The organism is Xylanimonas oleitrophica (genome assembly GCF_003244315.1).
Classification (GTDB): domain Bacteria; phylum Actinomycetota; class Actinomycetes; order Actinomycetales; family Cellulomonadaceae; genus Xylanimonas_A; species Xylanimonas_A oleitrophica.
This window is the reverse complement of the sequence record NZ_QKWH01000001.1, coordinates 111,596-169,266: the sequence shown is the minus strand read 5'-3', so window position 1 is coordinate 169,266 and position 57,671 is coordinate 111,596. Positions and strand designations below refer to the sequence as shown.

Below are 57,671 nucleotides of genomic sequence, written 5' to 3'. Positions count from 1 at the left end.
ACATCTACGGTTTCTCGATCCCTCGCATGCTGGGCGTGGACAGGCAGCCGACCCGCGTGGACTCGATGCTGCTGCCGCCGGTGGCGCACGGCGTCAAGGTCGTCTCGATCGGCATGTTCGTACCGGCCGGGCAGCCGGTGGTGTGGCGCGGTCCGATGCTGCACCGGGCGCTGGAGCAGTTCCTGGCGGACGTGTTCTGGGGCGACCTGGACGTGCTGCTCCTGGACCTGCCCCCGGGGACGGGCGACATCGCCATCTCGGTGGCGCAGCTGTTGCCGGGCAGCGAGATCGTGGTGGTGACGACGCCGCAGGCGGCCGCCGCGGAGGTGGCGGAGCGCGCCGGCTCGATCGCGTTGCAGACGCACCAGGGCGTGGTGGGCGTGGTGGAGAACATGTCGTGGCTGGAGCAGCCGGACGGCACGCGCCTGCAGGTGTTCGGCGAGGGCGGCGGCGAGCGGGTGGCCCGGTCGCTCGGCTCGGCGCTGGGCACGCAGGTGCCCGTGCTGGGCCAGGTGCCGCTGGACCCTGCGGTCCGCGAGGGGGGCGACGACGGGGCTCCGGTGGTGCTCTCGGCACCGGGCTCTCCCGGGGCCCGGGTGCTGCGCGACGTCGCGCGCTCGCTGGCACGGCGCTCGCGCGGCCTGGCGGGCATGCGCCTGGGCCTGACGCCGGTCTCGTCCCGCGAGGAGCGCCCCGCCCCCTGATCGGGCACAGTGTGTGGTCGTACCACCTGATCAGGCACAGTGTGGTGGTCGTACCACGAAAAGGTCAAGGCCGCTTGGCGATCTGATGACCTGAGGGCTAGTGTCGCTCGTCGTCATCGTGCTTGTCCCCGGGCATTCCCATGCCATCTCCCCACGATGCAGGGACGTTCGGGCACCGATCGATCGAGGCCACGCCAAGCATCGGTCGAGCACGCCGCTCGACGTTGGGACTGCATGAGCCCTGTGACCCGAGCGCGCTCCGGCGCGCCGACACCCGATCGCCCCGACCCCGAGGGAGCCGTCGAGGCGCCCGGCGCCCCCGTGCGGGCGGCAGCGGCACCCGGTCCCGCGAGCCCGCGCCCCGGCCGGACGGCACCCGGGAGCCCACCGGGGACGGCACCTGGCGCACGACGCACCAACGTCGTGGTGCTCACCGCGTCCGCAGCCCTGATCCTCGCGGTGGCGCTCGCCACGATCGTCCGGCCGTCCCAGGCGGAGGAGGTGCTCGGCTCAGCGGTCACGTGGATCTCCGACGCGTTCGGCTGGTACTACTTCCTCGCCGCCACGGCGTTCCTCGTGTTCGTCGTGGTGGTGGCCACGTCCCGGGTGGGCAGGGTCAAGCTCGGCCCGGAGCAGTCGCGGCCCCAGTTCGGGCTGTTCACGCGGGCGGCGATGCTGTTCGCCGCGGGCATCGGCACGGACCTGATGTTCTACTCCGTCGCCGAGCCCGCCGCCCAGTACCTGGCCCCACCGGTGGGCGACGGGGAGACGGTCTCCGCCGCCCGCGAGGCCGTCGTCTGGACGCTCTTCCACTACGGCGTCATCGGCTGGGGCATGTACGCCCTCATGGGGATGGCGCTCGCCTACTTCGCGTACCGCCGGGACATGCCGTTGAGCATCCGCTCGGTGCTGCACCCCCTGTTCGGCGACCGCGTGTGGGGGCGGCTGGGCGACGTCGTGGACGTGGCCGCCGTGGTCGCCACGATCTTCGGCCTGGCCACGACGCTCGGCATCGGCGTCTCGATGCTCAACCGCGGGCTGGACGACCTGCTCGGCATCCCCGAGGGCGTGGGCGCCCAGGTGGCCCTGCTCGCCCTGGCCGTGGTGGTCGCGGCGCTCTCGGCCGTCTCCGGCGTGCAGCGCGGTCTGCGGCGCCTGTCGGAGCTGACGGTCGTGCTGGCCCTGGCGCTGCTGGCGTTCGTGCTCGTCACGGGCCGCACCACGTTCCTGCTCGACGGCCTGGTCATGAACGTGGGCGACTACGTGACGATGCTGCCGGGCATGTCCCTGGACACGATGGCGTACTCCGACGTCGCCGAGTGGAAGAACGCGTGGACGATCTTCTTCTGGGCATGGTGGGTGGCGTGGGCGCCGTTCGTGGGCCTGTTCCTGGCGCGCATCTCCCGCGGCCGCACCGTCCGCCAGTTCGTCGTGGGCACCCTCACCCTGCCGTTCGTGTTCGTGCTGCTGTGGGTGTCGGTGTTCGGCAACAGCGCCATCGACCGGATCCGGGGCGGAGGCGAGGCGGGCACGGCGTTCGGCGCCGCCGCGGTGGACGACCCGGCGTCGGGCCTGTTCGCCCTCCTGGACCAGCACCCGTGGGCACCGGCCACGATCGCCGTCGCCATCGTGACCGGCCTGCTGTTCTACGTGACGTCGGCCGACTCGGGCGCGCTCGTGCTGGCCAACCTGACCACCCGGGTGCACCGGGCGGGCGACGACGGCCCGCCGTGGCTGCGGATCTTCTGGGCCGTGGCCACCGGCCTGCTGACCCTCGGGATGCTGCTGGCCGGCGGCATCGCCACCCTGCAGGGCGGCACGATCATCATGGGCCTGCCGTTCTCCTTCGTGCTGATCGGCGTCATGCTGGGCCTCTACCGGGCGCTGCGCGCCGAGGGGCACAAGGCCGCCTCCCTGCACGCCGTGCTGCCCACCAGCCTGCCGGGCCCCGCCGGGACGGCCGGCGGGCAGGGCTGGCGACGCCGCCTGACCCGCCTCATGTCGTTCCCCGGCCCGCGCCAGGCCCGGCGGTTCCTCGACGACGTCGGCCGCCCGGCCCTCGCAGAGGTGGCGGCCGAGCTGGAGCGCCAGGGTCTGGACGTGGCCCGCGAGGACCTGCCGGCCGACGGCGTCGACCTGCCGTGCCTGGCCCTGACCGTGGGCCTGGGCGACGACGCACCGTTCCGCTACCGCCTGCACCCCGTGCTGGCGCCCACCCCGGTGTTCGCGCACGGGGTCCCCCACCCCGCCGACACGTACGTGCGCATCGAGGTGCACCTGACCGAGGGCACCCAGGGCTACGACGTGACCGGCTGCACCAAGGACGAGCTCATCGTGGACGTCCTCGACCAGTACGAGCGCCACCTGCACTTCCTGCACGTCACCGCGGACCCGCTGACCTCGACCGCACCGGTCGAGGCCTGAACCGAGGGAGCACCATGACCGAACCCACGACGCTCTACGTCGACGGCACCTGGCGGGCGGCCGCCGAGGGCGGCACCCGCGAGATCCGGTGCCCGGCCGACGGCTCGCTCGTCGGCACCGTCAGCGAGGCCACGGCCGCCGACACCGAGCGCGCGATCGCCGCCGCACGCCGTGCGTTCGACGACGGCCCCTGGCGGGCCACGAGCGGCTTCGAGCGGGGCGACCTGCTGCTGCGCGTGGCCGACCTGCTGACGGCCCGCAAGGAGGACTTCGCGCGCGCCGAGTCGCTCGACACCGGAAAGCGGATCGTCGAGTCGCGCATCGACATGGACGACATCGCCGCGTGCTTCCGCTACTTCGGCAAGCTCGCGGGCCACGACGCCGGCCGTGTGGTCGACGCGGGCGACCGGGACGTGCTCAGCAGGGTCGAGCACGAGCCCGTGGGCGTGTGCGGGCTCATCGCGCCCTGGAACTACCCGCTGCTGCAGGCGGCGTGGAAGGTGGCTCCGGCCCTGGCGGCGGGGAACACGTTCGTGCTCAAGCCGTCGGAGCTGACGCCGCACACGGCGATCCTCCTCATGGACGTGCTGACCGAGGCGGGCGTCCCCGCGGGCGTGGCGAACCTGGTGACGGGGGCCGGCCCCGAGGCCGGCGCCCCGCTGTCCAGCCACCCCGACGTCGACATGGTGTCGTTCACCGGCGGCCTGGACACCGGCCGCACGATCGCGGGCGCCGCCGCGGCCACGGTCAAGAAGGTGGCCCTGGAGCTGGGCGGCAAGAACCCCAACGTGGTGTTCGCCGACGCCGACCTCGACGCGGCCGTCGACAACGCCCTCAACGCCGCGTTCGTGCACTCGGGCCAGGTGTGCTCGGCCGGGGCGCGGCTGGTGGTCGAGGAGTCGGTCCACGACCGGTTCGTCGACGAGCTGGTGCGCCGCGCGGAGCAGATCCGGCTGGGCGGGCCGTTCGACGAGCACGCCGAGACGGGGCCGCTGATCTCGGCCGCCCACCGCGACAAGGTGAGCGCTTACGTGGAGCAGGCCGTCGCGGACGGTGCCGAGCTGCGCTGCGGCGGGCGCTGGGGCGAGGGCGAGCTGGCGCAGGGCTTCTACTACCTGCCCACGGTGCTCGACCGTGTGCGCCGCGGCACGGCGGCGGTCAAGGACGAGGCGTTCGGTCCCGTCGTCACCGTCGAGACGTTCCGCACCGAGGACGAGGCCGTCGAGATCGCCAACGACACCCACTACGGCCTGGCGGGCGCCGTCTGGACGCAGGACGCCGGCCGCGCCCAGCGGGTGGCCCGCCGCCTGCGGCACGGCACGGTGTGGATCAACGACTTCCACCCCTACCTGCCGCAGGCCGAGTGGGGCGGGTTCGGCCGTTCCGGGTTCGGCCGGGAGCTGGGCCCCACCGGTCTGGCCGAGTACCAGGAGGCCAAGCACATCTACCAGAACCTCCGCCCGGCCGTGACCGGCTGGTTCCCGCAGCACCGACGCGCCTGAAGGAGCACCGTGACCGACACCTACGACTACCTCGTCATCGGCGGCGGGTCCGCCGGCGCGGCCGTGGCGGCGCGCCTGTCCGAGGACCCGGACGTCACCGTGGCGCTGCTGGAGGCCGGCCCCTCCGACGTCGGCGACGAGGCGATCCTGCGGCTGGACCGCTGGATGCACCTGCTGGAGTCCGGCTACGACTGGGACTACCCGATCGAGCCCCAGGAGCGGGGCAACTCGTTCATGCGCCAGGCGCGCGCCCGCGTGCTGGGCGGCTGCTCCTCGCACAACTCGTGCATCGCGTTCCACCCGCCGGCCGAGGACCTCGACCAGTGGGCGGCCCTGGGGGCAACCGGGTGGGAGGCCGAGCGGTCCCTGCCCTACGTCAAGAGGCTCGAGAACAACGACCAGCCCGGCGACCACCACGGGCACGACGGGCCCGTGCGGCTGCGCCAGGTGCCGCCGTCGGACCCGTGCGGCGTCGCGCTGCTGGACGCCTGCGAGCAGGCGGGCATCCCGCGCGTGCGGTTCAACGACGGCACCACCGTGGTCGAGGGCGCCGCGTTCTTCCAGATCAACGCGCACGAGGACGGCACCCGGGCCTCCTCCTCCGTGAGCTATCTGCACCCGGTGCTGGGGCGCGAGAACCTGACGGTCCTCACGGACCACCAGGTCGAACGGATCACGTTCGACGACGACCTGCGGGCCACGGGCGTCGACGTGCGCAGCGGGCTCTTCCGCACCGTGCACCTGGCGGCGCGCCGGGAGGTGGTGCTGTCGGCGGGAGCGATCGACTCGCCGAAGCTGCTCATGCTCTCGGGCGTCGGCCCGGCCGAGCACCTGCGCGAGGTGGGCGTCGAGGTGCTCGTGGACTCCCCCGGCGTCGGCAGCCACATGCAGGACCACCCGGAGGGCGTCATCTCGTGGGAGGCGCTGCAGCCGATGCCCACGACGTCCACCCAGTGGTGGGAGATCGGCATCTTCGCGCGGACCGCGCAGGCCGTGGCGCGCGGCGACGACCGGCCCGACCTGATGTTCCACTACGGGTCGGTGCCGTTCGACATGCACACGGCCCGGCAGGGCTACCCCACCTCCCCGAACGCGTTCTGCCTGACGCCGAACGTCACGCACGCCCGCTCGCGCGGCACCGTGCGGCTGCGCTCGCGCGACTTCCGGGACAAGCCCAAGGTGGACCCCCGCTACTTCACCGACCCGCACGACATGGAGGTCATGGTGGAGGGCATCAAGCTGGCCCGGCAGATCGTGGCCCAGCCCGCGATGGCCGCCTGGGCCGGGCGGGAGCTGTTCCCCGGCCCGGACGTGCGGACGGACGAGGAGATCGCGGACTACGTGCGCCGCACCCACAACACGGTGTACCACCCGACGGGCTCGGTGCGGATGGGCGCACCGGACGACCCGGCATCGCCGCTCGACCCCCAGCTGCGCGTCAAGGGCGTCACCGGGCTGCGGGTTGCCGACGCGTCGGTGATGCCCGAGATCACGACCGTGAACCCCAACATCACGGTGATGATGATCGGCGAGCGCTGCGCCGACCTCCTCAAGCAGGAGCGGGCGGCCCGGGCGCAGGACGACGCTCGCGACGAGAGGCGGGCCGCACCCGCTGCCGTGACGCAGCCCCTGCCGGTCGTCTGAGCCACGGCCCGGCACCCTCCGGGGTGCCGGGCCGTGCCCGCTCCGGCGGGCGGCCAGGTCCACCCGCCGTGCGTGCACGAGGCGGCGCTGCCAGTCGGGATACTGGGTGCATGCCTGAGACGACTGACGGGCGCCCCGCCGCGCCCCTGTGGCTCCCCGCCTGGACCGCCGAGGAGGGCGCGCAGCGGGTGCGCGACCTGTTCGACCGCACCTTCGACGGACCGGCGCCGGACGGCGTATGGTCCGCGCCCGGACGGGTCAACGTGATCGGGGAGCACACGGACTACAACGCGGGCGTCTGCCTGCCGACAGCGCTGCCGCACCGCACGTACGTGGCGCTGCGCCGGCGGGACGACGACGTGGTGCGCATCGCCTCGGCGCAGACGTCGGAGCCGTGGCGGGTTCGGCTGGCCGACGTCGCCCCGGGCGCCGTGGAGGGCTGGGGCTCGTACGTGGCCGGCGTGGCGTGGGCGCTGCGCGAGGCGGGGCACGCGGTCGGCGGGTTCGACGCCGTCGTGGACTCGTGCGTGCCGTTCGGGGCCTCGCTGTCCAGCTCCGCGGCCCTCGAGTGCGCCTTCGCGGTGGCTCTCGACGACGTGTTCGGGCTGGGGCTGGGGGGCGACGACGCCGGACGCACGCAGCTGGTGGCCGCCTGCATCCGGGCGGAGAACGAGATCGCGGGCGCGGCCACGGGCGGGCTGGACCAGTCCGCCGCCCTCCTGTGCCGGGCGGGCTCGGCGCTCCTGCTGGACTTCCGGCCGGGCCTGGCGCCGCAGGAGCACGCGGTGCCGACGCCGTTCGACCTGGCGACCGCCGGCCTGACCCTCCTCGTGATCGACACCCGGGCCCCCCACCAGCTCGTGGACGGCCAGTACGCGGCGCGGCGCACGTCGTGCGAGCAGGCGGCGAGCATCCTGGGCGTCCCCACGCTGCGGGACGTCACGCCGGAGGGGCTCAAGGACGCCCTGACCGCCCTGGCCGAGCACGACGAGGACGGCGTGCTGCGCCGCCGGGTGCGCCACGTGGTGACGGAGACGGCCCGCGCCGCCGAGCTCGCGGAGCTGGTGCGCGGCGGGCTCGGCGCCGACGGCAGCCCCGACGCGGCGGTGGTGGCCCGCGCCGGGGCCCTCATGACCGCCTCGCACGCCTCGTTGCGCGACGACTACGAGGTGACGGTGCGGGAGACGGACCTGTCGGTCGACACCAGCCTGGCCGCCGGCGCGATCGGTGCGCGGATGACCGGTGGCGGGTTCGGCGGGTCGACGATCGCGCTCGTCCGGGCCGACGCCGTCGAGGACGTGGCTGCGGCGGTGCGCGCCGCCTTCGCCGACGCCGGCCTGGCCGCGCCGGCGTTCCTGCAGGCACCGCCGTCGGCGTCCGCCGGTCGCGACGCCTGAACGGCACCCTCCGCACGGCGGGCTCGCCGGGGCGCCGACGGGCGCCCCGGCGGGTGAACTTCGCCCGGATCGCCGGAAATCGCCCCGGGGCGCACCTGCTAGTACGTTTCGCGTAGTACCGTGCGCCACGAAGGACACCGACCGCACCGAAGCGAGGAGCCGCAGTGGGCGTCACCCGCACGTACGTCTTCCCTGCCCTGCGCATCGCCATCTGGGCCGTCATCGCGGCCGCCCTGGTGGTCATGGCGTTCCGAGGGGCAGAGCTCGACCAGGCCGACGCCCTGCAGCCCACGGGCGAGATCACGCAGTCGGTGATCGACGTCGGCACCGGCACCGTCACGAACGCCGTGACCGTGCCCGCCTCCGTCGTGGCCGACCCGCCCGTCGAGGTCAAGGCCACCGCCGCCGGCGTCGTGTCGAAGATCTCCACGCCCGACGGGCCCGTCGCCGCCGACGCCGTCATCCTGGTCATCAAGCAGGAGACCCCCCGCGACCCGCTGGTCCGCACCGACCCGGAGACCGGCGAGCAGACCGTCACCGAGCAGAAGCCCAAGGTGACCTACACCTCCGTCAAGGCCCCCATCGCCGGCACGCTCGCCTCCTCGGTGCTCGTCGACCAGCAGGTGTCGGTCGGTGACGTCGTCGCCAAGGTCAGCCCCGAGTCGCTCTCCGTCCAGGGCCAGCTCACCGCCGACCAGCAGTACCGGCTCGTCGGCGCGGCCGGCGACGCCCAGGTCACCCTCAAGGGCGGCCCGGCCCCCTTCACGTGCGGCAACCTGCGCATCGGCAGCACCCCGCAGCCCGGCGGAGAGCAGCCCCCGGCCGGCGAGCCCGGCGCGTCGGCCACCGGCACGGTCGCCTGCTCCATCCCCGGTGACGTCACGGCGTTCCCGGGCCTCGGCGCCGAGATCGAGATCGTCAACGGCACCGCGGACGACGCCGTCGTCGTGCCCATCAGCGCCGTGCTCGGCTCCGCGCAGACCGGCAAGGTGTGGGTCGTGGCCTCGGACGACGCGGAGCCCGAGGAGCGCACCGTGACGCTCGGGCTCACCGACGGCAGCCAGGTACAGATCGCCGAGGGCCTGGCCGCGGGCGACCGCATCCTCGAGTTCACGCCCATCCCGGACGCCACCGAGGCCGGGCCCGACTGCTCCGACACCGACGCCTACGACCAGGCCGCCATGGACGGCGACATGAGCGCCGTGCGCGCCTACGAGGAGGCCTGCTTCGGATGAGCACGCCGACCGTGACCGACGGGCCGCCCCTCGTCGAGCTGCACGGCGTGACCCGCCACGTGCAGCTCCCCAACGGCTCGACGCTCGAGATCCTGCGCGGCATCGATCTGTCCGTGGCCCCCGGTGAGCACGTCGCCGTCGTCGGGCGCTCGGGCACCGGCAAGTCCACGCTGCTCAACATCCTGGGGCTGCTCGACTCCCCCACCCACGGTGACTACCTGCTCGAGGGCACGCCCATCGGGCGGCTCGGGTCCCGGGCCCGTGCCCGTCGGCGCGGCGACGACTTCGGCTTCGTGTTCCAGCAGTTCAACCTGCTCGCCGGGCGCACGGCGGTCGAGAACGTGGCAGCGCCGCTGCTGTACGCCCGCGGCCGCAAGTTCTGGCAGCGCAAGCGGCTCGCCACCCAGATGCTGGAGCGCGTGGGTCTGGGCGAGCGCCTCGACACGATGCCCGAGAAGCTCTCCGGCGGCGAGCAGCAGCGCGTGGCCATCGCCCGCGCCCTGGTGCGCGGCCCCCGCGTGATCCTGGCCGACGAGCCCACAGGAGCCCTCGACGTCGACACCGGCCGGGCGGTCATGGACCTGCTCGACACCGCAGCCGCCGAGACCGGCGCCGCGCTGGTGACCATCACGCACGACCTGGCGATCGCCGCGCGTGCCGACCGGCAGTTCCGGCTCGCCGACGGCGTGCTCGTGCCGATCCACCTCGACGCGCCCGGCCCCGTCATCGAGGCCGCGGCCGCCGTCGGTGCGACCGTGCCCGCCGCACCCGCCCTGGGGGCCGGCGCATGAGCGGCCTGGTCGGCGCGGTCGTCGAGGCGTGGGACGAGCTGCGCATCCACAAGGTCCGGGTGCTGCTCGCCCTCGTCGGCGTCGCGGTCGCGGTCACCGCCATCACCGGCATCACCGCCGCCGTCTCCATGCTCGGCCAGGCGATGCAGGAGTCCAGCGACCGCGACCAGGGCCGTCCCACCACCCTGACCGTCTACGGCTGGAACTCCACGGGCGAGCTCGACCCGCTCGCCTTCGACCAGGCTGTCGACGAGCTCGCCGAGCGTTACAAGATCTCCTACCACTCGGTGCAGGCGAACCAGCAGCTGCCCGTGCGCTCCGGCGCCTCGGACACCTACGTCCAGCTCACCGTCGTCGACCCGAGCTACTCGGTGATCACCCGTCTGGTCACGGACGGCGGCCGATGGTTCACCGACCGCGACGCCGAGGCGCTCGGCCCGACCCTCGTGGTCAACCAGCCGTTCCTCGACCAGCTCACCGACGGCAGGCCGGTCGATGCGCACCCGCAGGTCACCCTCGGCGGCGACACCGCGGTGCAGGCCACCGTGATCGGCACCGTCCCCGTGCGCTGGGAGCAGGAGGGCCCCATGGCCTACATGCTGTTCGACCAGGCCGCGCGGTGGCTGCCCGACCTGGTGCGCGACCAGCAGTACAAGATCTGGGTGCCCACAGAGCTCGACGAGGACCTGCAGGCCGTGCTGCGGCGTGACCTGACCGCGATGCTGCCCGGCATGCACGCCGAGGTGCAGCTCCCGTGGGACTCCGGGTTCGGGCTCGACTCCGCGACCCGGTGGGTGGTGCTGGGGGTCAGCGGCTTCGCCCTGCTCCTCGGCGGCCTCGGGCTGCTCAACATCGCCCTCGTCACCGTGCGCTACCGCATCCGGGAGATCGGCATCCGCCGTTCCTTCGGCGCCACGGGCAGCCGCGTGTTCTTCGGCGTGCTGATGGAGTCCGTGGTGGCGACGTTCGTGGCCGGGCTCGTCGGCGTCGTGCTGGCCGTGGCGATCGTCAAGAACATCCCGGTCGAGCGCGTCTTCGGCACGGCGCTGCAGGACACTCCGCCCTTCCCGTTCACCGCAGCGCTGGTGGGCATGGCCTGCGCGACCGGCGTCGGCGCTCTGGCCGGCCTGGTCCCGGCGATCTACGCGGTGCGCGTCAAGGTGATCGACGCGATCCGGTACTGACCCTGCGACGACCTCGGGCCCGCACCTCCGGTGAGGAGGAGCGGGCCCGACGTCGTCCCTGGGACGCCCCGAGGGCTGCCCCCGCGTCTCCCCGGGAGCGCGGGAGGATCAGAGCTCGTAGGTGGCGACGAGCGGCGCGTGGTCGCTCCAGCGGCCCTCGTACGTCTCCGCCCGATCGACCTCGACCTTGACGGCCTTGGGCGCCAGCGCCGGGTTGGCGAGCTGGTAGTCGATGCGCCAGCCCTTGTCGTTCACGAACGCCTGGCCGCGCCACGACCACCACGTGTAGGGGCCGGGGCCGTCGCCCGCGTGCGCCCGGCCGACGTCGGTCCAGCCCTGCTCGTCGAGCCAGCGGTCCACGTAGGCGCGCTCCTCCGGCAGGAACCCCGCGCTCTTGAGGTTGCCCTTCCAGTTCGCGATGTCCACGTTCTGGTGGGCGATGTTGAGGTCGCCGGCCACGAGCGCCGGGGTCTCGGCGGCCACGAGCTCGGCCATGCGTGCCGTCACCTTCTCCAGGTGGGCGTACTTGGCGACCATCGTGTGCTCCTCCCCCGGCTTGGTGGAGCCGGAGTGGAGGTACGCCGAGACCACCGTCAGCAGGCCGCCGTCAGGAAGCTCGACGTCGGCCTCGACCCAGCGGCCCGTGTCGACGGCCGGCTCCGGGCCACCGTCGGGCGTGTGCGCGCCGAGCCCCACGCGGACGGCGTGCAGCGGCAGGCGGGAGGCGACGGCGACGCCGGCACGGCCCTTGATGTCGCAGCACTGGTGGATCACGTGCCAGCCGTCGAGGTACTCGTCGACGATCTCGTCGGGGGCGCGCACCTCCTGCAGCAGCAGCACGTCCGGGGTGCGGGCGGCGATCCACTCCCCCATCCCCCGGCGGTAGGCGGCACGGATCCCGTTGACGTTGGCGGTGGCGACGACCAGTTCAGGCACCCGCAGATTCTGTCATCCCGCACCGACACCCCGTTGTGGGCGGGAGACTCGCCGCAATCCCGCCGGGATTGCGGCGAGTCTCCCGCCCACAACCGTCAGGCGGCGCGGTGGGCCGCCTCCAGCGCCGCGACGTCGATCTTGCCCATCTGCAGCATGGCCCGCACGGTCCGCAGGTTCGCAGCGGTCGAGTAGTCGCCGCACAGCTCCTCGAGCTGGCGCGGGACCACCTGCCACGAGACGCCGAACCGGTCGGTGCACCACCCGCACTGCCCTGGCTCCCCGCCGTCGGCCGTGAACAGCTCCCAGTACCGGTCCACCTCCTCCTGCCCGTCCACCAGGAGGTAGAACGAGAACGCCTCGTCCAGCCGCAGGTCCGGCCCGGCGTCGAGGAACGTCACCGGCACGCCCGCCACCACGCCCTCGATGACGAAGGGCTCGCCCGCCGTGGTCCCGGGGACGCCGTCGGGTGCCGTCAGCACCCGGTCCACGCGCGACCCCGGCACGTGCTCCGCGTAGAACCGCGCTGCCTCCAACCCCTGCCTGTCGAACCACAGGTGCACCCGTACGCTCACCATCGCCCCGCCCTCCCGTCGCCCAGCACCGTCAGTGCTCTGGTGGACGACGCCGCACCCCGGGACTCATCGCCGCCCGCCCCGGCACGAGACCGGCCGCGTCACGAAGGGCTCGTGGGGTCAGACGGCGAGGCGCTCCGCCGTGTCGACGACGTTGGCCAGCAGCATCGCCCGCGTCATGGGCCCCACCCCGCCCGGGTTGGGCGAGTACCAGCCGGCGACCTCGCGCGCGGCCGGGTCGACGTCACCCACCACGCGAGACTTGCCGGTCTCCGGGTCCGTCTCGCGGGAGACGCCGACGTCGATGAGCACCGCGCCGGGCTTGACCATGTCGGCGGTGACGATGCCCTGGACGCCCGCGGCGGCCACGACCACGTCGGCCCGCCGCACGAGCGCGGGCAGGTCCTGGGTGCCGGTGTGGGTGAGCGTCACCGTGGCGTTGACGGCCTTGCGCGTGAGCAGGAGCCCGATGGGCCGCCCGACGGTGACGCCGCGGCCGAGCACCACGACCTCCTTGCCCGCGAGCGACACCCCGTGCCGCTCGACGAGCTCGATGATGCCGCGCGGCGTGCACGGCAGCGGGGAGGTGATCTCCTCCCCCACGCGCAGCACGAGCCGCCCGAGGTTCGTCGGGTGCAGGCCGTCGGCGTCCTTGTCGGGGTCGACGAGCTCGAGCACCCGGTTGGTGTCGATGCCCTTCGGCAGCGGGAGCTGGACGATGAACCCGGTGCAGGCCGGGTCCTCGTTGAGCCGGCGCACGGCCGCCTCGATCTCCTCCTGCGTGGCGTCGGCGGGCAGGTCCTCGCGGATCGACTCGATGCCCACCTCGGCGCAGTCGCGGTGCTTGCCCGCGACGTACCACTGCGAGCCCGGGTCGTCACCGACCAGCAGGGTGCCCAGGCCCGGCGTGACGCCCCGCTCGCGCAGCGCGGCCACCCGCTCCTTGAGCTCGGCCTTGATGGCGGCGGCGGTGGCCTTGCCGTCCAGGATCTGTGCGGTCATCGCCGGCCCCCTCAGTACTGCTGGAGCTCGGGGTACAGCGGGAAGTCCGCCGTGAGCCGCTCGACCCGGGCGCGCAGCGTCTCGACGTCGGCCGCGGCACCGTCGCGCAGGGCGACGGCGATGATGTCGGCCACCTCGGTGAACTCCTCGTCGCCGAAGCCGCGCGTGGCCAGGGCGGGCGTACCGATGCGCAGGCCCGAGGTGACGCGCGGGGGGCGCGGGTCGAACGGGACGGCGTTGCGGTTGACGGTGATGCCCGCGTCGTGGAGGAGGTCCTCGGCCTGCTGGCCGTCGAGGGCGGACTCGCGCAGGTCGACGAGCACCAGGTGCACGTCGGTGCCGCCGGTCAGCACCGAGACCCCGGCGCCCGCGACGTCCGGCTGCGAGAGGCGCTCGGCGATGATCCGGGCACCGCGCAGCGTGCGCTCCTGACGGTCCTTGAACGCGTCGGAGCCGGCGATCTTGAACGCGACCGCCTTGGCCGCCACGACATGCATGAGCGGGCCGCCCTGCTGGCCCGGGAACACCGCGGAGTCGATCTTCTTGGCCCACTGCTCCTTGCTCAGGATGAAGCCGGAGCGCGGGCCGCCGATGGTCTTGTGCACGGTCGAGGAGACGACGTCGGCGTGCGGCACCGGGGAGGGGTGCAGGCCCGCGGCCACCAGGCCCGCGAAGTGCGCCATGTCGACCCAGAGCTTGGCGCCGACCTCGTCGGCGATCTCGCGGAACGCGGCGAAGTCGAGCTGGCGCGGGTAGGCGGACCAGCCGGCGATGATCACCTCAGGGCGGTGCTCGAGCGCCTTCTTGCGGACCTCGTCCATCTCGATCCGCATCGACTGGGGGTCCACGCCGTAGGCGCCGACGTCGTACAGGCGGCCCGAGAAGTTGATCTTCATGCCGTGCGTGAGGTGGCCGCCGTGCGCCAGCTCCAGGCCCAGGATGCGGTCCCCGGCGGTGGCGAGCGCGTGCAGCACCGCAGCGTTCGCCTGGGCGCCCGCGTGCGGCTGCACGTTGGCGTGCTCGGCGCCGAACAGCTCCTTGGCCCGGGCGATCGCCAGGTTCTCCGCGACGTCGACCTGCTCGCAGCCGCCGTAGTACCGCTTGCCCGGGTACCCCTCGGCGTACTTGTTGGTGAGCACCGAGCCCTGCGCCTGCAGCACGGCCCGGGGCACGAAGTTCTCCGACGCGATCATCTCGAGCGTGCCGCGCTGGCGGGCCAGCTCGCCGTCGAGCACCGCGGCGATCTCGGGGTCGACGTCGGCGATGCCGCCGGTCAGGAGGGGGTCGGGGGTGTGGCTCATGGGGCGTCTCCCTGGCTGCGTGGGACCGCAGCGGACGCGCGCCGCTGCGAGGGACGGTGGACGGACGTGACACGTAGGTCCACGACACGGGCCCAGGCGAACGACCCGTCGTCGTCATACAGCGTGTCGCTCCCCGGTGGTGACCCACCTGCCCGGCCCCCGCCCTCGGGCGGGGAACCGGCGTGCGCCAGTCGCGACGGGTCCAGGGTAACGCCTCCGGTCACAGCGAGGGAGAACCTGCACCCGTGATCGCGGCGAGGATCTCCTCGTGGCTGGCGTCGCCTCGGAACGACCCGTTGTTGCGCCCGTGCCGCAGCACCTCGACCCGGTCGGCGACGGCGCGCACGTCGTTGAGGTTGTGGCTGATGAGGATCACGCCCAGCCCCATCCCGCGCAGCCGCTCGATGTGCGTCAGCACCTCGGCGGTGTGGGCCACGGACAGCGCCGCCGTCGGCTCGTCCAGCACCACGATGCGCGGGTTGCCGATGACCGTGCGGGCGATCGCCACGGCCTGGCGCTGGCCGCCCGACAGGTGCCGCAGCGGGGTGCGGATCGAGGGCACGCGCACCGTCAGGTCGCGCAGCAGCGCCCGCGTCTCCGTCTCCATCTGCCCCTCCTGGAGCAGACCCGCGCGGTTGTACATCTCCCGGCCGAGGAACACGTTCGCGGTCACGTCGAGGTTCTCGCACAGCGCCAGGTCCTGGAAGACGCTCGCCACACCCAGGCGGTTGGCGGCGGACGCCGACGGCAGCGTCACCGGCGCCCCGTCCATCTCGATCAGCCCCGAGTCCGGCTGCAGCACACCGGCGATCACCTTGGCGAGCGTCGACTTGCCGGCCCCGTTGTCGCCGACGAGCGCGACGACCTCGTGCGCGTGCACGTCCAGGTCCACACCTACCAGCGCCTCGACGGCCCCGAAGTTCTTGCTGATCTGGCGTAACGCCAGCAGCGGCGTCCGTCCGGGCGTCACTGGTTCCCCCTGCCGTCATCGGCGTTCTCGAACACGTCCGTGGACTGGAGCGCGAGAAGGATCGCGCCCATCAGCTCGGCCTGCGTCCCCAGCGTCGCGGACACGACCTCGAGCGGCACGAACTGGCTGAGGAGCGTACGCCGCCGGACGGCCTCGCGCACGGGTCCGAGGAAGATCTCACCCGTCTCGGCGAGCTCCCCGCCCACCACGACGCACTGCGGGCTGAGCACCGTGGCCAGGTTCGCGACGACGGCCCCCACCGTCGCACCGGCGTCGGCCACGATCTCCCGGCACCCCGGGTCCCCCGTCTCCGCGAGCTGGACCAGGTCACGCAGCGTGAGGTTCCCGTGGCTCGTGGCGAGCGGCTCCAGGAGGGCCGGCACGCCGACCACCGTGTCGAGGCAGCCACGGCTCCCGCACCCGCAGATCCGCCCGCCGGGGTCGACCTGCACGTGGCCGAGCTCCCCGGCCGTGCCACCGACGCCCCGGTGCACCCGGCCACCCAGTACCACCCCCGCCCCGACGCCGTGCGACACGCGCACGTACAGCGAGTCGTGGTACGCGCGCGCCGCACCCACCGTGCTCTCGGCGAGCGCACCCAGGTTGGCGTCGTTGTCCACGAAGACGGGCCGCGCCAGCCGCTTCTCCAGCACCTGGGCCACGGGCACGCCGTCCCAGCCGCGCAGCACCCCCCGCACCGAGAGCAGACCCGTCGAGGCGTCCACGGGCGTGGGCAGGCCCAGCCCGATGGCCACGAGCTCCTCGAGGTCCGCACCCACGCGCTCCAGGAGGTCGACCACCAGGAGCGCGGCACGGTCCAGGCTCGTGTCGGGGCGGTGCTCTGCCGGCAGGGGCAGGGTCTGCTCCGCCAGCACCTCGTGGGTCACGTCCGCGATCGCCACGCGCATCTGGCGGTATCCCACCACCACGCCGGCCACGAGCCCCACCCGGTGCGCCAGCGTGACGAGCTGGGCGCGGCGGCCCGAGCGCACGGCCGGGCGCACCTCCACCATGCCGGCGCCGAGCAGCTCCTTGACGATCGTGGACACCGTGGCCGCCGAGAGACCGGTGGCACCGGTGAGCTCGACCTGCGTCAGCCCGCCGTGCCGTTTGACGGCCTCGACCACGCGCGCGCGGTTCGCCTCGCGCAAGGACGACTGCGAGCCAGACATGGGCAGTCGTCCTCTCACGCGGGAAGTGTAGGAGAAGAACGACGCGCGGGTGGGTGGCACACCACCCACCCGCGCGTCACGGGAACCTCGCCCTGAGGGTCAGCGCACGACCGAGGCGCGGCGCTTGTTCCAGATGTCGAAGGCGACGGCGAGCAGGAGCACGAGGCCCTTGACCACCTGCTGCATCGACTGCGGCACACCCATGAGCTGCATGCCGTTGGACATGACCGCCATGATCAGACCACCGATCATCGCGCCGCCCACACGGCCGACACCACCGGTCGTCGAGGCGCCACCGATGAAGCAGGCGGCGATGGCGTCGAGCTCGAACATGTTGCCCGCGCTCGGCTGGGCGCCGTTCATGCGCGACGAGTACACGACACCGGCCACCGAGGCCAGGAAGCCCATGTTCACGAAGATCCAGAAGTAGACCTTCTTGACCTTCACGCCGGACAGCTCCGCCGCGTGCCGGTTGCCGCCCACCGCGTAGACGTGGCGGCCGAACACCGACCGCTGCGTCACCAGGCCGTAGATGATGACGAGCGCGGCCAGGATGATCAGCACGAGCGGCAGGCCACGCGAGCTGGCGAGCTGGTAGCCGAACCACATGACCACGGCGGCCACGATCACGAGCTTGACGACGAACAGCGGCAGCGACTCGACGGTCTGCTGGTAGGCGATCTTGCCGCGGCGCGTGCGCCACTGGCTGACGCCGTAGCCGACCACCGCGATGCCGAAGATCACCAGCGTGAAGACGTCGACGCCGTACCCGCCGAGCAGCCCGTTGAGGAAGCCGTTGGCGACGTCGTAGTAGTTGCCGCCGAACGGCGAGAGCGACGCGTTGTTCAGGACCAGGTAGGTCAGGCCCCGGAAGAGGAGCATGCCCGCCAGCGTCACGATGAAGCCGGGGATCCCCACGTAGGCGACCCAGAAGCCCTGCCAGGCACCCACGAGCAGACCGACCGCGATGGCGGCCAGGACGCCCACCCACCAGGGCATGCCGTTCCTGATGACCAGCACCGCGCTGACCGCACCCGTGAGCGCGACGACCGAGCCGACCGACAGGTCGATGTGCCCCGCGACGATGATCATCAGCATCCCGATCGCGAGGATCAGGATGTAGGAGTACTGCAGGACGATGTTCGTCAGGTTGGTCGGCGAGAGGAAGTTCGGGTTCAGGATGGCGAAGAAAGCGACGATCGCGACGAACGCGACCATGATGCCGCTCTGACGCATGTTCCGGGTGATCATGTCCCGGAGCGAGTCGATGGCGTTCATGAGACGTAGTCCTTCGTGGGCAGAGGCTGGTCGCGTTCGATGGTCATGAGCTCCATGAGGTTCTCCTGAGTCGCCTCGGAGACAGGGAGCTGACCGGTGATGCGCCCGAACGCGAGGGTGTAGACGCGGTCGCAGATGCCGAGCAGCTCGGGCAGCTCGGACGAGATCACGACCACCGCCTTACCGGCCGCGACCATCTTGTTGATGATCGTGTAGATCTCGTACTTCGCGCCGACGTCGATACCGCGCGTCGGCTCGTCGACGATCAGCACGTCCGGGTCGGTGTAGAGCCACTTGGACAGCACGACCTTCTGCTGGTTGCCGCCCGAGAGCTGACCGACGACCGACATGACCGTCGGGGTCTTGATGTTGAGGCTCCCGCGGTACTCGTCCGCGACGCGCAGCTCCTCGTTCCCGTTGACCCAGCCGCGAGGGGCGAGGTTGCCGAGACCGGCGAGCGAGATGTTGCGACGCACGTCGTCGATGAGGTTGAGCCCGTAGCCCTTGCGGTCCTCGGTGGCGTAGGCGATGCCGTGCCGGATGGCGTCGGAGACGGAGCCGAGCTTGATCTCCTTGCCGTCCTTGTAGAGGTGACCCGAGATGTTGCGCCCGTACGAGCGGCCGAAGATGCTCATCGCGAGCTCGGTGCGCCCGGCGCCCATGAGGCCCGCGATGCCGACGACCTCGCCGGCGCGCACGTTGAACGACGCGTTGTCGATGATCTTCCGGTCGGCCTGGGTCGGGTGGTACACCGTCCAGTCCTCCACCCGCAGCACCTCGTCACCGATCACGCTGGTGCGCTCCGGGTAGCGGTGCTCGAGGTCACGCCCGACCATGCCGCGGATGATGCGGTCCTGGGTCGAGGCGGGGTCGGACATGTCGAGGGTCTCGATCGTCTGACCGTCACGGATGATCGTGGTGCGGTCCGCGATGTCCGCGACCTCGTTGAGCTTGTGCGAGATGATGATGCAGGTGATGCCCTGCCCCTTGAGGTGGCGGAGCAGGTCGAGCAGGTGCTCGGAGTCGTTGTCGTTGAGCGCGGCGGTCGGCTCGTCGAGGATGAGCAGCCGCACCTCCTTCGACAGCGCCTTCGCGATCTCGATCAGCTGCTGCTTGCCGACGCCCAGGGCGCCGACCGGCGTCACCGGGTTCTCGTCGAGGCCCACGCGGGCGAGCAGCTTGGCCGCCTCGGCGTTCGCCTTGTTCCAGTCGACGAGCCCGGCACGGCCCTTGACCTCGTTGCCGAGGAAGATGTTCTCCGCGACAGACAGGTACGGGACCAGGGCGAGCTCCTGGTGGATGATGACGATGCCTCGCGCCTCGGAGTCGTTGATCGACCCGAACCGCGCGGTCTCGCCGTCGAAGACGATCTCGCCGTCGTAGCTGCCGTGCGGGTACACGCCCGACAGCACCTTCATCAGGGTCGACTTGCCGGCACCGTTCTCCCCGCAGATGGCGTGGATCTCGCCGCGCTCGACCGTGAGGTTGACGTTCGACAAGGCCTTGACGCCGGGGAACTCCTTGGTGATGGAGCGCATCTCCAGGATCGTGCTCATGCGCCCTCGTCCTTCCTTCCGGGTACGCGGCCGGCCCGGGACGGGCCGGCCTGGGGCGAGACCTGCCCGCCGCCGCCTGGGCGACGGGCAGGTCCGCTCCGGGGTGGGATCAGGTCAGCGGGTCTGGCCCGACTCGACCTCTTCCTGCGTGTAGTACCCCTCGTCGATCAGGACGGGCTGGATGTCGTCCTGGAACACCGTCTCGACCTCGAGGAGGTAGGACGGGACGACCTTCACGCCGTTGTCGTACGACTCGGTGTCGTTCGCCTCGGGCTCGTTGCCCTCGACGAAGGACTGCGCGGCCTTGACGGCCTGCTCGGCGAGGAGGCGGGTGTCCTTGAAGATGGTCGAGGACTGGACGCCGTCGTGGATCAGCTTGACCGAGGCGATGTCGGCGTCCTGGCCGGTGACGACGGGGAGGCCGTCGGCGAGGGTCGGGCCCATGCCGGCGCCCTGGAGGCCCGTGATGATGCCGCGCGAGAGCACGTCGGCCGGGGAGAGCACGCCGTGCAGCTCGGTGCCGCCCGAGTACGTGGAGGTCAGCAGGTCCTCCATGCGCTTCTGCGCCCGCTCCTGCTCCCAGCGGAGCGTGGAGACCTGGTCGAAGCTGGTCTGGCCCGAGGGGATGACGAGCGTGCCGTCGTCGATGTAGTCCTTCAGGGTGTCCATCGCGCCGTTGTAGAAGAACGTCGCGTTGTTGTCGTCCGGCGAGCCGGCGAACAGCTCGATGTTGAACGGGCCGGTGGCGTCGGTGCGCTCGCCGTTCTCGTCCAGGACACCGAGGCCGGTCAGCAGGGCGTTGGCCTGCGCGACACCCACCGAGTAGTTGTCGAACGTGGTGTAGAAGTCCACGTTCTCGCTGTCACGGATGAGGCGGTCGTAGGCGATGACCGGGATGTTCGCCGCCGCGGCCGACTCGAGCTGGCTCGTGAGGGCGGTGCCGTCGATCGAGGCGATGATCAGGACGTCGACGCCACCGGTGATCATCGAGTCGATCTGCTGCGTCTGGACCGGGATGTCGTCGTTGGCGAACTGGAGGTCGACGCTGTAGCCGAGGTCCTCCAGGCCCTTCTTGACGTTGTTGCCGTCCTGGATCCAGCGCTCGTACGTCTGGGTCGGCATGGCGACACCGATCTTGACGTCGTCGTCGCCGTTGCCCGCAGCACCGCCGCCACCGCCGGCGCCCGCACCGCCGCCACCGCAGGCAGCGAGCGTGAGGGTGAGGGCGGCGCCAGCGGCGACCACGCCCATCTTCTTGCCGAGTCGCATCGTCGCGCTCCTTCTCGTCGTCGAGGATCTCGGCGGCGCCGATCGCCGCCGTCCCAGACACAGATTGCTGCGTTCGACATCCGAAGTCAAAGCCTGGGAGGGGTTTGCACCCATAACGATCTGGTCACAGCACGACGACCGGGTGGTGGCCCTGGTCACGCGGGCGGCCCAGGGGGCAGCCGGTCGGGAACGTTCTCTTCGGCCGCCGAACCCAAGACGGCTCAAGGCCGCTCGGGCCGGCGCGTCGCCCCCCGCCCCAGGTCAGGACGGGCGCCGCTGCCCGCCCGAACGGCGCGTCAGGCGTGGGACTCGTTGCGCGCCTCGACCTCGTGGAGCACGCGCCGCAGGTAGGTGTACGTCAGCTCGCCCGCCGCGTCCTCGAACTGCTCCTCGAACCCGTGCTTCGTGTACATCGTCAGGTTCTGCTTGGAGTCCTTGCCGGTGAAGGCCCACACCTCGGTGACCTGCTCGGGCAGGTACGGCAGGATCGCGAAGAGCAGCGACGTGCCGATCCCCTTGCCCTGCTGGTCCGGGGCCACGGCCAGGCGGCCCAGCGTCGCCCGGTTGCCCTCCAGCTCCACACGGATCGAACCCACCAGGCGGTGCCCCTCCCACGCGCCGATGGTCACGACGTCGTCACGGGCCAGGTCGTCGCGCAGCTCCGCCAGCGTCTGCGTCAGCGGGGGGATGTTCGGGTCGCCGTACTGCTGGGCCTCGGTCACGAAGGCCGCACGGCGCAGCGTCAGCAGCTCGCCGGCGTGCGCGTCCTCGAGCAGCTCGATCCGGGTGGCGTCGGCGGGAGCGTCGTTCATGCGTCCATCGTTCCAGACGCCGACCCCGCCGTGCACTCCCACGCCGTACCGTGTTCTCGTGAACGCCCCCATGCACGAACCCCCGCACGGCTCCGCACCGCACGCCACCACGGCCCCCGGCCCGCTGACCGCCGCGGGCACCACCGAGTGGGTCCTGACCGTCTCCTGCCCGGACGGACCGGGCATCGTCGCCGCGGTGACGGGGGCGCTGGCCGCGCGGGGCGACAACATCACCGAGTCCCAGCAGTTCGGCGACCCGGCCTCGGGCCTGTTCTTCATGCGCGTGCAGGTCGAGACGACCGCCACCCGCGAGGAGCTGGTGACCGCGCTGACCCCCGCGTTCGACAGCTTCGGGATGACCTGGGAGCTCGACGTCGTCGGGCGCCGCGTGCGCACCCTCGTCCTGGTGAGCAGGGCCGCGCACTGCCTGGTGGACCTGCTCTACCGCGAGCGCTCGCAGGGCATGCCGATCGACGTCGTCGGCGTCGTGGGCAACCACGAGGACCTGCGCGACATCGCGGAGTTCTACGGCAAGCCGTTCCACCACGTGCCCGTCACCAAGGACACGAAGGCCGCCGCGGAGGCACGCCTGCGCGAGCTGGTCGACGAGCTCGACGTCGAGCTCGTGGTGCTCGCCCGCTACATGCAGATCCTCTCGGACGAGCTGTGCCGTGACCTCGCGGGCAAGGTCATCAACATCCACCACTCGTTCCTGCCCTCCTTCAAGGGCGCACGGCCCTACGCGCAGGCGCACGACCGGGGCGTCAAGCTGATCGGCGCCACCTCGCACTACGTCACCGGCGACCTCGACGAAGGCCCCATCATCGAGCAGGACGTCGAGCGGGTGGACCACTCCCGGGCCGTCGCCGACCTGGTGTCGATCGGCGAGGACGTAGAGCGCCGCACGCTGGCCCGCGCGGTGCGGTGGCACGCCGAGCACCGGGTGCTCCTGGACGGCCACCGCACCGTCGTCTTCCGCTGACGCGTCGCTGGCGGTACGTCACTGGCAGTACACGGAGATCCCGTCGACCTGGTGCGTGCCCGGGCCGAGGTCGTTGCACATCTCCGTGTACTGGTTGAGCCCCACGACGAACGCGAAGGCCGCCACCGCCAGCAGCACCGTGCCGATCGCGCCGAGCACGATGCCGGCGACCGCGAACCCGTTGCCCCGACCGGCCTTGCGCGAACGGATGAGCGCCACGATCGACACCACCAGGCCGACCACGGTGAGCGGCCCCAGCAGTGCCAGCACGAAGCCCGCGATGCCGAGCCCGCGGCCGGGGTCGGCCGGCGCCGCCTGCCCGGGGCCGGCCGGGTACGGCTGCTGACCGTACGGCGGCGCACCGGTGGCCCCGTACCCGGCCCCGGGGCCGTCTGCAGAGGGCTGGCCGTAGGCGGGCGGCTGCGCGTACGACGGCGGGCGGCCGTCGGCGGGCGGGCCGCCGTCGGCCGGCGCCGGCTGCCCGTGCGGCGCGGGCCGGCCGTACGGCGACGGCTGGCCGCCGTCGGGCTGACTGCCGGCGTGGCTGCCGTGAGCGTCGTCGGAGCCGGGCTGCCGGCCGTGCTGGGGGCCGGGCTCGGGCGTGGTCATGGGCGTCCTCCCTCCGGTCGGGCACGACCTGCCGCCGCGCCCTCCCTGGAATCTGCCGCATGCGGGCGCCGCCCGCCCGGCGAGCCGCGCCCCTGGCACAGCACGGCGGGCGGGGCGGGCGACCTCCGTGCCCGTCGTCGCGCGCCGTGCAGCTGGCCCCCCTGTCCGAGGTCAGCCGGCCAGGTGACCCCACCGCCCCGCCAGCTCTCGCCACGGCCCGACGGCGGCCACCTCGCCGTCCTGCAGGACGACGACGCGGTCCGCCCGCGCGAGCGCGGCCCCCTTCGAGGTGGCACCCACCACCGTGGTGCCGCGCGAGCGCAGGGACTCCCACAGCTCGATCTCGGTCCGGGCGTCGAGCGCGCTCGAGACGTCGTCCGCCAGCAGCAGCTCGGCCTCCGTGGCGAGCGACCGGGCGAGCGCGAGCCGCTGCACCTGACCGCCGGAGAGGCGGACGCCACGGTGCCCCACGAGCGAGTCCGGGCCCCCCGCCTCGGCGACGTCGCTCTCCATGCGCGCCGCCTCGAGCGGACCCGCCACGTCGCGCGCGTGGTCGAGCCGCACGTTCTCCGCGAAGGTGCCCGACAGGACCCGCGGTACCTGGGCCACGTGGGCGACCTGCCCGGGGCGCAGGAAGGTCTGGGCGTCCCGCACGTCGGTGCCGTTCCAGCGCAGCTCGCCCGTGTGCTCCACCAGCCCCGCCAGCACGGACAGCAGGCTCGACTTGCCCGAGCCCACCTGTCCGAGCAGCAGCACCAGCTCACCGCGCTCGACCGTGAGGTCCACACCGCTGACCCCGATCGTGCCGTCGTCGTGCAGGGCCGACAGCCCGCGCAGCTCCAGGCGCTCGAGACGCTCGCGCCGGCCGGGCACGGGCGCGGGGGCCGCACCGGTGGACAGGTTCACCGAGTCGGGCAGGCGCACCAGGTCCGCCCCGTCGGCGAACCGGCTCGTGGCCCGCTGCCACGCACGCGTGCCCGGCGCCTCGGTCACGACGGCGCCCGCGACGGTCCCGAACCAGCCGAAGCCCGTCACCGCGCCCGCCACCATCAGCGTGGTGGCCAGGTCCCACGAGCCCTCGAGCAGGGCGAACCAGGCGGCCACCACACCGAGCTGGATCGTCACCGTGGGTACGCCGTCGAGCACGGCCTGCACGCGGTGCTCGAAGATCGCGGCGTCCACACGCCCCCTGTCCACCTCTCTCAGGTGCGCGTGCACCTGAGGAGTGCGGGCGGCCAGCTTGACCGTGCGGGCGGCGTCGAGGGCCGAGACCAGCGCCCGCCCGAACCGGGCGCGAGCCGCCGAGGACCGCGCAGCAGACCGGCCGGCCACCGGACGCCCGAGCGCCGAGGCCAGCGCCGAGACCACCATGACCGCCAGCAGCACGGCGCCCGCCTGCCACGACCAGGCCAGCAGCGCCGTCGTGCCGGCGACCGCCAGGCCGTTGACGAAGTCGACCCACCGGTCGGCGTACCGCACGAACCGGTCGGCGTCCATGGCGCGCGCGACGATCTCCCCCGGCGGCGTGGCCGGCAGCCGGTGCTGGTGCGTCTGCCCGGCCATGACCGCCATGCGCACCCGCAGGAGCACCTCGATCCACCAGCGCGGGTAGACGTAGATCGCCCACGCCAGGCACAGCGGCGCGACGACCAGCAGCACCACCATCGGGGCGACCAGGGGCGCGGTCGGCTCCCCCGAGCGCAGCGCCTCCACGGCCCGCCCCCACAGGAACCCGGTCACCGCGCCCTGGGCCGAGAACAGGCTCGCGACGAGGAACAGCATCGCGCCGAGCAGGCCCCAGCGGGGCGTGACCCTCAGCTGGTGCACGACTCCGCGGGCCAGGCTCAGCCCGTCCCCGGGCTCGTGCCGGCGCGGCGGCGGTCCCGTGCGACGGCGCGCCCCGACCTGGGCGGCCGCCTCGTCCCCCTTCCTCGGGGCGCCCGGCGAGCGACCCTCGTCCGCGCTGCCCCCGTGCCCGGCGGCGTCGGCAGCCGTCGCCGTGGTGCCGGCCGCCTCCACGGTGGCGGCGGCCGACGCCGTCGAGGCCTCCTGCACGACAGCGCTGCCCTCGACGCTCCCGCCCGTCACGGCGCTGCCGGTGAGCACCGCGCCGTCGGCAGCCGGCCGCACGTGCTCCTGTCCCGCCTCCTGGCCACCGTCCTGGGCGGCGACGTCGTCGATCACCCCGGAGGCGCTCGCCTCGAGCAGGGTGCGGAACGGCCCGGGGACGCGCGCGAGCTCGGCGCGGGGCCCCTGCTGGGCCACCCGCCCGTGATCGAGCACCACGACCAGGTCGGCCCGCTCGATCGTGGACAGGCGGTGCGCCACGAGCACGCCGGTGCGCCCGCGCAGCAGCCGCTCGGACGCGGCGACCACGCGCGACTCCGTGAGCGGGTCCATGCGCGCGGTCGCCTCGTCGAGCACCACCAGCTGCACGTCCCGCACCAGCAGCCGTGCGAACGACACGAGCTGTTCCTCACCGGCCGAGAGGCGGGTGCCCCCCGGGCCCAGGAGCGTCTCGAGCCCCTCGGGCAGGCTCTCGACCCACGCCTCGAGCCCCAGGTCGCTCACGGCAGCCTCGACCGCTCCCGGCGCGACGTCCGCGAACAGGGTGACGTTCTCGCGCAGCGTGCCCGCCAGGATCTCCGTGCGCTGCGTGACCACGCCCACCGTGGCGCGCAGGCGCTGCAGGTCCAGGTCCCGCACGTCCGCTCCCCCGACGAAGACGGTGCCCGGGGCCGGCTCGACGGCGCGCGACAGCATCGAGGCGAGAGTGGACTTGCCCGACCCCGTGCGGCCGACCAGGGCGACGGTCGCGCCGGCGGGGACCGTCACGTCGACGTCCTGCAGGGCGAAGCCCCCGCCCTGGCCGTACGAGAAGCTCAGGTCGCGGACCTCGAGGTCGAGCGGTCCCGTGGGGACGTCGTCCCCGCCCACCGGCTCCGGCTCGACGTCGAGCATCTGCCGCAGCCGCGTGACGGCGCCCAGGCCCTCCTGGATGTCCGGCAGGTGGTGGATGAGGTTGTCGGTCTGGCCCACGAACGTGGCCGTGATGAGGAACAGGGTCACCAGGCGCGCGACCGACAGGTCCCCGGCCGTGGCCAGCGCGACACCCGTGACGGCGACGCCGGCCAGCAGCGCGTGCAGCAGCACGCCCGTCTGGCGCAGCAGCCGGTTCTCCACCACGAGCACACGGCCGAACCGCTCGTGCACCCGCGCGGACAGCTCCGCGAGGCGGCGGACGGCGAACGCCTGCCCCAGGCTGGTGCGCAGGTCGTCGCGGGCGGCCACGGCCTCCTCGAAGGCTGCCGCGTGGTCGGTCCAGGCCTTCTCCTCCTCCACCTTGCGGCGGGCGATCTCCCCCAGGTGCGGCCGCGCGAGGAGCGCGGCCACGGCACCGAGCACGGGGAAGAGGAACCAGGCGGGCCACCACGTCACGCCCGCCACGACCCACATGGGCACCACACCCACGACGGTGCGCCCGGCACCCCACAGCTGGCGCCGCACCAAGGTCCCCACCGCGTGCGTGTCGTCGTCGACCCGGTCGAGCACCTCGCCCGCGGCCTGCTCGTTCAGGGCGGCCAGCGGCTGGCGCAGCGCCGCCGTCAGCAGGTCCGCCCGCAGGCGGCCCTCCGCGCGGTCGACCACGCCCGCCCACGCGACCTGCCCCGCCGTGTCCAGGAGCGCGCCGCCCACGACGACGGCAGCCAGCAGCGCGAGGGTCGTCAGCGCCGGGTGCTCGGCCATCTGGCCGGCAGCCACGGTGCCCAGCGCCTGACCCACCGTCCCCGCGGCGAGCGCGAGCAGGGCGAGCACGGCCACCGGCCCCGCCAGACGGCGCCAGTCGAGGCGCCGCGACGGGTCGGCGGCGAGCGGTTCACGAGCGGCGGGCACGTCGGTACCGGGAGCCGCGGAGGTCTGGATCATCGACGCCGACCCTAAGCGGCTGCGGTGACATTCCTCGCAGGATTTTCCGCACCGGCGCCCGCACGGCGCGCACCGCGAGGGCGGCTCAGACCAGGCCGAGCGCCCGCACGGCCTCGCGCTCCTCCAGCAGCTCCGCCACGGACGCGTCGATCCGCTCGCGCGAGAACGGGTCGATCTCCAGGCCCTCGACCACCGACCAGTCCCGGCCGTCGGAGGTGACGGGGAACGAGCTGATCAGCCCCTCGGGCACCCCGTACTCGCCGGTGGACCAGATCCCCGCGCTCGTCCAGTCGCCCTCGGGCGTGCCCGCGTACCAGTCCCGCACGTGGTCGATCGCGGCGTTCGCAGCCGACGCCTGGGACGACGCGCCGCGGGCCTCGATGATCGCGGCGCCCCGCTTGGCGACCGTGGGGATGAAGTCGTCGGTGAGCCACCCCCGGTCGGCGGCGAGGTCTGAGCCCGGCCGGTCGCCCACCTGGGCGTGGAAGAGGTCCGGGTACTGGGAGGCGGAGTGGTTGCCCCAGATGCTGAGCCGGCGCACCTGCGCCACCGGCACCCCGGCGCGCCGGGCCACCTGGGACAGCGCCCGGTTGTGGTCCAGCCGTGTCATCGCGGTGAACCGGCTCCGCGGCACGTCCGGCGCGCTCGATGCGGCGATCAGCGCGTTGGTGTTGGCCGGGTTGCCGACCACCAGGACACGCACGTCGTCCGCCGCCACGTCGTTGATCGCCCGGCCCTGCGGCCCGAAGATCCCGCCGTTGGCCTCCAGCAGGTCGGCACGCTCCATCCCCTTGCCGCGCGGGCGCGCACCCACCAGGAGCGCGACGTTCGCGCCGTCGAACGCCGTGCGCGGGTCGTCGGAGACGTCCACGCCGTCGAGCAGCGGGAACGCGCAGTCGTCGAGCTCCATCGCCACCCCCTCGGCGGCCTGCACCGCCTGCGGGATCTCCAGGAGCCGCAGGCGCACGGGGGTGTCAGGGCCCAGCAGCTGGCCCGCGCCGATGCGGAACAGCAGCGCGTACCCGATCTGCCCGGCGGCCCCGGTGACGGTGACGGTCACGGGTGAGGTGGTCATGGGGACACTCTGGCGCAGGTCCGGGCACGGCGCGAGGGGTCGGCCCGGTCCCGCGGCCTGTCAGGGCACACCCTGTCGTCACCCAGTCGCGGCCTGTACCGTGCCCCCGACAGCACCGGACGAGACACAAGGATTCTCATGTCCCAGGACTTTGCCGCCCCGGCGGCCACCGCAGGCGCCACCACGCCCGCACAGCCCGCGTACCCCCTGTTCACCCGGATGGCCGCTGAGGCCTTCGGCACCTTCATCCTGGTGCTGGGCATCGTCGGCACCTGGACGTTCAACCTGCAGCTCAACCAGGGCTCGATCGTCCCGGTCGCGCTGGCCGCGGGCATCATGCTCATGGCCGCCGTGGCCTCGGTCGGGCACGTCTCGGGCGGGCACTTCAACCCCGCCGTGACCTTCGGCATGGCGCTGGCCGGGCGCACGTCGTGGCGCAACGTGCTGCCGTACTGGCTGGCGCAGTTCTTCGGCGCCGGCGTCTCGGCGCTCGTGCTCTGGTCGATCGTCCCCGCCGGCTTCCCGGGCCTCATCGGCCTGGACGGCAAGGGCGCGTTCCTCGGCCAGACGGCCAACGGGTTCGGCGAGCACTCCCCGCTCTCGCGCCTCGCGCAGGGCCAGACCGAGTTCTCGATGGTGGCCGCCCTGCTGGTCGAGGTCATCATCGCCGCCATCTTCGTGGGCGTGATCTTCGGCAGCCGGGACGAGCGCTCGCGCGTCCCCTACCCGCCCGTGGTCGTGGGCCTGACCCTCAGCGCGCTGCACATCATCTCGTGGCCCGTCACGAACACCGGCCTCAACCCGGCGCGCTCGTTCGCCTCGGCGCTGTTCGCCGGCGACACCACGATCTGGCAGCAGTTCGTCCTGTTCTTCCTCGCCCCGCTCGCGGGTGCCGCGCTCGCCGCGCTGTTCTACCGCGCGTTCGCTCCGGTCACGGTGGTGGACGGCGACGAGGCGCTGGACGAGCTCGAGGAGACGTACGGCGTCGAGCCCGCCGGTGACGAGGACGTCGAGCCTTCCACGGCCGCGGCGACCGCCCCGGCGACGGCGAGCACCGAGGCAACGACGCAGCCCTCGGCGACCGAGCCGGTCGTCGAGGCGTCTCCCGAGAAGACGGAGCCCGCTGCCGAGCCGGAGTCGCTGCCGGCTCCGGAGGGCTCGCAGGAGCCGGGCGAGCCCAAGGCCTGACGCCCTGAGCGCAGAGCGGCCCCCGTCGTCCCAGGACGACGGGGGCCGCTCTGTCGTGCACACGCCCGTCGCGAGCGCGGCTCAGCCGAGCCGGGGCACCGTGAGGGCGAGGAACGCGATGACCGACGCCATCGCGAGGTAGGTGAAGACGTCGAGCCCCTTGCCGCGGACGGCGATGCCCGCCGCCTGGGTAGCGCGGGGGGCGAGCGCCCGCCACGTGCCGGCGACGGCGAGCGTCAGCGCGATGGCGAGGGCACCGAGCCGGGCGCTGACGAACGCACCCAGGAGCGCGGCGACGGTGATCCCGCTCATCGCCACCACGAGGGAGAGGCGGGGGTCCGGTCCGCGGAACCTCCCGGTGCCCGACGGGGGCGTGGGGGCGTCCGGGCCGGGGGCGGAGCGGGGTTCCACGGGGGCGAGCCTACCGTCGGCGGCCACCGGCCCCGCGGGCCGGTTAGCGTGAGGGCGTGCCGCTGCGTCCTGCCCCCCGCCGTTTCCCTGCCCTGCCCGTGCCGCTGCCCGCGGGACCGCCCCGGAGCGTGGTGGTGGTGGGCGCCGGTCTCGCGGGCGCCCAGACCGTGGGGGCCCTGCGGGAGCACGGCTTCGACGGCCGCCTGACGGTGCTGGGCGCCGAGGGGGTGCCGCCGTACGACCGGCCTCCCCTGTCGAAGGAGATGTTCTCGCGCCCCGCGCCGGTGTGGCTGCACGAGGACCTGGGCGTGGACGTGCGCCAGCTCGCCGACGAGGTGCGGCTGTCCGACCCGGCCGTGCGGCTCGAGGCCGCCCCTGACGCGGTCGCCGTGGTCACGGCGTCAGGAGACCGCCTGGTGGCGGACGCCGTGGTGCTCGCCGTGGGGTCGGAGCCGGTGCGGCCTGCGGGGTGGGAACCGGCGTGGACCCTGCACACGGCGGCTGACGCCGAGAGGCTGCGCGCCGCGCTGCGGCCGGGCCTGCGGCTGGTGGTCGTCGGGGCCGGCTGGGTGGGGGCCGAGGTCGCGGGGGTCGCCGCCGGCCAGGGCGCCGAGGTCACCGTGGTCGAGGCGGCGGCGACTCCCGTGGAGCGGCAGCTGGGCGCCGTCGTCGGTGCTCACCTCGCCCCCTGGTACGAGGCGGCCGGCGTCCGCCTGGTCACGGGCTCGGCGGTGTCCGAGGTCGGCGTGGGCGGGGTGCGCCTGGAGTCCGGCGAGCACCTGCCGGCCGACGTCGTGCTGGCTGCCGTCGGCGCCCGGCCGGCGTCGGGATGGCTCGCGGGGGCGCTGCCGCTCGACGCCCGGGGTGCGCTGCGCGTCGACGCCTCCGGGCGCCTGACCGGCCGTGCCACGCCGGCCGACGGCGTGGGGCGGCTCGGCGCCGCGACGCTGGCCCGGGTGTGGGCCGTGGGCGACGTCGCCACCCGCGACCACCCCGTGTTCGGCCCGGTGCCGGGAGGGCACTGGTCGGCGGCCCTGCACGACCCCGAGGTGACCGTGCGGGCGATGCTGGGGCTGGACGAGGCCCCGGCGGAGCCGGAGGAGGTGCGGGCGCGGCTGGGGCTGCCCCCCGTGCCGCGGCACGCGCCGTACGTCTTCTCGCGCCAGCTCGGCCACGACCTCGCGCTCCTGGGCCTGCCCACCGGGGTCGAGGAGGTGGTGCTCCGCGGGGTGCCGGGCGAGGGCCCGTGGGCGGCGTTCTACCTGGAGCAGGCGCTCGACCGGCACCCCCGGCGCACGGCCGACGGCCACCGCGTCGCCCGCGTGCGGGCGGTGCTCCTCGTCGACTCGCCGCGCGACGTCGGCACCGTGCGGCGGCTGATGAACGGCAGCGAGCCGCTGCGGGTCGCGGTCGAGCGCGCCGTCGACCCGGCGGTGCGGCTCAAGGACGCCGTCGTGTGACCCCGCTCCGTCCAGGAGCAGCGCACGCCGGGCGTGCGCTGCTCCTGGACGGTGCGGCGGGTCTCAGTGACGACTCGGAGGCGACTCGGAAGGCGACTCAGTGGCGCACTCAGTGGCGACTCAGTGGGCGAAGTGGCGGGTGCCCGTGAGGTACATGGTCACACCGGCCGCCGCGGCCGCCTGGACGACCTCCTCGTCGCGGATCGACCCGCCCGGCTGGACGACGGCCCGCACACCGGCGTCGAGCAGCACCTGGAGGCCGTCGGCGAAGGGGAAGAAGGCGTCCGACGCCGCGACCGCGCCGCGCGCCCGCTCCTGCCCGTCCGCCAGGGTGTTGGCCCGCTCGACGGCGAGGCGGCACGAGTCCACCCGGTTGACCTGCCCCATGCCGATGCCGACGGCGGCGCCGTCCTTGGCCAGGAGGATCGCGTTGGACTTGGCGGCGCGCACGGCCCGCCACGCGAAGGCGAGGTCGGCGAGCGTCGCCTCGTCCACGGCCTCGCCGGTGGCGAGGGTCCACGTGGCGGGGTCGTCGCCCTCGGCCTGGAAGGTGTCCTTGGCCTGGACGAGCAGACCGCCCGAGATCGGTCGGGTCTCCACGCCCGCCGCCGGGGGCGTGTCCACGACGAGCAGGCGCACGTTCTTCTTGGCCTGCAGCACCTCGAGGGCCTCGGGCTCGAACCCCGGCGCCACGACCACCTCGGTGAAGACCGGGGCGATCTGCTCCGCGGCCTCCTTGGTGATGACGCCGTTGGCCGCGACGACACCGCCGAACGCGCTCACCGGGTCGGTGGCGTGGGCGCGGCGGTGCGCCTCCGCGATGTCGGCGCCCACGGCGATCCCGCACGGGTTGGCGTGCTTGATGATCGCGACGGCCGGGCCCTCGTGGTCCCAGGCGGCACGCCAGGCCGCGTCGGCGTCGACGTAGTTGTTGTAGCTCATCGCCTTGCCGTGCAGCTGCACCGCCTGGGCCAGCCCCGGCTCACCCTGCCCGCTCGTGTACAGCGCCGCCCGCTGGTGCGGGTTCTCGCCGTAGCGCAGCACGTCCGCGCGCTCCCACGTGGCGCCGAGCCAGGCCGGGAAGCCCGTGGACAAGGCCCCCTCGAGAGTCTCGACGACGTCGGTGGGCGCCACCGCGCTGCCCATCCACGAGGCCACGGCGACGTCGTAGGTGGCCGTGTGCACGAACGCGGCGGCCGCCAGCTCCTTGCGCTGGGCGTACGTGAAGCCGCCCGCCCGCACCGCCGCGACGACGTCGGGGTAGCGCGCCGGGTCCACCACGACGGCGACCGACGGGTGGTTCTTCGCCGCCGCGCGCACCATCGAGGGGCCGCCGATGTCGATCTGCTCGACCATCGTGTTCTCGTCGGCCCCCGTGGCCAGCGTCTGCGCGAACGGGTAGAGGTTCACCACCACGAGCTCGAACGGCGCGATGTCCAGCTCCTCGAGCTGGCGCAGGTGGTCCGCCTTGCGGGAGTCGGCCAGGATGCCGGCGTGCACCCGCGGGTGCAGCGTCTTGACCCGGCCCTCCAGGCACTCCGGGAACCCGGTCAGGTCCTCCACCCGCGTGACGGGCAGACCGGCGCCGGCGATCGTGGACGCCGTCGAGCCGGTCGAGACCAGCTCCACGCCCGCCTCGTGCAGGGCCGTGGCCAGGTCGACCAGGCCCGTCTTGTCGAAGACGCTCAGCAGGGCGCGTCGCACGGGGCGCTGCGCGTCGTCGGCGAGCTGCACGTCAGGGGCGGACGAGTGGACCTTGGCCGCGGAGGTGCCGGAGGCGTCTGCGGACGGGGCGGTGCCGGACATCGAGTCTCCTCGAGGGTCGTTCGGACGGTGTCGAAGGACCCCGGCGCCCAGGCGGGCGGCGCACATGGTGGGGCGGTCCCGGGCGCCGTCGGCGCCCTGCGGACCTGGCCGCTCCCCGGTGGTGACCCACCCTCGCCAGTCACGGCCGCTGCCGAGTCTAGCGGGCGCCCGCTCACGCCACCCCGCCCGGGTCAGGCGCCGACGACGGCCCTGCGACCCACCACGTGCACGCCCTCGCGGGCGACGCGCCCGACCGTCTCCACCAGCAGCGCACGCTCGGCCACCTTGATGCGCTCGTGCAGCGAGGCCTCGTCGTCGTCGTCCAGCACCGGCACCGCGGCCTGGGCGAGGATCGGCCCGGTGTCCACGCCGGTGTCGACCAGGTGCACGGTGCAGCCGGTGACCTTGACGCCGTGCGCCAGCGCGTCCCGCACCCCGTGGGCTCCCGGGAAGCTGGGCAGCAGCGCCGGGTGCGTGTTGAGGATGCGCGGCTCGAACCGGCCCACGAACTCCGGGGCCAGGATCCGCATGAAGCCCGCGAGCACCACCAGGTCGGGCCGGAACACCGCGACGGCGTCGGCCGTGCCGCGGTTCCAGGCCGGGCGGTCGGGGAAGTCGGCCGGGTCGACGACGACGGCCGGCACTCCCGCGTCGCGGGCCAGGTCCAGCGCGCCCGCGCGCGGCCGGTCGCTCACCACGCCGACGACGCGGGCGCCGAAGCCGGGCTCGTCGTGCGCCGCCAGCAGGGCCGCGAGGTTGGAGCCACCGCCCGAGGCGAGCACGACGACGCGTGCCGCGGACGTGGACTCGACAGGGTGTCCGGAGGGGGTCTGCACGGGAGGGAGCCTAGTCGGACCGCCTCAGCGCTCCCTCGACCTGCGCGCGGTGACCAGGTGCGCCGTGACGACCACCACGGCCGCGCCGACCACGGTCTCGGCCGCGACGAGGCCGGCCGTCACCAGCGGGTCGGCCCCCACCTGGGCCAGCCGGCCTGCCCCCGCCGCTCCCCCGGCCCACAGCTGCAGGAGCGCCGTGCCGGCCGCCGTGGTGACGGCGACCCCGGCCACCACCTGCGCCACGTCCGTCCAGCGCACGAGCGACGGCTCCAGCCGCCGCCACGCGAACCACCCGGCGACCACCCCGCACAGCACCACCACCGCCGGTGCCCAGAGGAGCCCGCCACCCGTCCAGTGCGGGCCCGGCAGCGCACCCAGCACGGGCAGCGCGGGCAGCGGCCCGTCCACCACGCCGCCCGGGGCGAACGACGTGCCCTGGCCCACGGCGAAGCCCGGGCCGGCCAACCACGCCGAGGCCCACACCACCAGGTTCGGCACCACGGCGAGCTGGGCCAGCGCCAGCACGACGCCCCCGATCCAGCCGGGGGCGAGCGTGGCCACGACGTCGTCGGTGGTGGTGCGTCCCGCCACCGTCCACCCCCCGACCAGAAGCGCGCTCACGCCGGTGACCAGCGCCAGCGCCAGGGCTCCTGCACGCACGCCCAGTCGGGCGACCGGGGGCACGACGCCGAAGACCCGCTCGGAGACCTCGCCCACCCGCGGTGCGTCCGGCTGGGCCAGCACGCCGACGACCATGCCGGTCCCGCCGACCACGAGCCCCCCGACCACCGCCATGACGAGGTCGGTGCCGCGCAGCCCGCCCGCCGCGGCGCCACCGCCCGTGAGCGCGACGTACGTGAGCGTCCCCGCGACCACGGCCCCGACCGAGGGGAGCGCCGACCGCTTGGCGCTCACGTACGTGGTGAACAGCGCCAGCGCCCCGATCCCGAGCGGCACGAACGTGTAGGTGATCCCGCCTGCCACGACCGGCGCGCCGTGACCCAGCAGCCACAGGCCGCCCGCCACGCGGGAGGCGCCTTCCCACAGGCCGTCCGCCGTGCCCGTGCCAGGCGCTCCCAGCACCGCCACCACCGTCAGCAGCATCACCACGGCGAACGACAGCACCACGCCCTGGACCACGGCCCACACCCCGGACATCGTCCAGGCGACCCGGTCGCCGAGCCCCGGCGACCGGGGCCCGGCGTCGGCGTCGACGGTGCGTGGAGGGGTGCGGGTGGGGCTCACCCACCCATCGTCCCCTGCCTCACCCCGTGCGTGGAGAGTCCACGCCGAGGGACGACGACGGCGCCCGCCCCCGCACGAGCGGGGACGGGCGCCGTCAGGACGCTGCGCGTCAGAGGTTCTGCAGGATCTCCCGCATGAGGGCGGCCGTCTCGGACGGCGTCTTGCCGACCTTGACGCCCACGGCCTCCAGGGCCTCCTTCTTGGCGGCCGCGGTGCCGGCCGAGCCGGACACGATCGCACCGGCGTGGCCCATCGTCTTGCCCTCGGGGGCGGTGAAGCCGGCGACGTAGCCCACCACGGGCTTCGTCACGTGCTCCTTGATGTAGGCCGCGGCACGCTCCTCGGCGTCGCCGCCGATCTCGCCGATCATGACGATCGCCTTGGTCTCGGGGTCGTTCTCGAAGGCCTCGAGCGCGTCGATGTGCGTGGTGCCCACGATCGGGTCACCGCCGATGCCGATGGCGGTGGAGAACCCGAAGTCCTTGAGCTCGTACATCATCTGGTAGGTCAGCGTGCCCGACTTCGACACCAGACCGATCGGGCCCTTGCCCGTGATGGTGTGCGGCGTGATGCCGGCCAGCGACTCGCCCGGCGTGATGATGCCCGGGCAGTTCGGGCCGATCATGCGGGTGGACTTGCCCTGCAGGTACGCCCAGACCTCGGCCGTGTCCTGCACCGGCACGCCCTCGGTGATGACCACGATGAGCGGCATCTCGGCGTCGATGGCCTCGATCGCGGCGTCCTTGGTGAACGCCGGCGGCACGAACAGCACCGACACGTTCGCACCGGTCTCGGCCATGGCCTCCTTGACGGTGCCGAAGACCGGGAGGGTGACGTCGTTGCCCTCGTGGTCCTTGTGCGTCACGGTGGTGCCGGCCTTGCGGGCGTTGACGCCGCCCACGATCTGAGCGCCCGAGTCGAGCATCAGGGCGGTGTGCTTGGCACCCATCCCGCCTGTGATGCCCTGGACGATGATCTTCGAGTCCTTGTTCAGGTAGATCGACATAGTGGTTTCAGTCTCTGCTTCCGGAGTCTTCGCGTGTCGTCTCGGGCGATCAGGCGTTGGCCAGCTCGGCGGCCTTGTCGGCACCGCCGTCCATGGTCTCGGCCAGGGTGACGAGCGGGTGGTTCGCCTCGGTGAGGATCTGGCGGCCGAGCTCGACGTTGTTGCCGTCCAGGCGCACCACCAGCGGCTTGGTGGCCTCGTCGCCGAGGATCTCCAGCGCGCCGACGATGCCCTTGGCGACCTCGTCGCACGCGGTGATGCCGCCGAAGACGTTGACGAACACCGACCTGACCTGCGGGTCGTTGAGGATGACGTCCAGGCCGTTGGCCATGACCTGGGCGTTGGCGCCACCGCCGATGTCGAGGAAGTTGGCGGGCTTGACGCCGCCGTGCTTCTCGCCGGCGTACGCGACGACGTCGAGGGTGCTCATGACCAGGCCAGCGCCGTTGCCGATGATGCCGACCTCGCCGTCGAGCTTGACGTAGTTGAGGCCGTTCGCCTTGGCCTTGGCCTCCAGCGGGTCGGCCGTCTCCTTGTCCTCGAGCTCCTCGTGGTCCGGGTGGCGGACCTCGGAGGCGTTGTCGTCCAGGGTGACCTTGCCGTCGAGGGCGATGATGGCGCCGTCCTCGGTACGGACCAGCGGGTTGACCTCGACCAGCGTGGCGTCCTCGGCGGTAAAGACGGTCCACAGCTTGCGGATGACGTCGGCGACGGGGGCCTTGAGCTCGTCGGAGAAGCCGGCGGTCTCGACGATCTCGTTCGCCTTGGCCTCGTCGATGCCCACGATCGGGTCCACGGCGACCTTGGCGAGGGCGTCGGGGCGCTCGACGGCGAGCTGCTCGATCTCCATGCCGCCCTCGACCGAGCACATGGCCAGGTAGTTGCGGTTGGAGCGGTCCAGCAGCACCGAGAAGTAGAACTCCTCGGCGATCTTGGCACCCTGCGCGATCATCACGCGGTGCACGGTGTGGCCCTTGATGTCCATGCCGAGGATCTCGCCGGCCTTCTCGGCGGCCTCCTGCGGCGAGTGCGCGAGCTTGACGCCGCCGGCCTTGCCACGGCCGCCGGTCTTCACCTGCGCCTTGACGACGACGGTGCCGCCGCCGAGCTGCTCGGCGGCCGCCTGGGCCTCGGCGGGCGTCGTGGCCACGACGCCGCCCAGCACGGGCACGCCGTGCTTCTCGAAGATGTCGCGCGCCTGGTATTCGAACAGGTCCACCCTGCTGCGTCCTTCCATCGGTTGAACCTCTGTGCCCGTGGTCCGGCAGAGGCCTGCCTGCGATGTCTCGACGTCAAGACATCCCCGGCAAGGGTAGCCCGGGCGCGGGACGGCGCCTAACGCCCTGCTCACGCAGCCAGGGTGACCGCCGTCACACAACTCGTCCCGCACGCAGCACGAGGGGGCCCCGCGGCGGCCCGGACGCCGGCGGGCCCCGTGGCGGCGCGGGTGTCAACAGATGTTGACACGGGACCTTGTGTCAATCAGAGTTGACACATGTCCGACGGCCAGACGCTCCTCACCTCCGCGGCGGGCGACGACCCCCAGCAGGGCCTGCGCGCCGTCCGGGCGCTGCGCGAGCTCGCCGACCGCCTCGAGACCCTCCAGGTGCAACGAGCCCGGAGCCTCGGGTGGTCGTGGGAGCAGATCGCCGCCGCGCTCGGCGTCAGCAGGCAGGCAGCCCACAAGAAGCACGGGAAGGCGTGAGAGAGATGTTCGAGAGGTTCACCGGCGGAGCTCGCGCCGCCGTCGTCACCGCGCAGGAGGTCGCCCGCGCGCTCCGCTCGGAGCAGATCGACACCCGCCACCTGCTCGTCGCCCTGCTGGAGGACGGCGGGCACCTCGTCGACGGCGTCCGTGTCGACCCGGCCCCGCTGCGCGAGGCCGTCGCCGGCACCGGCGTCGCGCCCGACCACGTCGTCGCCCGGGCGCGCGCCGCGATAGCCGCCGGCGACGTGCTCGACGGCGAGGCGCTGGCCTCCCTCGGCATCGACCTGGACACCGTCCGTGCCAGAGCCGACGAGGTGTTCGGCGCCGGCGCCCTCGACGCGGCGGCCCGGCGCCGCCGACGCGGCACCAGGGGTCACGTCCCGTTCACGGGCGACGCCAAGAAGGCGCTCGAGCTCGCGCTGCGCGAGGCGCTCCGTCTCCAGGACAAGAGCATCGGTCCCCGGCACCTGCTGCTCGGGCTGCTGCGCGCCGACTGCCCCGGCGGGCGGGTGCTCGCCGACGCTGCGCACGAGGCGGGCGTGGACCTGCCGGCGCTGCGCACCGCCGTGGAGGCCGCAGACGCCGCCTGACGCCGTGCGGGCTACAGCTTGGTGACCGGCGAGTACCGCAGCAGCAACCGCTTGGTGCCGTCCGAGCCGAAGTCGATCTTGGCCACGGCGTTCGGGCCGCTGCCCTCGAGCGAGACGACGGTGCCCAGGCCGTACGCGTCGTGGGTGACCTTGTCCCCCACGGCGAGGCTCGGGATGTCGGCGTCCTGGCGCGGCGTCGCCGAGCCGAACCGCGGGCCGGAGGCGTCGGTCCCGCCGTTCTTCGGCCTGCCCAGCCGGTTGCTCCCGTACGACGAGCCGGAAGAACCGGTCGAGACCGACCCCCGCTCGCCCCAGGAGGAGCCGCGCGAGCCACCGCCCCGCGACCCCCACGCCGACCCGCCGCCTCGCAGGTACTGCGTCGACGACTCCCGCCGCCGCCAGTCCCACAGCTCGTCGGGGATGTCCGCGAGGAACCGGCTCGGCGGGAACTCGTTCGCCATGCCCCACGCCGAGCGCATCGCCGCCCGCGAGACGTACAGCCGCTCGCGGGCGCGAGTGATGCCCACGTAGGCCAGACGCCGCTCCTCGGCGAGCTCGGAGTCGTCGTGCAGGGACCGCATGTGCGGGAACGTGCCATCCTCCATGCCGGTGAGGAACACGACCGGGAACTCCAGGCCCTTGGCCGTGTGGAGGGTCATCAGCGTGACCACGCCCTGGTCCTCGCGCCGGGCCGCCTCCTCGTCGTCGCCGTCGGCGTCCGGGATCTGGTCGGAGTCGGCCACCAGGGAGACGCGCTCCAGGAAGTCGTCGAGGGTGCCGTCCGGGTCGGTGTCGGCGAACTCCGTGGCGACGGCGTGCAGCTCCGCGAGGTTCTCGACCCGCGTCGCGTCCTGCGGGTCGTCGCTCGCCCGCAGCTCGGCCAGGTAGCCCGAGCGGTCCAGCACCGCCCCCAGGATCGTCGCGGGCGCCTCCCCGGCCTCCACGAGCTCGCGCAGCCCGCCCATGAGGTCGCGGAACGCGCGCAGCGGGTTGAGGGTGCGGGTGCTGATGCCGGGCACGTCCTCGGCCCGCTCCACCGCCGCGCCGAACGAGATGCGCTCGCGCTCGGCGAAGGCCGCCACCATCGCCTCGGCCTTCTCCCCCAGGCCGCGCTTGGGGACGTTGAGCACCCGGCGCAGGTTCACGTCGTCGTCCGGGTTCGCCAGCGCGCGCAGGTAGGCGATGGCGTCCTTGATCTCGCGGCGCTCGTAGAACCGGGTGCCGCCCACCACCTTGTACGGCAGGCCGACGCGGACCAGCACCTCCTCCAGGGACCGGGACTGGGCGTTGGTCCGGTAGAACACCGCGACGTCGCCCGGGCGCACACCCTCGGTGTCGCCGAGGCGGTCGATCTCCTCCGCGACGAAGCGAGCCTCCTGGTGCTCGTCGTCCGCGACGTAGCCGATGATCTTGGGCCCCGACCCCGCTGCCGTCCACAGCTTCTTGGGCCGGCGGTCGGAGTTGCGGGAGATGACGGCGTTGGCCGCCGAGAGGATGTTCTGCGTGGAGCGGTAGTTCTGCTCCAGCAGGATCGTCGTCGCCTGCGGGTAGTCGTCCTCGAACTCGAGGATGTTGCGGATCGTGGCGCCACGGAACGCGTAGATCGACTGGTCGGAGTCGCCCACCACCGTCAGCTCCGCGGGCGCCAGGCCCGTCTCGTCGTCCCCCGCCCCCGCCAGCTCGCGCACCAGCACGTACTGCGCGTGGTTCGTGTCCTGGTACTCGTCCACCAGGATGTGCCGGAACCGGCGGCGGTAGTGCTCGGCCACGGCCGGGAACGCCTGCAGCAGGTTGACCGTGGTCATGATGATGTCGTCGAAGTCGAGCGCGCTCGCCTGCTGCAGCCGCGACTGGTACCGGGCGTAGACGTCCGCCAGGACCTGGTCCTTGTCGCCCTCGGCCGCGTACGTCTCCGGGTCGACGAGCTCGTTCTTCAGGTCGCTGATCTTGTTGGCCAGCGTCCGCGCCGGGTACTTCTTCGGGTCCAGGTTCAGCTCGCGGGTCACGAGCGTGACCAGGCGCTGGGAGTCCGCGGCGTCGTAGATGGAGAAGCTCGAGCGCAGGCCGAGCGTCTTGTACTCGCGGCGCAGGATCCGCACGCAGGCGGAGTGGAACGTGGACACCCACATGCGCTGGGCGGCCGGGCCCACGAGCTGCTCGACGCGCTCGCGCATCTCCGCGGCGGCCTTGTTGGTGAAGGTGATGGCGAGGATCTCCCCCGCACGAGCACGCCCCGTGGCCAGCAGGTGGGCGATGCGGTGCGTCAGCACGCGCGTCTTGCCCGACCCGGCGCCGGCCACGATGAGCAGCGGCGCCCCGTGGTGCACGACGGCGGCGCGCTGCTGCGGGTTGAGCCCCTCCAGCAGCGCGTCCGGGTCGATGTGCGAGAACGCCGACGCGCGCGGGGCCGCCTCGTCGTCGACCGGCGCCTCCCGCACCCAGTGGGGCACGCCGTCGGCGGACTCCTCCTCCCACGCGTCCCACCGCGGGGCGGTGGAGGGCAGGCGAGAGGGAGCCCCGGGCTCGGGGGTGGTGGCGCCGAGGCCGGGCAGGGGCAGCTGGTCGAAGAGGCTCGTCATCGCACCACAAGCGTAGGCGTCACCGGGGACACCCCGGTGCGCCCCGGCTGTGTCCTCGGTCGCGCGTGGCGGCTCAGCGGGTCACGGGCAGCTTGCGGTCCCACCAGTCGAGCAGGATCTCGAACCGCTGCGCGCGGTGGCGCGGGCGGCCCGAGCGCGACAGCTCGTGGTCCTCCCCGGGGAAGACGACGAGCTCCGTGTCCACGCCGTGGCGCTTGAGCGTCGCGTAGTACCGCTCCGCCTGGGACAGCGGGCAGCGCAGGTCCTGGTCGGAGTGCAGCACGAGCGTGGGCGTGCGCACCTGGTGCGCCACCGCCTGGGGGCTCTGGGCTGCCACGGCGGCGGCCGCGGCGGCGTGGTCGCCCACGTACTCCAGGCCGAAGTACCAGCCGATGTCGCTCGTGCCGAAGAACGCCTCCGGGTCCAGGAAGCCGCGCTCGACGACGGCGCCGGCGAACCGGTGCTCGTGCGCGATCGTCCACGCCGTGAGGTACCCGCCGTACGAGCCGCCCAGGATGCCCACCCGGGACCCGTCCAGCCGCGGGTCGGCGGACACCGCGCCGTCGAGGAAGTCGAGGACGTCGTGCATGTCCACGGTGCCCATCGCCTGACGGATGGTGCGGCCGTGCGCCTGCCCGTACGTCGCCGAGCCCCGCGGGTTGCAGTAGACGACGGCGTACCCGGCGTCCACCAGCACCTGCGTCTCGTCGAACAGGCCCACCCCGTAGGCGGCGTACGGCCCACCGTGGATCATCAGCAGCGTGGGGTGGGGGCCCTCGCCGTGCTCCGCCGCGTCGGGCACGGCGACCCAGCCGTGCACCGGGTAGCCGTCGCGGCCGGTGACCTCGAGCTCGACCGGGGTCACCACGCCGGCCTCGCGCAGCGGGGCCGAGAGGTCCGTGAGAGGACGCAGCCCGCACTCCGCACCGGCGTCCAGCACGGCCACATCCCCGTAGGTGCCCGGGTCGGCGTAGGCGACGACGACGGCGTCGCCCGCCGCGGCGGCACCCTCCACGAGCACGTCGCCCGAGGTCAGGTGGGTCACCGCGCCGTCGCCCGCCACGCGCACGAGCTGCTGGGTGCCGCGCACGCCGGCCACCGCGAGCACGCCCTGCTCGGTCGGCACGAGCGGGCCGAAGAGCTCGAGCTCCTCCGGGTCGGTCAGCCTGCGCACCCGGCCGTCCTCCACCACGTGCAGCGCCGCGTTGCGCGCCACGAAGTCGCGCCCGTCCGGGCCGACGCCGGAGCCGAGCACGTACAGCTCGCCCCCCGCCCCGAACGCCACGGCCTCGACGGTCAGGTCGGCCTCCGGCCCCACGGCGACGGACGCGTCGCCGTCGAGGCGCAGCAGCAGCACGTCGTCGCGCAGGTCGTCCTCGGCCCCGGGGTGCACCGCCGCGACGACGGCGAGGGCCGCGCCGTCCGGCGTGAAGGCGATCTCCCCGTGGTCCACCGGCACGGTGGTGAGCTGGCGCGCCTGCGGCACGGCCGGGCGCGGCTCGGCGGGCCCGCCGGGGCCGGCCACCGGCTGCACCACCGGCTCGGCCGTGACGTCCGGGACGTCCACCACGAACACGTGCCGCGGCCGGTCGCGGTGGTAGCCCAGCCCGTTCTGCGTGTACCGCCAGGTGGTGATGCGCCGCGGCGGCTCGGCAGCCGCGCCGACGCCCTCCACCGACCCGTAGCGGCCTGCCTCCGGCTCGCGGCTCGTGAACGCGATGCGCGCGCCGTCGGGCGACCACCGGAAGTCCCCGACGCCGAGCAGGCGGTCGGTGACCTGGACGGGCTCGCCGCCCGCGGCGTCCACCACGTAGAGCTGCGGCGCACCGTCCGGCGTCGCGCGCAGGAACGCCAGCAGCGTGCCGTCGGGCGAGAACCGGGGCGTCGTGTCGCGGAAACCGCGGGTGGTGCGGCGCGGTCGGCCGCCGTCGAGCGGCACCGTCCACAGCTGGCCCACGTAGGCGTCGGCGTCCAGGTCGGGCCGGGTCACGGCCACGACGGCGCGGTCGCCCGAGGGGTGCAGCGTGGGCGTGGAGACGGTCCTGATCAGCGGCAGGTCGGTGTGCCTCATGCGCGGCACCGTACCGCTGCACCCTCACGCGCGGGGCGAGCCACGCTCTGCCGGCCGCGACCCGTGCCGGCTCAGGTCAGGAACAGCCCGACGCCCCAGGCCAGGGTGGCCAGGAGGCCGCCCGCGAGCTGCACGAGGATCGTGATCCCCGTGGCCTGGACCGCCGCGACCGTGGCCCGCCACGCCGCCCGCCGGTCGCGCCGGCGCAGCAGCTCGGCGACGAAGACGCCCCCGACGAAGAAGATGAGCAGCCCCACCACCGGGATCACGAAGAACCCGACCACCCCTGCCAGCCCGCCCCAGGCGAGCGTGGACCAGGGGACGTCCGCCCTGCGCATGTGCCGGCCGGCCAGGAGCCACTGCCCCAGCTCGGCGACGGCGATCACGACGGCGGCCGCGACGAACACCCACCAGGCCCCGCCACCGGTCGTCCACGACCACACGAGGATCGCGCCCAGCACCAGCACGTTGCCGGGGAGCACCTGGACGACGATGCCGATCAGGCCGACGAGGATCGCCAGCCCGACCAGGACCTCGCCGAGGCCGCTCACGAGCCGCTCAGCCCAGCCAGAAGACGGCGACGACCATGTTGACGAGGGTCAGGCCCCCGATGGCGTGCTTGAGGCCCGGGGCCACGGCGCCCGTGCCGTTGTCACCCTTGGCGCCCTGACGCTTGGCGAGGAACGCGAGCACGGTGATCACCAGGGCGAGGAGAAGCTTGACGGTGAGCGCCGCCCGGTCGAAGCCCCACCCCTGGGACTCGATGATGCCGAACATCACGACACCGGCCACCAGCGCGGTGGCGGCGCCGTGGAACACGCCGCGGTACAGGCCCGGGGTGCGCATCGACGCGAGGTAGCCGCCGAGCACGATGGCCCAGCCCACGAAGTGCAGGAACAGGAAGACGTCGAAGAGCACGTTCACGTGTGCAGGGTACCCAGGCGGCGCGCGGAGCACCTGGTCAGGGAGCGTGACCCGCGGCACGCCACCCAACCCGGCACATGCCGCGGAGACCGGCGTCGTGCTCTGCTGCCGCGGGGTCGGCACCTCCGTCGGTGGCTACAACAGCACCGCGTACACCGGGGCGCTGCGCAAGGTCACGCCCACCGGAACCGGATACGACCGCGACCCGGTCAACGGTGAGACGGCGGGACTCTCCAAGCGTTAGCCCGTTCGCACCCTGATAGCCACAGCAGCCATGGTGACAACCCCGAGAGTGAGCGCCCAGGCGCCGATGTCGGCCGGAGGCAGCATCGGGACGTTCCACCAGAGAGGCGTGCCGTCGGAGTGGTAGCCCACGGTGCCCAGGAACAGGAAGTAGACCGCTGGCCCGACCCATGCGAGCTGCGCTCGTCCGAGAGCCGCGCCGATGAAGGCCAGCGCGCTCCACAGCAGCACGGCTCGCACGGAGACCACGACGCGGCCGGCGTTCCCGTACACCAGCGCTGCAGAGAGCGCCGCGACCGCGGTTGAAGCAGCGCCCACGACGATGGGATGGAGGACGCGCACGAGCGCGGGGATCCGGGTGACCATCGTGTCCTCATGCGCCCCGCCGCGTGCTGTCCAGGTCGTCGCGGCGGCGACGCCCAGGCCGGCACCGATGGCGACGGCGATCGGGGTGGTCGCGGTGCCGTCCCAGCTGGAGATCCCCCTCGTTCCCCGCATGGCCGGCACGAGTAGCACACCGAGGACCCCGGCGCTGAAGGCATAGACCAGAAGGTGGTGGGTCCGTGCGTAGAGAGCCAGTGCGTTCGCTGCCGGACGCGTCACGACACCGGTTCTTCCGCTGCGCAGGGGATGTCGTCCATCTGCGCGATGATGTTCGCGGCCCATGCTCGCTGGGACTCCTCGTCCAGTGTCAGCGCGTCCTGCGCCTGGGAGAAGTCGTCGAACTGTCCGTGGTAGGCGTTCGGCCGTTGGTCGCCGTAGGCCTTGGCCGTCATCCAGTACTGGAGCTGGCCGGTCAGCGCTCGCCGATGCTCCCAGCCGGCATCGGTCGTGGGCAGGCAGGCGCGTTGCACGCTCGCCGTGTTGAGCACCACGTTGACCATGCCCTCCGTCACATGCCAGAGGCCGGCCCCAGGTGCGATCCAGTCGAAGGTGCTGACGACCGCGGGCGGTTCGGCCACACCTTGCTCGACGAATCGATCCGGCAGGGGCAAGAGGCCGTCGGCCGTCTCGGCAACGCGGGAGGCGAGGGGCTCCAGGTCGGGCAGATAGGCGGCGTGCTCCGGCCACACGCACACTGCTGGGCTGCCCTCCGTACAGGAGGCGACGGCGGGTGCGGGCCGTGGCACCTGGACCGACGAGGAGAACATCGGGACAGCGATCACCGCCGCGGCGAGTGCAGCTGCTGCTCCCGCTGACGTCGCCCGCCACCGCGTTCCGCCTGGGGCCCTTGTCGAAGCCGCAGCCCTGGCAGGCACCAGCACGGCGGCGAACAGCGCGACGACGGCCAGGACGCACGCGAGCACCAGTCGCGCCGGACTGACCTCCAGATGGGGGGGACCGTACAGCGGGACCTCGGCGTAAGCGGTCGCGATGAAGCCCGTCGCGGCTCCTGCCAGTGCAGCGATCGCGACCGAGGGCGCGGCGTAGCCGATCAGGTGAGATGCACACAGCGCAGTGACGAGCACGGCGGCGGCGAACAGCACGTAGGAGACCCACAGATGGCCCGGGGGTGCAGTGCGCGCGTTCCAGATCGTGACCGCCGCCATCGCGATGACCATCGGCACCAGCGCCAGCAGCACTCCGGCCGCGAGCTGCGCGGCTGGCCCCATCCAGCCACGACGGCTCATGCGCAAGGCGGCCGTCGGCTGACCGAGTCGCCGGCGCGCAGCATCGAGTCCGACCAGCGCACCCAAGACGATGGCAGCGTAGGCGGCCGGTGCGGTCACGTTCGTCGATGCGGCAGGCCACGAGCCCAGCCACATGTTCGAACGGCTGAACGTCAGCCAGATCCAGGCCGCGGCCACGGGAAGCGTCACCCAGAGCAGGCTCGAACGCAGCAGCTCGGTGCGCAGGATCCTCACGGGGTCACCACGCCCTGCCCGGCAGGGTCGCCGACGTCTACAAGGGCGAGGTAACCGGCGTCGACCGAACCGTAGGTGTCGATCAGCTCGGCGGTGGGCCCCTGATGGGCGATCTGGCCCTGCGCGAGCACAATCACGTGCTGTGCTACCGCCTCCACGTCGTCGGTCAGGTGAGTGCTCAACAGGATCCTGGAGGTCGGCAACGAAGTGAGGACCCGGCGGAACTCGGCACGCTGTGACGGGTCGAGGCCCACAGTCGGCTCGTCGAGCACGAGCAGTTGCGGCGATCCGACGATCGCACCGGCGATCCCGGCTCGCTGACGCATCCCTCCTGAGAGGCTTCCCATCGTCATCCTGCTCTGGTTCGACAACCCGACCGCGGCGATCGCAGCGTCGGCAGCAGCTGGCCGCTGCGAGGCGGGAATCCCGCGCAGCCACGCGAGGTACTCCACGTACTCCACGACCCGGAACCTGGCATCAAAGCCGAAGTTCTGCGGAAGGTAACCGATCCGTTCCCGTGCCGCGTGCCGACCGGACCTGGTGTCCACCGGCCGCCCGTCGATCAGGACCTCACCACCCCGCGGCGCCAGGTCAGTGACGAGCGTCCTCATGAGCGTGGACTTCCCAGCACCGTTCGGACCCAACAGCGCCGTGATGCCCTCGTCGAGGGTGAACGTCACGCCGTCAAGGATCCGGCGACGGCCGTATCCCTGGACCATCTCTCGAACCTGGACTTCCACCGACTCTTCTCTCGCTCGCTGCTCGACACCAAGAAGGGCTGGTGCGCACCCGCGGTGCGCACCAGCCCCCATGCTCATCCGAGGAAGTACGCGATCACCCCGGTGACCTTGAACGTGCACACACCCGGCGAGACACCGGTCGTGGAGGTCCCCGCGGTCACGTACTGCGCCGGGCCGTTCCGGTCGACCTGGCTCTGGCAGTTGCCCCTGCGCTCGCCAGCGGCGCGAACGCCAACATCATCGCGGTGGTCAGCCCTGCCACCCATCCGACCTTCGACATTGGCTTCTTCATGCTTGCCGTCCGATTCCAGTTCTGCACCTCTGCGTGTCGTGAACCGATCTCCAGACGGAGCCCGCCCCAGCGCGAGGCCGCCGAACGCGGATCGCGCTGGTAGCCCGAAGGTATGCGCTAGGTCACACTTCAGCGCTCCCAAAGCGGGTGAAAAACCCCATCCAGCGCCATGTCACCACAGAACCGCCGACCGGCGAGGCTTTTTGTCCCTAATGCCGCTTTCGCGGAGGGTACCAGTGCTGGCGAAGCAGTCACCAAGCACTGTGACGGGCTCAACAGGGCGACGGTGGATACCGGATCACTCGCGAAACCACTCCTGCAGCACACCTTCGCCGCCACACTCGATGAGCCGGGCTGCGTACCGGGAGACGTCGCGATGAGCCCGGGCGAACGAAGGCAGTCCACGCGCACGCTGCGCGTCGACTCCTGGCCAGAGCGCCGACCACCACGGAGCGCCGGGCGCGAACGTGATGTGCAGCAGCACGGTCAAGACGCAGCGAACCCCATGGACAACCCACGTCTCAAAATGCGGGCATTCCGCGGAACCTCTTGTCGGATCCGGCCGCGGCACGCACCATCACGCGCCATGCAGCCGACCACGCTCCCTGTCCCCCGCCGTTGCGGCGGGTGTCGCTAGGCGGCGGCCCGCGCGTCCTTCCTCGGGAGGCCCGGCCGTCCGCCTCCGACCGGCCCGCGCACGGAACTCCGACCGCGAAGGAACCCATGACCTCCCCTGCACGCACCTCGCCGCCCACCGCCGGCGCCACCGCCCGCCCGCCGCGCCCCTCGGGACGACCGAACGGCCAGTGGAAGGTCGACGGCACCACACCGCTCAACCACAACGAGGCGTTCAAGCAGGAGTCCGACCCGCTGGCCGTGCGCGAGCGCATCGAGTCCGTGTACGCCCTGCAGGGCTTCGACTCCATCCCGGACGACGACCTGCACGGCCGGTTCCGGTGGTGGGGGCTGTACACGCAGCGGCGCCCGGGCATCGACGGCGGCCGCACCGCCACCCTGGAGCCGCACGAGCTCGAGGACCGGTACTTCATGCTGCGCGTGCGGATCGACGGCGGCGCCCTGACCACCGAGCAGCTGCGCACCGTCGCCGGGATCAGCGAGGACTTCGCGCGCGGCACCGCCGACCTGACCGACCGGCAGAACGTCCAGCTCCACTGGGTCGAGGTGGAGTCGGTGCCGGAGATCTGGCGGCGGCTGGAGGCGGTGGGCCTGTCCACGACCGAGGCGTGCGGCGACGTGCCCCGCGTGATCCTGGGCAGCCCCGTGGCAGGGATCGCCCGCGACGAGCTGGTGGACCCGACGCCGGTGATCGAGGAGATCCAGCGCCGGTTCGTCGGGGACCCGTCGCTGGCGAACCTGCCGCGGAAGTTCAAGTCCGCGATCACGGGCCACCCCAGCCAGGACGTGGTGCACGAGATCAACGACGTCGCGTTCGTCGGGGTCGAGCACCCGACGCTCGGCGCCGGGTACGACCTGTGGGTGGGCGGGGGCCTGTCGACCGCCCCGCGGCTGGCCGAGCGGCTGGGCGTGTTCGTCGCCCCCGAGCAGGCCCCGGACGTGTGGCACGGCGTGGTGCGGGTGTTCCGCGACTACGGCTACCGCCGCCTGCGCAACAAGGCCCGGCTCAAGTTTCTGCTGGCCGACTGGGGTGCCGAGCGGTTCCGGCAGGTGCTGGAGCGCGAGTACCTCGGCCACCCGCTGCCGGACGGCCCCGCCGCCCCGGTGCCGGACCAGCCCGGGGACCACGTGGGCGTGCACGCGCAGAAGGACGGCCTGCGGTACGTGGGTGTCTCCCCCGTCGTGGGCCGGGTGTCGGGGCCGCAGCTGCGGCAGGTCGCCGACCTCGTCGAGGCCCACGGGTCGGGCAGGGTGCGCCTGACCCCGCACCAGAAGCTCGTGGTGCTGGACGTGCCTCCGGAGCGGGTGGACCCCCTGGTCGAGGCCCTGGAGGGCATCGGGCTCACCGCCCGGCCGGGGCCGTTCCGCCGTCGGGCCATCGCCTGCACGGGGATCGAGTACTGCAAGCTCGCCATCGTCGAGACCAAGGCCACGGCGTCCCGTGCGATCACGACGCTCGAGGAGCGCCTGGGCGACCTGGCGCACCTGACGCCCCTGTCGCTGCACGTCAACGGGTGCCCGAACTCCTGCGCCCGCATCCAGACCGCGGACATCGGCCTCAAGGGCCAGATCGTGCAGGACGACGACGGCGACCAGGTGCCGGGCTTCCAGGTGCACCTGGGCGGCGGGCTGGCCTCCCAGGACCGCGACGAGGCCGGCCTGGGCCGCACGGTGCGCGGCCTGAAGGTCACCGCGGACGGGCTGGCCGACTACGTCGAGCGGGTGGTGCGGCGGTACGACGCCGATCGCGCCGAGGGCGAGACGTTCGGCCAGTGGGCCCACCGCGCCGACGAGGAGGCCCTGCGATGACGGCGCACGGCACGGACCCGACGACGCGGCTCCCCGGGGTCGTGCCGGACACCGGCGCGCAGAGCGCCGCCGCGACCTCCCTGACCGGCGGCTCGACGGCGTCCCGGAAGGCGGCGTACGAGGCGCGCGAGCGTGCCCACGCCGAGCACCTGGCGGCGCGCGAGGCCCGCCGCGACGCCCGCGAGCGCCGCGACGTCGCCTGGCTGCGGGAGGTCGCGGCACGGGGTGCGGCGGAGCTGGGCGGCTCGGGCGTGGGGGCCGGTGACGAGGCGTCGGCCGCGCAGGTGGTGGCGTGGGTGGCGCGCGAGCTGGGCGGGGACCGTGCGGCGGTGGCGTGCTCGATGGCCGACGCGGTGCTGCCGCACGTGGTGGCTCGGGAGCTGCCGTGGGTGGACGTGCTGTTCCTGGACACGGGCTACCACTTCGTGGAGACGGTGGGGACGCGTGACGCGGTGGCGGCCACGCTGGACGTGCACGTGGTGGACGTGCGCCCGTCGCTGTCGGTCCCGGAGCAGGACGCGGTGCACGGCCGGGACCTGTTCGCCCACGATCCGGCGGCCTGCTGCGCGATGCGCAAGGTGGAGCCGCTGGCCCGCACGCTGGCGGGCTACGAGGTGTGGTTCACGGGGGTGCGCCGCGAGGAGGCGCCGACGCGCGCGGCGACCCCGCTGGTGACGTTCGACGAGAAGAACGGCCTGGTGAAGGTGAACCCCCTGGCCGCCTGGACCGGCGACGACCTGTACGGGTACGCCGCCCGCCACGGGGTGGTGCTCAACCCGCTGCTGGAGGACGGCTACCCGTCGATCGGGTGCGCGCCGTGCACGCAGCGGGTCGAGCGCGGGGCGGACCCGCGCTCGGGGCGCTGGGCGGGTTTCGACAAGACCGAGTGCGGGCTGCACACCTGAGAGGGACCGATGACCATCACGACGACCGCGCGGCCGGCGACCACGACCGGCACCCTGCCCCTGCTCGACGCCCTGGAGAGCGAGGCCGTCCACGTCATCCGTGAGGTGGTGGCCGAGCTGGAGCGCCCGGTGCTGCTGTTCAGCGGCGGCAAGGACTCCATGGTGATGCTGCACCTGGCGGTGAAGGCGTTCGCGCCCGCGCCGGTGCCTTTCCCCGTGCTGCACGTGGACACGGGCCACAACTTCCCGGAGGTCCTGGCGTTCCGGGACCGGGTGGTGGAGCGCCTGCGGCTGCGGCTGGAGGTGGCGAGCGTGCAGGACTGGATCGACGACGGCCGGCTGCGGGAGCGCCCGGACGGCACCCGCAACCCGCTGCAGACCCGGCCTCTGCTGGACGCGATCGCCACGCACCGGTTCGACGCGGTGTTCGGCGGGGGCCGGCGCGACGAGGAGAAGGCGCGCGCCAAGGAGCGGATCTTCTCGCTGCGCGACGAGTTCGGTCAGTGGGACCCGCGCAACCAGCGGCCGGAGCTGTGGAACCTGTACAACGGCCGGCACCGTCCGGGCGAGCACGTGCGCGTGTTCCCGCTGTCGAACTGGACCGAGCTGGACGTGTGGCGGTACGTGGCCCGGGAGGGGGTGGAGCTGCCGGGCCTGTACTACGCGCACGAGCGCGAGGTGTTCGAGCGCGACGGGATGCTGCTCGCGCCGGGCCCGTGGTCGGCGCCGCGCACACCGGCCGAGGCGGCGACGCTGCGTACCGAGACGGTGCGCTACCGCACCGTGGGCGACATGTCGTGCACCGGTGCGGTGCTCTCCGGCGCCGCGAGCGTCGACGACGTCCTGGCCGAGGTGGCCGCCACCCGTGTGACGGAGCGTGGTGCCACCCGCGCCGACGACCGCCTCTCGGAGGCCGCCATGGAGGACCGCAAGAAGGAGGGCTACTTCTGATGGCTGCTGCCACCGGGACCACGACCGCACCGACCTCGCACCGTCCCACGCCGGCGGGCGCCCTGGACGGGCCGGCCACGCTGCTGCGCATCGCGACGGCCGGGTCGGTCGACGACGGCAAGTCCACGCTGGTGGGCCGGCTGCTGTTCGACTCGAAGGCGGTGCTGAGCGACCAGCTGGACGCCGTCGAGCGCGTCTCGCGCGACCGCGGCCTGGAGCACGCCGACCTGGCGCTGCTGACCGACGGGCTGCGGGCGGAGCGCGAGCAGGGCATCACGATCGACGTCGCCTACCGCTACTTCGCCACGGCGACACGCTCGTTCGTCCTGGCCGACTGCCCGGGCCACGTGCAGTACACGCGCAACACGGTGACGGGGGCGTCGACCGCGGACGCGGTGGTGCTGCTGGTGGACGCCCGCAAGGGGCTGCTGGAGCAGACCCGGCGGCACCTGGCGGTGGCGGCGCTGCTGCGGGTGCCGCACGTGGTGGTGGCGGTCAACAAGATCGACCTGGTGGGCTGGTCGCCCGAGCGCTTCGAGGAGGTTGTGGCGCAGCTGCGGCGGGCCGCGGCGGCGCTGGGGGTCGAGCAGGTGCACGCGGTGCCGGTCTCGGCGCTGCTGGGCGACAACGTCGTCGAGCGGTCCGACCGGACCCCCTGGTACGAGGGGCCGAGCCTGCTGGGGCTGCTGGAGGACCTGCCGGCCGCTGACGCGCCGGCGGGCGAGCCGTTCCGCCTGGCGGTGCAGCACGTGATCCGCCCCCAGGGCACCGACGACGCCTACCGGGACTACCGCGGGTACGCCGGCCAGGTGGCCGCGGGCGTGGTGCGGCCCGGGGACGAGGTGGTGGTGCTTCCCTCGGGCCTGCGCACCACGGTGGCGGGCATCGACACGGCCGACTCCCTGGCCGCTGGTCTCGCCACCCTGCCCGAAGCCTTCGCTCCGCAGTCGGTCACGGTGCGCCTGGCCGACGACGTCGACGTCGCCCGCGGTGACCTCCTCGCCGCGGCCGACGGCGCCCCGCAGCCCACCCAGCACCTGACCGCGACGCTCGCCTGGCTCGCCGCCACCCCGCTGCCCGCGGGGCGGCGGGTCCTGCTCAAGCACGGCACCAGCACGGTGCGGGCCGTGGTCGAGGGCGTCCTCGGCCGGCTCGACCTCGACACCCTCGACCTCGGCGCGCTGACGCCGTCGGACCACCTGGTGCTCAACGACCTCGGCCGCGTGCGCCTGCGCCTGGCGGCGCCCGTGCCCGCCGAGCCCTACGCCCGTGCACGCCGCACCGGCGCGTTCCTGCTGATCGACCCCGACGACGGCGGCACGCTCGCCGCCGGGATGGTCGACGACGAAGGGAAGAACCCGTGACGACCTCCCCCTCCCGCCTGACGGCCCGCGCCCTGGCCGCCCTGCTCGCGCCCGCGGCGGCCCTGGGGCTCGCAGCCTGCGCCGGCCCGTCCTCGGCCGACGGGGCGGAGCCGGGCACGGGTCCTGCCGACGAGCTGCGGCTCGGCTACTTCGCGAACGTGACCCACGCCCCGGCGCTCGTCGGTGTGGCGGGCGGGTACTTCGAGGAGGAGCTGGGCGGCACCGCGCTCTCCACCGAGGTGTTCAACGCCGGGCCCGCGGCGATCGAGGCCCTCAACGCCGGCGCCGTGGACGCGACCTTCATCGGCCCCAACCCGGCGATCAACGCGTTCGTGAAGTCGGGCGGGCAGTCGGTGCGCATCGTGGCCGGCGCGACGTCGGGCGGCGCCCAGCTCGTGGTCCGCGAGGGCATCGAGTCGGCCGAGGACCTGCGCGGCACCCACCTGGCGACCCCGCAGCTGGGCGGCACGCAGGACGTGGCGCTGCGCGCGTGGCTGACCGAGCAGGGGCTGGCGAACGACATCCGGGGCGGCGGCGACGTGTCGGTGACTCCCACGGAGAACGCGCAGACGCTGACCCTCTTCCAGAACGGCCAGCTCGACGGCGGGTGGCTGCCCGAGCCGTGGGCCTCGCGCCTGGTGCTCGAGGCGGGCGCGCACGTGCTGGTCGACGAGAAGGACCTGTGGCCGGACGGCCGGTTCCTGACCACCCACCTGATCGTGCGCACCGACTTCCTGGAGCGGCACCCGGAGACCGTGGAGGCGCTGCTGCGGGGCGAGCTCGCGGCGATCGACGCGCTGGTCCAGGACCCGGACGGCACCAAGGTGCTCGTCAACGAGCAGATCGCGGCGGCCGCGGGCCGGCCCCTGCCGGACGAGGTGCTGGACCGGGCGTTCGCGAACATCGAGTTCACGGCCGACCCGCTCGCCGCGACGCTGCCGACGCTCCTGGCCGACGGCGTCACGGCCGGCACGACCACCGACGCCGACCTGACCGGCATCTACGACCTGCGGCTGCTCAACGGTGTGCTCCGGGCGACGGGCCGCGACCCGGTGCCGGCCGCCGGGCTCGGCGAGGAGTGAGGCCATGACCAGCGCCCCGGCCGGCACGACCACGACCGGCACGACCGGCACGACGACCGCCCCCGCGCCGGTGGCCACGCCTGCGCGGCGGCCCGCCGTGCGCCTGCGTGGCGTCGCCAAGGAGTTCGTCCCCGGCGCCCCCGTGCTCGACGGCGTCGACCTGGACATCGCCCCCGGCGAGCTGGTCTGCCTCCTGGGCGCCTCGGGCTGCGGCAAGTCAACGCTGCTCAACGTCGTCGCCGGGCTCGAGCGGGCTACGGCCGGCAGCGTCGAGTCACGGCCCGCCGCGCTGATGTTCCAGGAGGCCGCGCTCTTCCCGTGGCTGACGGCCGGGCGCAACGTGGAGCTGGCGCTGCGGCTGCGCGGGGTCCCCCGGTCCGAACGGCGCGAGCGAGCTCGGGAGCTGCTCTCGCTGGTGCGCCTGGACGGCGCCGCGGACAAGCGAGCGCACGAGCTGTCCGGCGGCATGCGCCAGCGGGTGGCCCTCGCCCGGGCGCTGGCGCAGGAGCGCGACGTGCTCCTCATGGACGAGCCGTTCGCCGCGCTCGACGCCATCACCCGCGACCTGCTCCACGACGAGCTGGAGCGCATCTGGCGCACCACCGGCCGCACCGTGCTGTTCGTGACCCACAACGTGCGCGAGGCCGTGCGGCTCGGGCAGCGCGTGGTGCTGCTGTCGTCCCGGCCCGGGCGCGTGGTGCGCGAGTGGCGCGTCGCCGACGAGGACGCCGAGCGCCTGCCGGGGCAGATCACCGACCACCTGCGCGAGGAGATCAGCCGCCATGCCCGCTGACACCACCGCCCCCGACGCTCCGCCGGACCCCGGCACCAGCGCGCAGGGCCGTGTGCCCCGCTCCCCCGACCTCGCGGGCGTCGAGGCCGGGCTGGACGCCCTGCAGACGCAGCCGGCACCCGCCCGCCGCGGCAGGGCCGCCCTCTCCCGCCTCTGGCCGCCCGTGCTGGCCGCCACGGTGCTGCTCGTCGTGTGGCAGGCCGTGGTGTGGTCGGGCGTGCAGCCCCTGTGGAACCTGCCCGGCCCCCGCCAGGTGGCCGACGCCGTGACCAGCGCCGCCGCGGACGGCACCCTCTGGGAGGCGCTGAGCACCTCGCTCGAGCGGGGCGTGCTCGGCTTCCTCGCCGCCGTGGCGATCGGCACCCCGCTCGGCGTGGTCGTGGCGCGAGTGCGCTGGGTCCGCGTCACGTTCGGGCCGATCGTCACCGGACTCCAGGTGCTGCCCTCGGTGGCCTGGGTGCCGGCCGGCATCATCTGGTTCGGGCTCTCGGACGCCACCGTGTACTTCGTCATCCTCATGGGGGCCGTGCCCTCCATCGTCAACGGCATCGTCGCGGGCGTGGACCAGGTGCCGCCGCTGCTGCGCCGCGTCGGCCAGGTGCTCGGTGCCGGCCGGGTCGCCATGGTCACCGAGGTGGTCCTCCCCGCAGCCCTGCCCGGCTACCTCGCCGGGCTCAAGCAGGGCTGGGCGTTCTCGTGGCGGTCGCTCATGGCGGCCGAGATCATCGCCGTCGGCGGCTCGATCGGGTTCGGGCTGGGCGCGTTCCTCCAGCAGGGCCGAGAGCTGGCCGACATGTCGCTGGTGCTCACCGCGATCCTGCTCATCCTGGCCGTCGGCATCGCCGTCGAGCTGCTCGTGTTCGCCCCGCTCGAGCGCGCCGTGCTGCGCCGCCGGGGCCTGCAGGCGGAGACGGCGTCATGACCGCGGCGACCCGCCGGACCACCGGCCGGGTGTGGCTCGTGGGCGGCGGCCCCGGCGACCCGGACCTCATCACGGTGCGCGGGCTGCGCCTGCTCGAGCGGGCCGACGTCGTCGTGGTCGACCGCCTGGCGCCCCGCGCCCTGCTCGACGACCTGCCGCGCGTGCGCGCCGGGCGCACGCAGGTGGTCGACGTCGGCAAGGACCCCGGCCACCACCCGGTGCGCCAGTCTCAGATCAACGAGCTGCTGGTCGAGCACGCCCTGGCCGGCCGCGACGTCGTGCGTCTCAAGGGCGGCGACCCGTACGTGCTGGGCCGCGGCGGGGAGGAGGTCGAGGCGTGCGTCGCCGCGGGCGTGCCCGTCGAGGTGGTGCCCGGGGTCACCAGCGCCGTGTCCGTACCGGCCCTCGCGGGCATCCCGCTGACCCACCGCGGCGTGGCGCGGGGGTTCACCGTGCTCTCCGGGCACGACGACGTCGCGCCCCTGCTCGACGGCGTGCCCGGCGGCCCCGAGCACACGGTGGTGCTGCTCATGGCCGTCTCCGGCCTGGCAGGCACCGCCGCCGCCCTGGTGGCGGGCGGGCGCTCCCCGCAGACGCCCGTGGCGATCGTGGAGGACGGCTACGGGCCACGCCAGCGCACCACCGTGGCCACGCTGGGAACCGCCGGTGCCCGCGCCGCCGCGGCCGGGGTGCGCTCCCCCGCCGTCGTCGTGGTGGGCGACGTCGTCACGCTCTCCCCGGCCTGGCAGGCACAGGGGGCACAGGGGGCACAGGGGGCGCGACGAGCGCACGAGCCGCACGACACGGCGCAGGACGAGGCACGGCCGGCCGGGAGGCCGGCGCAGGCGGACCGTCCGGCGGAGCAGGGCAGGCCGTCCGGGCGGGGCGAGCACGGGCGGTCCGCGGTGCGGGTGCTGCTCGCGACGTCGCACGGCACGTCGTCCGACGACGGCGCCCGCGCCGTCTCCGCGCTCGTCGACGCCGTCGCGGCACGCCTCGGCGACGAGGCGGACGTGCGCCCGGCGTTCGTGGACGTGCAGCAGCCGGACCTGCCGGCGGCGCTCGCCGCGGTGCCGCCGGACCGGGAGGCCGTCGTCGTGCCGCTGCTGCTCTCGGCCGGGTATCACGTGCACGTCGACGCCACCCAGGCCGTCGCGGCGCGGGGCGGCGCATCCCTCGCCCCGGCCCTGGGGCCCGACGACCGCCTCGTGGACGTGCTGGCCGACCGGGCGGCCGAGGCCGGGCTGGGGCCGGACGACGAGCTGGTGCTCGTCGCCGCCGGGTCCAGCGACGCCCGCGCGCTCCACGGCTGCGAGGAGACGGCGTCACGGCTCGCCGCACGCCTCGGCCGGCCACGGTCACGGGTGCGCCTCGCCTACCTCAGCGCGGCCCGTCCCCGGGCGGCCGACGCCGTCGCCGCGGCCCGCGCCGAGCGTCCCGCGGCGCGCGTCGTCGCGCTGCCCTACCTGCTCGCCCCCGGGTTCTTCGTCGACCTGGCGGCCAAGGCCGGCGCCGACGTCACGGCCGCGCCGCTGCTCACCGGCGGCGCCCCCGACCCGCGGCTGGTCGACCTGGTCGTCGAGAGGTTCCACGGCTGAACGGAGGCCACCGACGCACCAAGGGCGCGCTGAGGGGCGCCGAGGGCGGCTCGGGGCCGCCCGGGCTGGGCGCTTGTCCGTCCCCGGGCGCGCCCGGGCTGCGCCCCACGCGGCCCAGGCGTCAGAGGATGTGGCGCGCCGCCGCCCAGCGCGTCAGCTCGTAGCGGCTGGAGAGCTGCAGCTTGCGCAGCACCGCCGAGACGTGGGTCTCGACCGTCTTGATCGAGATGAACAGCTCGCCGGCCACCTCCCGGTAGGAGTAGCCGCGGGCGATCAGGCGCATGACCTCCTGCTCGCGCTTGGAG

48 protein-coding genes, 1 pseudogene and 1 riboswitch (2 of these 50 running past the window's edge) are annotated in these 57,671 nt (G+C 73.5%); of the genes and pseudogenes, 22 read left to right on the top strand and 27 right to left on the bottom strand.

Going from position 1 to position 57,671, the window contains the following annotated elements; all coding sequences use genetic code 11:
• The 8 genes and pseudogenes from DNL40_RS00840 to DNL40_RS00805 all read left to right on the top strand — a co-directional run.
• On the top strand, positions 1–704 hold the 3' portion of the coding sequence (locus DNL40_RS00840; RefSeq protein WP_111249343.1) for an Mrp/NBP35 family ATP-binding protein. The gene continues 457 nt to the left of window position 1, outside the view; the window shows 704 of its 1,161 coding nt (coding positions 458–1,161); its start codon lies off the left edge, out of view; its stop codon occupies positions 702–704.
• Between the two features lie 426 nt (positions 705–1,130).
• Positions 1,131–3,128, top strand: a complete 1,998-nt coding sequence (gene betT, locus DNL40_RS00835) for a choline BCCT transporter BetT (RefSeq protein WP_245885549.1) — start codon at positions 1,131–1,133, stop codon at positions 3,126–3,128.
• A 14-nt stretch (positions 3,129–3,142) separates the two neighbouring features.
• Positions 3,143–4,630: an aldehyde dehydrogenase family protein gene (locus DNL40_RS00830; RefSeq protein WP_111249341.1), complete on the top strand. Its 1,488-nt coding sequence runs from the start codon at positions 3,143–3,145 to the stop codon at positions 4,628–4,630.
• A gap of 9 nt (positions 4,631–4,639) precedes the next feature.
• Positions 4,640–6,196 (top strand): annotated as a pseudogene (locus DNL40_RS00825) (GMC family oxidoreductase); the annotation flags it as partial.
• A 188-nt stretch (positions 6,197–6,384) separates the two neighbouring features.
• A complete protein-coding gene (gene galK, locus DNL40_RS00820) occupies positions 6,385–7,671 on the top strand; it encodes a galactokinase (RefSeq protein ID WP_111249339.1) in 1,287 nt (428 codons plus the stop codon).
• 164 nt (positions 7,672–7,835) lie between these two features.
• A complete protein-coding gene (locus tag DNL40_RS00815; protein ID WP_111249338.1) occupies positions 7,836–8,906 on the top strand; it encodes a permuted SH3 domain-containing protein in 1,071 nt (356 codons plus the stop codon).
• Complete coding sequence (locus DNL40_RS00810; RefSeq protein WP_111249337.1) at positions 8,903–9,697, top strand: ABC transporter ATP-binding protein; 795 nt, start codon at positions 8,903–8,905, stop codon at positions 9,695–9,697. Before DNL40_RS00815 ends, DNL40_RS00810 begins: the two co-directional genes overlap by 4 nt.
• The gene (locus DNL40_RS00805; protein WP_111249336.1) at positions 9,694–10,881 is read left to right on the top strand and encodes an ABC transporter permease; all 1,188 of its coding nucleotides are present in this window, start codon (positions 9,694–9,696) and stop codon (positions 10,879–10,881) included. Before DNL40_RS00810 ends, DNL40_RS00805 begins: the two co-directional genes overlap by 4 nt.
• Positions 10,882–10,989: 108 nt before the next feature.
• On the opposite strand, the gene DNL40_RS00800 is transcribed toward DNL40_RS00805, so the two are convergent.
• The 10 genes from DNL40_RS00800 to DNL40_RS00755 form a co-directional block, all read right to left on the bottom strand.
• The gene (locus DNL40_RS00800; RefSeq protein ID WP_179950880.1) at positions 10,990–11,817 is read right to left on the bottom strand and encodes an exodeoxyribonuclease III; all 828 of its coding nucleotides are present in this window, start codon (positions 11,815–11,817) and stop codon (positions 10,990–10,992) included.
• A 95-nt stretch (positions 11,818–11,912) separates the two neighbouring features.
• Positions 11,913–12,392, bottom strand: a complete 480-nt coding sequence (locus tag DNL40_RS00795) for a VOC family protein (protein ID WP_111249335.1) — start codon at positions 12,390–12,392, stop codon at positions 11,913–11,915.
• A gap of 117 nt (positions 12,393–12,509) precedes the next feature.
• Positions 12,510–13,391, bottom strand: a complete 882-nt coding sequence (locus tag DNL40_RS00790; protein ID WP_111249334.1) for a bifunctional methylenetetrahydrofolate dehydrogenase/methenyltetrahydrofolate cyclohydrolase — start codon at positions 13,389–13,391, stop codon at positions 12,510–12,512.
• 11 nt (positions 13,392–13,402) lie between these two features.
• Positions 13,403–14,692: a serine hydroxymethyltransferase gene (glyA, locus tag DNL40_RS00785; RefSeq protein WP_111249333.1), complete on the bottom strand. Its 1,290-nt coding sequence runs from the start codon at positions 14,690–14,692 to the stop codon at positions 13,403–13,405.
• Positions 14,693–14,775: 83 nt separating this feature from the next.
• A riboswitch (ZMP/ZTP riboswitch) is annotated at positions 14,776–14,897 on the bottom strand.
• Between the two features lie 15 nt (positions 14,898–14,912).
• The gene (locus DNL40_RS00780; protein ID WP_111249332.1) at positions 14,913–15,662 is read right to left on the bottom strand and encodes an ATP-binding cassette domain-containing protein; all 750 of its coding nucleotides are present in this window, start codon (positions 15,660–15,662) and stop codon (positions 14,913–14,915) included.
• Positions 15,659–16,852 carry an ROK family transcriptional regulator gene (locus DNL40_RS00775; RefSeq protein ID WP_425450740.1) on the bottom strand — a complete coding sequence of 398 codons (1,194 nt, stop codon included), beginning with the start codon at positions 16,850–16,852 and terminating at the stop codon, positions 15,659–15,661. Before DNL40_RS00775 ends, DNL40_RS00780 begins: the two co-directional genes overlap by 4 nt.
• Positions 16,853–16,933: 81 nt before the next feature.
• Positions 16,934–18,112 carry a multiple monosaccharide ABC transporter permease gene (mmsB, locus tag DNL40_RS00770; protein ID WP_111249330.1) on the bottom strand — a complete coding sequence of 393 codons (1,179 nt, stop codon included), beginning with the start codon at positions 18,110–18,112 and terminating at the stop codon, positions 16,934–16,936.
• Positions 18,109–19,668, bottom strand: a complete 1,560-nt coding sequence (gene mmsA / locus DNL40_RS00765) for a multiple monosaccharide ABC transporter ATP-binding protein (protein WP_111249329.1) — start codon at positions 19,666–19,668, stop codon at positions 18,109–18,111. Before mmsA ends, mmsB begins: the two co-directional genes overlap by 4 nt.
• 114 nt (positions 19,669–19,782) lie before the next feature.
• On the bottom strand, positions 19,783–20,937 hold the full coding sequence (gene chvE, locus DNL40_RS00760; protein WP_111249328.1) for a multiple monosaccharide ABC transporter substrate-binding protein: 1,155 nt from the start codon (positions 20,935–20,937) through the stop codon (positions 19,783–19,785).
• Positions 20,938–21,233: 296 nt separating this feature from the next.
• Positions 21,234–21,749 carry a GNAT family N-acetyltransferase gene (locus DNL40_RS00755; RefSeq protein ID WP_111249327.1) on the bottom strand — a complete coding sequence of 172 codons (516 nt, stop codon included), beginning with the start codon at positions 21,747–21,749 and terminating at the stop codon, positions 21,234–21,236.
• A 70-nt stretch (positions 21,750–21,819) separates the two neighbouring features.
• Between DNL40_RS00755 and purU the strand changes: the two genes are divergently transcribed.
• Positions 21,820–22,731, top strand: a complete 912-nt coding sequence (purU, locus tag DNL40_RS00750) for a formyltetrahydrofolate deformylase (RefSeq protein ID WP_111249326.1) — start codon at positions 21,820–21,822, stop codon at positions 22,729–22,731.
• Between the two features lie 18 nt (positions 22,732–22,749).
• Here the strand turns inward: purU and DNL40_RS00745 are convergent, their stop codons facing one another.
• From DNL40_RS00745 to DNL40_RS00735, 3 genes are all read right to left on the bottom strand, one after another.
• Positions 22,750–23,340: a DUF4190 domain-containing protein gene (locus DNL40_RS00745; RefSeq protein WP_111249325.1), complete on the bottom strand. Its 591-nt coding sequence runs from the start codon at positions 23,338–23,340 to the stop codon at positions 22,750–22,752.
• Between the two features lie 171 nt (positions 23,341–23,511).
• Positions 23,512–27,267 carry an ATP-binding cassette domain-containing protein gene (locus DNL40_RS00740; protein WP_111249324.1) on the bottom strand — a complete coding sequence of 1,252 codons (3,756 nt, stop codon included), beginning with the start codon at positions 27,265–27,267 and terminating at the stop codon, positions 23,512–23,514.
• Positions 27,268–27,352: 85 nt separating this feature from the next.
• The gene (locus DNL40_RS00735; protein ID WP_111249323.1) at positions 27,353–28,342 is read right to left on the bottom strand and encodes a malate dehydrogenase; all 990 of its coding nucleotides are present in this window, start codon (positions 28,340–28,342) and stop codon (positions 27,353–27,355) included.
• A gap of 138 nt (positions 28,343–28,480) precedes the next feature.
• On the opposite strand from DNL40_RS00735, the gene DNL40_RS00730 reads away from it, so the two are divergent.
• Positions 28,481–29,530 (top strand): MIP/aquaporin family protein, encoded by a 1,050-nt coding sequence (locus DNL40_RS00730; RefSeq protein WP_111249322.1) that lies wholly within the window; start codon positions 28,481–28,483, stop codon positions 29,528–29,530.
• A gap of 81 nt (positions 29,531–29,611) precedes the next feature.
• Here DNL40_RS00730 and DNL40_RS00725 read toward each other — a convergent pair whose 3' ends face one another.
• A complete protein-coding gene (locus DNL40_RS00725) occupies positions 29,612–29,941 on the bottom strand; it encodes a DUF3017 domain-containing protein (RefSeq protein ID WP_245885547.1) in 330 nt (109 codons plus the stop codon).
• Between the two features lie 56 nt (positions 29,942–29,997).
• On the opposite strand from DNL40_RS00725, the gene DNL40_RS00720 reads away from it, so the two are divergent.
• Positions 29,998–31,401, top strand: coding sequence for an NAD(P)/FAD-dependent oxidoreductase (locus tag DNL40_RS00720; RefSeq protein WP_111249320.1), 1,404 nt, complete (start codon positions 29,998–30,000; stop codon positions 31,399–31,401).
• A 120-nt stretch (positions 31,402–31,521) separates the two neighbouring features.
• On the opposite strand, the gene purH is transcribed toward DNL40_RS00720, so the two are convergent.
• From purH to sucC, 5 genes are all read right to left on the bottom strand, one after another.
• The gene (purH, locus tag DNL40_RS00715; protein WP_111249319.1) at positions 31,522–33,207 is read right to left on the bottom strand and encodes a bifunctional phosphoribosylaminoimidazolecarboxamide formyltransferase/IMP cyclohydrolase; all 1,686 of its coding nucleotides are present in this window, start codon (positions 33,205–33,207) and stop codon (positions 31,522–31,524) included.
• Positions 33,208–33,398: 191 nt separating this feature from the next.
• Complete coding sequence (gene purN, locus DNL40_RS00710; RefSeq protein WP_111249318.1) at positions 33,399–34,043, bottom strand: phosphoribosylglycinamide formyltransferase; 645 nt, start codon at positions 34,041–34,043, stop codon at positions 33,399–33,401.
• A 24-nt stretch (positions 34,044–34,067) separates the two neighbouring features.
• Positions 34,068–35,288 carry a cell division protein PerM gene (locus DNL40_RS00705; protein ID WP_111249317.1) on the bottom strand — a complete coding sequence of 407 codons (1,221 nt, stop codon included), beginning with the start codon at positions 35,286–35,288 and terminating at the stop codon, positions 34,068–34,070.
• Positions 35,289–35,397: 109 nt separating this feature from the next.
• Complete coding sequence (gene sucD, locus DNL40_RS00700; protein ID WP_111249316.1) at positions 35,398–36,294, bottom strand: succinate--CoA ligase subunit alpha; 897 nt, start codon at positions 36,292–36,294, stop codon at positions 35,398–35,400.
• Between the two features lie 49 nt (positions 36,295–36,343).
• Complete coding sequence (gene sucC, locus DNL40_RS00695) at positions 36,344–37,513, bottom strand: ADP-forming succinate--CoA ligase subunit beta (protein WP_111249315.1); 1,170 nt, start codon at positions 37,511–37,513, stop codon at positions 36,344–36,346.
• A 276-nt stretch (positions 37,514–37,789) separates the two neighbouring features.
• Between sucC and DNL40_RS00690 the strand changes: the two genes are divergently transcribed.
• Positions 37,790–37,999, top strand: coding sequence for an RNA polymerase subunit sigma-70 (locus DNL40_RS00690; RefSeq protein WP_111249314.1), 210 nt, complete (start codon positions 37,790–37,792; stop codon positions 37,997–37,999).
• 5 nt (positions 38,000–38,004) lie between these two features.
• A complete protein-coding gene (locus tag DNL40_RS00685) occupies positions 38,005–38,592 on the top strand; it encodes a Clp protease N-terminal domain-containing protein (RefSeq protein WP_111249313.1) in 588 nt (195 codons plus the stop codon).
• Between the two features lie 11 nt (positions 38,593–38,603).
• Here the strand turns inward: DNL40_RS00685 and pcrA are convergent, their stop codons facing one another.
• From pcrA to DNL40_RS00665, 4 genes are all read right to left on the bottom strand, one after another.
• Positions 38,604–41,171 carry a DNA helicase PcrA gene (gene pcrA / locus DNL40_RS00680; protein ID WP_111249312.1) on the bottom strand — a complete coding sequence of 856 codons (2,568 nt, stop codon included), beginning with the start codon at positions 41,169–41,171 and terminating at the stop codon, positions 38,604–38,606.
• Between the two features lie 73 nt (positions 41,172–41,244).
• Entirely contained in the window at positions 41,245–43,242 is a 1,998-nt protein-coding gene (locus DNL40_RS00675; RefSeq protein ID WP_111249311.1) for an alpha/beta hydrolase family protein, read from the bottom strand.
• A 71-nt stretch (positions 43,243–43,313) separates the two neighbouring features.
• On the bottom strand, positions 43,314–43,793 hold the full coding sequence (locus DNL40_RS00670) for a DUF456 domain-containing protein (RefSeq protein ID WP_111249310.1): 480 nt from the start codon (positions 43,791–43,793) through the stop codon (positions 43,314–43,316).
• Between the two features lie 7 nt (positions 43,794–43,800).
• Complete coding sequence (locus DNL40_RS00665; RefSeq protein ID WP_111249309.1) at positions 43,801–44,166, bottom strand: hypothetical protein; 366 nt, start codon at positions 44,164–44,166, stop codon at positions 43,801–43,803.
• Between the two features lie 46 nt (positions 44,167–44,212).
• On the opposite strand from DNL40_RS00665, the gene DNL40_RS00660 reads away from it, so the two are divergent.
• Entirely contained in the window at positions 44,213–44,410 is a 198-nt protein-coding gene (locus DNL40_RS00660) for a hypothetical protein (protein ID WP_111249308.1), read from the top strand.
• Here the strand turns inward: DNL40_RS00660 and DNL40_RS00655 are convergent.
• The 3 genes from DNL40_RS00655 to DNL40_RS00645 form a co-directional block, all read right to left on the bottom strand.
• Positions 44,407–44,907: a hypothetical protein gene (locus DNL40_RS00655; protein WP_146251986.1), complete on the bottom strand. Its 501-nt coding sequence runs from the start codon at positions 44,905–44,907 to the stop codon at positions 44,407–44,409. The genes DNL40_RS00660 and DNL40_RS00655 overlap by 4 nt on opposite strands.
• Before the next feature lie 101 nt (positions 44,908–45,008).
• Positions 45,009–46,274, bottom strand: coding sequence for a DUF7224 domain-containing protein (locus DNL40_RS00650; protein ID WP_111249306.1), 1,266 nt, complete (start codon positions 46,272–46,274; stop codon positions 45,009–45,011).
• A complete protein-coding gene (locus DNL40_RS00645) occupies positions 46,271–46,993 on the bottom strand; it encodes an ATP-binding cassette domain-containing protein (RefSeq protein ID WP_218925969.1) in 723 nt (240 codons plus the stop codon). The genes DNL40_RS00650 and DNL40_RS00645 overlap by 4 nt, the downstream gene beginning before the upstream one ends.
• A 1,036-nt stretch (positions 46,994–48,029) precedes the next feature.
• Here DNL40_RS00645 and DNL40_RS00635 point away from each other — a divergent pair.
• Genes DNL40_RS00635 through cobA form a run of 8 tightly spaced genes read left to right on the top strand, consistent with a single transcriptional unit; the run spans position 48,030 to position 57,366 of the window.
• Entirely contained in the window at positions 48,030–49,751 is a 1,722-nt protein-coding gene (locus DNL40_RS00635) for a nitrite/sulfite reductase (protein ID WP_111249303.1), read from the top strand.
• Positions 49,748–50,656, top strand: a complete 909-nt coding sequence (locus DNL40_RS00630; protein WP_245885546.1) for a phosphoadenylyl-sulfate reductase — start codon at positions 49,748–49,750, stop codon at positions 50,654–50,656. Before DNL40_RS00635 ends, DNL40_RS00630 begins: the two co-directional genes overlap by 4 nt.
• 9 nt (positions 50,657–50,665) lie before the next feature.
• Positions 50,666–51,607, top strand: a complete 942-nt coding sequence (gene cysD / locus DNL40_RS00625) for a sulfate adenylyltransferase subunit CysD (RefSeq protein WP_111249302.1) — start codon at positions 50,666–50,668, stop codon at positions 51,605–51,607.
• Positions 51,607–52,971, top strand: a complete 1,365-nt coding sequence (locus DNL40_RS00620) for a sulfate adenylyltransferase subunit 1 (RefSeq protein ID WP_111249301.1) — start codon at positions 51,607–51,609, stop codon at positions 52,969–52,971. Before cysD ends, DNL40_RS00620 begins: the two co-directional genes overlap by 1 nt.
• Positions 52,968–54,053 carry an ABC transporter substrate-binding protein gene (locus tag DNL40_RS00615; RefSeq protein ID WP_111249300.1) on the top strand — a complete coding sequence of 362 codons (1,086 nt, stop codon included), beginning with the start codon at positions 52,968–52,970 and terminating at the stop codon, positions 54,051–54,053. The genes DNL40_RS00620 and DNL40_RS00615 overlap by 4 nt, the downstream gene beginning before the upstream one ends.
• Positions 54,054–54,057: 4 nt before the next feature.
• Entirely contained in the window at positions 54,058–54,846 is a 789-nt protein-coding gene (locus DNL40_RS00610) for an ABC transporter ATP-binding protein (RefSeq protein WP_111249299.1), read from the top strand.
• A complete protein-coding gene (locus DNL40_RS00605; RefSeq protein ID WP_111249298.1) occupies positions 54,836–55,768 on the top strand; it encodes an ABC transporter permease in 933 nt (310 codons plus the stop codon). Before DNL40_RS00610 ends, DNL40_RS00605 begins: the two co-directional genes overlap by 11 nt.
• Positions 55,765–57,366 carry a uroporphyrinogen-III C-methyltransferase gene (cobA, locus tag DNL40_RS16940; protein ID WP_111249297.1) on the top strand — a complete coding sequence of 534 codons (1,602 nt, stop codon included), beginning with the start codon at positions 55,765–55,767 and terminating at the stop codon, positions 57,364–57,366. The genes DNL40_RS00605 and cobA overlap by 4 nt, the downstream gene beginning before the upstream one ends.
• Positions 57,367–57,487: 121 nt before the next feature.
• On the opposite strand, the gene DNL40_RS00595 is transcribed toward cobA, so the two are convergent.
• Positions 57,488–57,671, bottom strand: the end of a protein-coding gene (locus DNL40_RS00595; protein WP_281268401.1) for a response regulator. Its footprint extends 488 nt past the window's final position; 184 of the gene's 672 nt are visible here — the last part of the coding sequence; the start codon falls outside the window, past its right edge; the stop codon is at positions 57,488–57,490.

Excerpts from the sequence above, each read along its gene's own strand:
- DNL40_RS00685 (WP_111249313.1), top strand. The coding sequence starts at position 38,005 with ATGTTCGAGAGGTTCACCGGCGGAGCTCGCGCCGCCGTCGTCACCGCG.
- DNL40_RS00690 (WP_111249314.1), top strand. The coding sequence starts at position 37,790 with ATGTCCGACGGCCAGACGCTCCTCACCTCCGCGGCGGGCGACGACCCC.
- purU (WP_111249326.1), top strand. The coding sequence starts at position 21,820 with ATGCACGAACCCCCGCACGGCTCCGCACCGCACGCCACCACGGCCCCC.
- DNL40_RS00790 (WP_111249334.1), bottom strand. The coding sequence starts at position 13,391 with ATGACCGCACAGATCCTGGACGGCAAGGCCACCGCCGCCGCCATCAAG.
- DNL40_RS00630 (WP_245885546.1), top strand. The coding sequence starts at position 49,748 with ATGACGGCGCACGGCACGGACCCGACGACGCGGCTCCCCGGGGTCGTG.
- DNL40_RS00620 (WP_111249301.1), top strand. The coding sequence starts at position 51,607 with ATGGCTGCTGCCACCGGGACCACGACCGCACCGACCTCGCACCGTCCC.
- sucD (WP_111249316.1), bottom strand. The coding sequence starts at position 36,294 with ATGTCGATCTACCTGAACAAGGACTCGAAGATCATCGTCCAGGGCATC.
- DNL40_RS00675 (WP_111249311.1), bottom strand. The coding sequence starts at position 43,242 with ATGAGGCACACCGACCTGCCGCTGATCAGGACCGTCTCCACGCCCACG.
- chvE (WP_111249328.1), bottom strand. The coding sequence starts at position 20,937 with ATGCGACTCGGCAAGAAGATGGGCGTGGTCGCCGCTGGCGCCGCCCTC.
- purH (WP_111249319.1), bottom strand. The coding sequence starts at position 33,207 with ATGTCCGGCACCGCCCCGTCCGCAGACGCCTCCGGCACCTCCGCGGCC.
- pcrA (WP_111249312.1), bottom strand. The coding sequence starts at position 41,171 with ATGACGAGCCTCTTCGACCAGCTGCCCCTGCCCGGCCTCGGCGCCACC.
- DNL40_RS00645 (WP_218925969.1), bottom strand. The coding sequence starts at position 46,993 with ATGGTCCAGGGATACGGCCGTCGCCGGATCCTTGACGGCGTGACGTTC.
- DNL40_RS00805 (WP_111249336.1), top strand. The coding sequence starts at position 9,694 with ATGAGCGGCCTGGTCGGCGCGGTCGTCGAGGCGTGGGACGAGCTGCGC.
- galK (WP_111249339.1), top strand. The coding sequence starts at position 6,385 with ATGCCTGAGACGACTGACGGGCGCCCCGCCGCGCCCCTGTGGCTCCCC.
- DNL40_RS00745 (WP_111249325.1), bottom strand. The coding sequence starts at position 23,340 with ATGACCACGCCCGAGCCCGGCCCCCAGCACGGCCGGCAGCCCGGCTCC.
- DNL40_RS00605 (WP_111249298.1), top strand. The coding sequence starts at position 54,836 with ATGCCCGCTGACACCACCGCCCCCGACGCTCCGCCGGACCCCGGCACC.
- DNL40_RS00795 (WP_111249335.1), bottom strand. The coding sequence starts at position 12,392 with ATGGTGAGCGTACGGGTGCACCTGTGGTTCGACAGGCAGGGGTTGGAG.
- glyA (WP_111249333.1), bottom strand. The coding sequence starts at position 14,692 with ATGAGCCACACCCCCGACCCCCTCCTGACCGGCGGCATCGCCGACGTC.
- DNL40_RS00810 (WP_111249337.1), top strand. The coding sequence starts at position 8,903 with ATGAGCACGCCGACCGTGACCGACGGGCCGCCCCTCGTCGAGCTGCAC.
- DNL40_RS00610 (WP_111249299.1), top strand. The coding sequence starts at position 54,058 with ATGACCAGCGCCCCGGCCGGCACGACCACGACCGGCACGACCGGCACG.
- DNL40_RS00735 (WP_111249323.1), bottom strand. The coding sequence starts at position 28,342 with ATGACCACCTCACCCGTGACCGTCACCGTCACCGGGGCCGCCGGGCAG.
- cysD (WP_111249302.1), top strand. The coding sequence starts at position 50,666 with ATGACCATCACGACGACCGCGCGGCCGGCGACCACGACCGGCACCCTG.
- DNL40_RS00655 (WP_146251986.1), bottom strand. The coding sequence starts at position 44,907 with ATGCGGGGAACGAGGGGGATCTCCAGCTGGGACGGCACCGCGACCACC.
- mmsB (WP_111249330.1), bottom strand. The coding sequence starts at position 18,112 with ATGAACGCCATCGACTCGCTCCGGGACATGATCACCCGGAACATGCGT.
- mmsA (WP_111249329.1), bottom strand. The coding sequence starts at position 19,668 with ATGAGCACGATCCTGGAGATGCGCTCCATCACCAAGGAGTTCCCCGGC.
- DNL40_RS00635 (WP_111249303.1), top strand. The coding sequence starts at position 48,030 with ATGACCTCCCCTGCACGCACCTCGCCGCCCACCGCCGGCGCCACCGCC.
- DNL40_RS00740 (WP_111249324.1), bottom strand. The coding sequence starts at position 27,267 with ATGATCCAGACCTCCGCGGCTCCCGGTACCGACGTGCCCGCCGCTCGT.
- cobA (WP_111249297.1), top strand. The coding sequence starts at position 55,765 with ATGACCGCGGCGACCCGCCGGACCACCGGCCGGGTGTGGCTCGTGGGC.
- DNL40_RS00730 (WP_111249322.1), top strand. The coding sequence starts at position 28,481 with ATGTCCCAGGACTTTGCCGCCCCGGCGGCCACCGCAGGCGCCACCACG.
- DNL40_RS00755 (WP_111249327.1), bottom strand. The coding sequence starts at position 21,749 with ATGAACGACGCTCCCGCCGACGCCACCCGGATCGAGCTGCTCGAGGAC.
- DNL40_RS00830 (WP_111249341.1), top strand. The coding sequence starts at position 3,143 with ATGACCGAACCCACGACGCTCTACGTCGACGGCACCTGGCGGGCGGCC.